Origin of the sequence: Streptomyces sp. NPDC001904, from assembly GCF_040297005.1 — a bacterium.
Lineage (GTDB): Bacteria > Actinomycetota > Actinomycetes > Streptomycetales > Streptomycetaceae > Streptomyces.
Genome location: NZ_JBEOYI010000005.1, coordinates 392,755 through 449,070 on the forward strand (window position 1 = coordinate 392,755; position 56,316 = coordinate 449,070).

The window sequence follows — 56,316 nt, forward strand, 5'->3', positions numbered from 1 at the left end:
GCGAGCGGCGGGGAGACCGAGCGGCGCGTGAAGCCGCTGGCGTCGTCGCGCCAGACGGGCTGGTCGGCGGCGCGCACCACCTGGGCCGGTGCGGACTCGACCTCGCTCAGGAGTTGCGACATGGTGCGGCCGTACACGGCGCAGAGCCGGTTCAGGAGGGCCGCGGTCGGGCTGATCTCGGCCCGCTCGGCGCGGGAGAGGGTGGAGCGGCTCACTCCGCTGCGGTCCGCCAGCTCACCGAGGGACCAGCCGCGCTCGGCCCGCAGCTCGGACAGGCGGGCGCCGAGTCTGGTGTCGACGGGGTCGGCGTCCCCCTCGGTGCCGCTTCCGGGTGACTCACTCTCGCGTCTCATATTCGGCACGGTATCCCAGATATGAAACATCCAGGTTACGGGGATCGCCCCGGCGGGACGCCGGGGCTTGTCAGAAGCCGCCCATCGAGCCGGGGCATTGTCAGTGGCCGCCACTACGGTGGGCGCCGTTCACGGTCCACGACGGGGGAGGGTGTTCATGGGGCAGGGACCGGCGCTGGTCGCGTTATGCACGGCGGGGCTCCCCTACGGCGGGCGGTGGAGTGCGTCCCGGACAGGTTCGATCCGCGGGGGCTCGATCCGTACATCGCGGGACTGGAAGTGGTCGGGCAGTTCCTACCCCTGGAGCAGGAGGTGGTCAGGGACCCCGGCTCGGACCGGGTGTACCTCCTCGACCTGTACGACCCCCGCTACGCCCAGGTGCATCCGCTGGCCCCCTCCATGGAGTCGCTGCGCCGCCTGGTGGACGCGGTCGCGGACTTCGACGGGCGGTGCGGCCGGTTCGCCGACCTGACCGGGCACTCGGGGCCCGAAGCCGTGCGGGAGGCGAGCGAGCGGCTGGTCGCGGTGCTGGGCGGGGAGAGCTGGGCCGCGCAGGACTGGGGCGTCGACCGCGGACCGGAACAGTGGCCGCTCGCGCTGCCGAACCTCTGGCGGATCGTCGCGGTCGTCAAGCCGCTCGCGCTGATCGCGGCGCCGGGACGCGGGCTGCTGCTCGATCTGCCCGCGCGGGCCCTGGTCGATGTGTTCGGGGAGGACGGGGTGCGCCGTTTCGCGCCGGACGAGTTGCCGAGCGCGCTGGTGCACGAGCCGACGCGGCGGTTCCTCGGCGAGGTCGGGCTGCCGAAGGAGGCCCCGTCGTTCTGCGCCGCCGGACCGCCGGACGCCCCGCTGCGCACGCTGGCCGAGGATCACGCGGAGTCCGCGCGGAACCCGGAGCTGCGGCACCTGTACGAGGACGCCGACGGCCACCCGCCCGTGGCCGACGCCGACCAGCGGCTGCACCTCGGCAGCACCCCGCAGGACGTGGACGTGGTGCTCGACGGCCGCACCGGCGCGGTCCACCACGCGCCGTGCACCTATGACCGGCTGACTCCGATGAACGCCGACATCTCCTCACTGGCGTTCGCGCTGTGGATGCACGGGACGGCGCGGGACCTCGTGGAGCGCCACGACCTCAAGGGCGGCACCGACGACTTCTACGTCCATCTCGCGGAGATCCTGCTGGCGACCCTGGCGGCATGGGATCCGGGGGCCTGCCGAGAGTCGAACAGCCAGGGCGATCCGGATGATCCGGACGCTCGGGACGAATACGTGTACTGGCCCGAGGTGTTCCACGACGCGGCGGGCGGGGCGCTCTGAAAGCGCCGGCCCGGCGCCGGGCGTCCCGCCCTCAGGCGGCCGCGGCCTCCCCCAGCGCGTCGAGCACCGGGCGGATCAGCGGGTGGGTCTCGGCACCGTGCCGGACCGCGGCGAAGACCTTGCGGGTCGGCACCACGCCGTCGATGGGCCGCACGACGACCTCGGTGAGATCCATGCCGCGCAGCGCCGAGCGCGGCACCAGCGCGACGCCGCCGCCCGCGGAGGCGAGCGAGACGACCGCGCGGAAGTCGTCGGAGAGGTGCTCGAACTGCGGGGAGAATCCGGCGTGCTCGCAGGCGAGGACCACCACGTCGTGGCAGGGGTTGCCGGGGTACGGGCCGATCCAGGTGTCCTTGGCCAGATCCGCCACGGGCACCCACTCGGCGTCCGCGAGCCGGTGCGTGACGGGCAGCACCGCGTCGAAGGGCTCGGCGTACAGCGGCACCCTCGTGATCCGGTCGTCGTCGGCGCCGGGCGCGCCCCGGTACTCGACGGCGACGGCGACATCGATCCGGCGGTCGAGCAGCATGGGCAGGCTGGCGTCGCCCTCGGCGTCCTGGACGCGGACGCGGATGCCGGGTGCGGTCCTGGCCAGACGGGCCAGGGCAGGGCCCACGACGAGGCCGATACCGGTGGCGAAGGAGGCGACGGTGACCGTGCCCGCCTCGCCGGTGCTGTACGCGGCCAGCTCCGCCTCGGCCGTCTCCAGCTGGGCCAGGACGGCGTTGGTGTGCTTCAGCAGGATCTCGCCGGCCGGGGTGAGCCGTACGCCGCGGGCGCCGCGCTCGACCAGCTTGTGGCCGGTCTCCTGCTCCAGGGCCGTGAGCTGTTGCGACACCGCGGAGGGCGTCAGATAGAGCGCGGCGGCAGCCGCCGTCACGGTGCGGTGGTCGGCCACCGCACGGAGGATGTGCAGCCGCCGCGCTTCGATCATGCCTTTATTGTCCCAAACCGGTCAGGCGAGCTGCGCACGGGCGTCGACGAAGGCGTCCACGGCGCGGTTCACGTCCTCGGTGGAGTGCGCGGCGGACAGCTGCACCCGGATCCGGGCCCGGTCCTGCGGGACCACCGGGTACGAGAAGCCGATCACGTACACGCCGCGCTCGAGGAGCAGCTCGGCCATGCGGCCCGCGACCGCCGCGTCCCCGATCATCACCGGGGCGATGGCGTGGTCGCCGGGGAGGATGTCGAAGCCCTCCTCCGTCATCCGCGTACGGAACAGCTTGGTGTTGGCGGCCAGCCGCTCGCGCAGGTCGTCGGCGGACTCCAGGAGGTCGAGGACCTTCAGCGAGGCCGCGGCGATGACCGGGGCGAGGCTGTTGGAGAACAGGTAGGGGCGCGAGCGCTGGCGCAGCAGGGCGACGATCTCGGCGCGGGCGGCGACATAGCCGCCGGAGGCGCCGCCGAGGGCCTTGCCGAGGGTGCCGGTGATGATGTCGACCCGGTCCATGACGCCGTGCAGCTCGGGCGTGCCGCGGCCGCCGGGGCCGACGAAGCCGACGGCGTGCGAGTCGTCGACCATGACCATGGCGTCGTAGCGCTCGGCGAGGTCGCAGATGTCTACGAGCGGCGCGACGTAGCCGTCCATGGAGAAGACGCCGTCGGTGACGATGAGCTTGCGGCGGGCGCCGGCCTCACCGGCCGCCTTGAGCTGGGCCTCCAGGTCGGCCATGTCGCGGTTCGCGTAGCGGAAGCGCTTGGCCTTGGACAGCCGGATGCCGTCGATGATCGAGGCGTGGTTGAGGGCGTCGGAGATCACCGCGTCCTCGGGGCCGAGGATCGTCTCGAAGACGCCGCCGTTGGCGTCGAAGCAGGAGGAGTAGAGGATCGTGTCCTCCTGGCCGAGGAAGGAGGACAGACGCGCCTCCAGCTCCTTGTGGACCTCCTGGGTGCCGCAGATGAAGCGGACGGAGGCCATGCCGTAGCCCCAGCGGTCGAGGGCCGCGTGGCCTGCGGCGATGACCTCGGGGTGGTCGGCGAGGCCGAGGTAGTTGTTGGCGCAGAAGTTCAGCACCTCGCCGGGACGGCCGCCCGAGGTCACGCCGACGGTGGCGGACTGGGGGGTGCCGATGACCCGCTCGGGCTTGTGCAGGCCGGCCGCGACGATCTCGTCGAGGGTGGTCTGGAAGTCTGCGCGTACGTTGTCGAACATGCCGTGAGTCCTTGTCAGCGGGGGGATTTCAGGGACGGGTACAGCGAGAATCAGCCAGCCCAGTCCAGGATGACCTTGCCGCCGCGGCCGCTCGCCGCGTCGTCGAAAGCGGCGTCGAAGTCGGTGTACGCGTACCGGCCGGTGATCACCGGGGCGAGGTCGAGGCCGCCTTCCAGGAGGACCGACATCGCGTACCAGGTCTCGAACATCTCGCGGCCGTAGATGCCCTTGACCGTGATCATCGAGGTGACGATCCGGGCCCAGTCGACGGCGAACTCCTCGGACGGCAGGCCGAGCATGGCGATCTTGCCGCCGTGGGTCATGTTGGCGAGCATGTCGCGCATCGCGGCCGGGTTGCCGGACATCTCCAGACCGATGTCGAAGCCCTCGCGCAGGCCGAGCTCGCGCTGGCCGTCGGCGATGGTGGACGTGGCGACGTTCAGGGCGAGGCTGACCCCGACCTTGCGCGCCAGGTCCAGGCGCTCGTCGCTGACGTCGGTGATGACGACGTTGCGGGCACCGGCGTGCCGGGCGACGGCCGCGGCCATGAGCCCGATGGGGCCGGCGCCGGTGATCAGGACGTCCTCGCCGACCAGCGGGAAGGACAGGGCGGTGTGCACGGCGTTGCCGAACGGGTCGAAGATCGCCGCCACGTCCAGGTCGACGGGGACACGGTGCACCCAGACGTTGGAGGCGGGCAGTGCCACGTACTCGGCGAACGCGCCGTCGCGGCCCACGCCCAGGCCGACCGTGGCACGGCACAGGTGACGGCGGCCCGCGAGGCAGTTGCGGCACTTGCCGCACACGAGGTGGCCCTCGCCGCTGACGGTGTCCCCGATCGCGATGTCGGCGACGTCACGGCCGGTCTCGACGACCTCGCCGACGAACTCGTGGCCGACGACGAGGGGGGCGCTGATGGACGACTGCGCCCAGCCGTCCCAGGCGCGGATGTGCAGATCGGTGCCGCAGATCCCGGTGCGCAGCACCTTGATCAGTACCTCGCCGGGGCCGATGGACGGTTCGGGCACGTCCGTCAGCCACAGTCCCGGTTCGGCTTTCTCCTTGACCAGCGCCTTCAACGGCTCGGCTCCTGTCGTCGCGCACGCGGGCAGCACGCAGCCACCCGCGTAGCAAGCAGAGGGGGGTGACGGCCGTCGTCCGCCGTCGCCCCCGACTCTTCCTCACCAGGGCTCCCCGGGTCCATCGAGGTTTTCTTAAGCGCCGTCGCAGCTTTCCTACAGGCCCCCTCGGACCCTCGCCGCGGGCGGCCAACTCGCCTGTGTGCGGGAGGCGTTCTCCGTCCCTCACCCGCTCAGGCCGTGGCTCGCGTCTCCGCGTTCGCGGACCAGGTCCATCAGTTCGCCGGCCATCTCCTTGATGGTCGCGAGCCCCGAGCGGCCCCAGAGGCGCGGTTCGGTGTCCACCACGCACACGGTGCCGAGCGCGAGCCCCGTACGGTCGTCGAGCAGCGGAGCGCCCAGGTAGGAGCGGATCCCGACCTCGTCGACCACCCGGTTGGCCGCGAACCGCGGGTAGTCGCGCACGTCGTCGAGGACGAGCGCTCTGCGCCGCGCCACGACGTGCGGGCAGTAGCCGTGGTCGCGCGCCATGGAACGCCTCGCCGCGCTCGGCCGGCCGCCGCCGCGGACGCCGTCCGGAGTGTGCAGCCCGGCGAAGAACTGCCGTCTCTCGTCGATGAAGTTGACCATTGCGCAGGGCGCCCTCGTCACCTCGGCGAGTCGGTCCGCGAACCGGTCGAAGGCGGGCTCGGGCCGCCGCCCCAGGTCGAGCCGGAGCAGCCGCCGGGCCCGCTCGGGGCCTTCCTTGTCGGCCGGGGTCAGCAGCAGACGTCCGGTCGCGTCGTACGTCACGTGTGGGCTCCGTAGCCGGTGGCCGCGGGCGCCGCGTGGGCCAGCAGATGCCGGACGAGGGTGAGCAGGGTCTGGATGCCGGAGCTGGAGATGCGCGCGTCGCAGCGCACCACGGGCACCCGGGGGTCCAGGTCGATGGCGGCGCGCACCTCCTCGGGTTCGTAGCGGTAGGCACCGTCGAACTCGTTGACCGCCACGATGAATCCCATGCCGCGCTCCTCGAAGAAGTCGACGGCGGCGAAGCAGTCCTCCAGGCGCCGGGTGTCGGCGAGGATCACCGCTCCGAGCGCGCCTTCGGACAGCTCGTCCCACATGAACCAGAAGCGCTCCTGGCCGGGCGTGCCGAAGAGGTAGAGGACGTGTTCGGGGTCCAGGGTGATGCGGCCGAAGTCCATCGCGACGGTCGTCTCGACCTTGTTCTCGATGCCGTCGAGATGGTCGGTGTCGGCGCTGACCGTCGTGAGCAGCTCTTCCGTGCTGAGCGGAGCGATCTCGCTGACCGCTCCGACAAAGGTCGTCTTGCCGACCCCGAACCCGCCCGCGACCAGGATCTTCAGTGCGGTGGGGAACAGGTCAGAGCTGTCGTCGTAGTCCATCGAGCACTGCCTCCAGTAGGGACCGGTCAGTGGGGTTTTCGTGGAACGTGGGGGGCTTGGCGGTGACCGCCCCGCAGTCGACGAGGTCGGACAGGATGACCTTGGCGACGACTGCGGGGAGCTTCAGATGCCCGGCGATCTCCGCGACCGATGTGGGCCGGGCGCACAGGTCGAGCGCCTGGCCGTGCTCGGGCCCCAGATAGCCGAGGGGGGTCGTCCCGGTGGCCATGACGAGGGTGAGCAGATCGAGCGACGTGCTCGGCCGGGTGCGCCCGTTGCTGACCGTGTAGGGGCGTACGAGGCGGCCTGCCGCACCGTCGAGCCACGGCCCGTCCTGCGGGGCCGCCACCCTCAATTCCTCATCGCCGAGGGTTCGGCCGCGGTCTGCCGGGGCGCTGTCACCAGGTAGGGCCGCACGCTCTTGACGAGCATGGCCATCTCGTAGCCGAGCACGGCGGCGTCGGCCTCCCGGCCGGCGAGGACCGCGAGACAGGTGCCGGATCCGGCGGTCGACACGAACAGCAGCGCGGAGTCCAGCTCCACGACGACCTGTCGTACGTCGCCGCCGTCGCCGAACCTGACGCCGGCGCTGCGCCCCAGCGAGTAGAGGCCGGAGGCGAGGGCCGCCATGTGGTCGGCGCTGTCGGTGTCCAGGCCGTGCACGGACTTGACGAGACCGTCGGAGGAGAGGAGCACGGCGCTGTTGGTGTGGGGTACGCGCTGGACGAGGCCGCTCATCAGCCAGTCGAGATCGGACACATGACCCGTCGGCACATCGCTCGCCATGGGGGATCGACTCCTTGGTGGACTGCTCGGTGTGGTGCTGGTGATGGGGGACACGGGAGAGGTGGCAGGGGTGGGGTGGGGGGATTCGGTGGTGGGGGCCGCCGGCCCGTCGGGTATCTCCTGGCGCCGCACGCGCGCGTGACGGGGCGTCATGTGCCGCTCCCGCCCGTGTCCCGCGGGGCCCGGTAGGGGATCTCGCGCGGATCGGCCGCCTCGGCGAGGGTGATGCCGCGCTGGAACGCCGCCATGAGCCCCGGGTCGTGCCCGGCGGGCGATTCGTCGTCCTGGCGCGGTGCGGGGCCGCCGCGCAGTTGTGGTGCGAGGTGTTCCTGGGCTCGGCGCCGGGGCAGTAGAGGCCGCTCCGCGGTGCCGCGCACCGGTCCGGCCAGGGGCGCGGGCAGGGCTTCCGAGCTCTGCTCCACGGCTTCGCGGTCCTCGGGGCTGATGCCGGGCACGGCGTCGGCCGGGGTGGGGCGGGAGCTGCCGGCGACGCGCTGGGGCAGCGGCCGGGGGGCGCCGGGCGGGACGGGGGGTGCCTCCGGCCGACGCGGCACCGCGAGGGGCGGCTGCGGCACGGCGGGCGGGGCCTGCCGTGCGGGCGGCGCGGACGCGACGGCGGCGGCCTGCGGGCCCAGCACACTGTCGGCGGTCGCCGCGGCGGTGGCCTTGCGCACCCGGGGCGCGTGCTCGCCCTCGTCGGAGCCGAGCAGGTCCTGCGGCAGGACGAGGACGGCCTGGACTCCCCCGTAGATGTTGGTCTGCAGCCGGACGGTGATGCCGTGCCGCCGCGCGAGCTGGGACACGACGAACAGGCCGATCCGGCCGTCCTGGAGCAGGCTGGCGACGTTGACCTGGTCGGGGTCGGCGAGCAGGGCGTTCATCTTGTTCTGCTCGGTGACCGGCATGCCGAGCCCGCGGTCCTCGACCTCGATGGCGAGCCCGGAGGTCACCAGGTTGGCGCGGAGCAGGACCTGGGTGTGCGGGGCGGAGAACACCGTGGCGTTCTCGACGAGTTCGGCGAGCAGGTGGATGCAGTCGGCGACGGCGTGCCCGCTCAGCGTCCCGTCGATCGGCGGGACCAGTTTGACCCGGGCGTACTGCTCGACCTCGGCGATGGCGGAGCGCATCACCTCGGTCATGGAGACCGGGTGGCTCCACTGGCGGCGGGAGACGGCGCCGCCGAGGACGGCGAGGTTCTCGGCGTGCCTGCGGATGCGGGTCGCGAGATGGTCCACATGGAACAGGCCCTTGAGCAGGTCCGGGTCCTCGACGTCGTTCTCCAGGTCGTCGAGGATCGAGATCTCGCGGTGCACCAGGGACTGGAGTCGCCGCGCCAGGTTGACGAAGACCTCGACCTTCTGCTGACTGCCCGCCTGGCTGGAGAGCTGGGTGGCCTGCACGACGGCGGTGACGGCCACGTCCTGGGCGCGGGCCAGGTCGGCGGAGAGTTTGTCGAAGTCGTCGGCGCCCGGCGGCGGGGGCTTGGGGGTGCGGCGCGGTGGCGGCTCCTCGCCCCTGCGCAACTGTTCGACCAGGCCGCGCAGTTCGGCCTGGCCACGGGCGCTGGCGCGGCGCAGCCCGACGACCCGGTCGTGGACGGCGCCGGCCGCGCGGTCGGCGGCCACCGCGGCGATCAGAATGGCCGCCGTCGTGACGACGCAGGTTCCGGTGAGCACCGCCCAGAGTTCGGTGCTGGGGCGTACGCCGGTGGACCGTACGAGGAAGATGACGGCGGCGCAGGCGCCGAGCGCCACCGCGAGCGGGGGCAGTACGGCGATACGCAGCAGTTGCGGCCGTATGTGGGTCTCCGCCGGTCGCGGCGCGGCGGCCCGCCCGGCCGGCTTGCCGTGCCGGCCGCCTTCACGGCGGTCTGCGCGTGGGGCCGGCTGGCGAAGCTGAGACATGCGGCGTCCTCGGGCTCTCAGGTGTGGGGGTCTCTGGTCCGGGCTGATGAGGGCACGTCGCGACGACCGGGCGTCGCTCGGCGGCCACTCACGGTAGTCGTCGAGGTCGTGAGTGCGGTGGGCAGTTGCCAAACTCGGGCGGCCGAGGTCCCGCTCTGGTATGAGTTCTCGCACTCCAGAGCGATATCCGGCGGGGTTGCGGTGAGGCGGACCGGATTGTCAGTGGTCACGCGTACGGTCGGCTCTCATGGCCACGAGATTCGACCTCACGCTCGACTGCACCGACGCGACCGTGCTCGCCGACTTCTGGAAGACGGCGCTCGGTTACGTGGACGAGCCACCGCCCGCGCCGTTCGCGACACGCGAGGAGTGGGTCGCGTCCTTCGGGCCGCCCGAGGACGAGGAGGAGGACGACGGCGCGTGGCTGTGCGACCCGGACGGGGTCGGGCCGCGGCTGTCGATCCTGAAGGTGCGCGAGCCGAAGACGGCGAAGAACCGGCTGCACATCGACGTCCGGGTGCCGGGCCACGGCTCACCGGAGGAGCGCTGGTCCCGCATCGTGGCCGAGGCGGAGCGGTTGGCACGGGCGGGCGGCTCGATCGTGGCGACGTTCGACGGTCACCACGTCGTGATGGCGGATCCGGAGGGCAACGAGTTCTGTGTGGCGGCGGGTTCGCGGTCCGCGGGGTGAGGCCCCGTCGGCCGTGCGCCCACCGGGGCTAGCCTGGGATGTCGATAGGAGAGGAAGACTTTGCCCACCAAGACCCTGTTGATCCCCACCCCCGACGGCCCGGCCGACGCCTTCGCCGCCTTTCCCGAGCACGGCGTGCGGTATCCCGCGGTGCTGCTGTACATGGACGCCTTCGGCCTGCGTCCCGAGTTGGAGCGCAAGGCCCGCGAGCTGGCGTCCCACGGCTACTACGTGCTCGTGCCGAACGTCTTCCACCGGAACTCACCGTCTCCGGTGGTCGACCTCCCCGAGCACATCGACGAAGCCTCCCGGCCCGTGCTGTTCGAGACGTTGTGGCCGATGATCCAGGCGCACACCGCGGAGCGCGCGCTGCGGGACGCCGATGCCTTTCTCGCGTTCCTCGCCGAGCAGGCCGAGGTGGACGGCGGCCCGGTCGCGGCGGTCGGGTACTGCATGGGCGCCGCTCTGGCCCTGCGCACCGCCGCGGCCCGGCCCGACCGGGTCGCGGCCGTCGCCGGGTTCCACCCCGGGGCCCTGGTCACGGACGCGGCGGACAGTCCGCATCTCCGGTTCTCCGCGATCACCGGGGAGATCCATCTCGGCCTGGCCGAGGGCGACATGACCCCCGGGTCGCTGGACGCACTCGACCGGGCTCTGACGGCGGCGGGCCACACCGCGTCGACGGAGATCTATCCCGGCACCGTCCACGGTTTCACGATGTCGGACACCTCCGCGTACGACGCGAAGGGTCTGCGGCGGCACTGGGACCGGCTGCTGCCGCTTCTCGAAAGGGCGTTGGGCAGGGGTTGAGCCGCCCTCCGGGGCGGGCGACGCGGCCGGGGGACGGCCCCCCGGACCGGAACCTACCCGGCCACCACCACCTCCGCCTCCCCCGCGTCCGCCACCGGCCAGCCCCCCGCCGGCACCGTGGCGGCAGGGCGCCACCAGCGGTCGGTGGGCAGTGACTCGGCCGACGGCTCGAACGGCTCACCCGGGCGCGGGAGGGCGACCCGGGCGGCGCTGCGCCGGGCCGCGTCGGCGGAGTGCTCGCCCGGCTCGGTCCACGGGTGCGGCGCCAGATTGAACGTCCCCCAGTGGATCGGCAGCATCGGCCCGGACACCGGGCCGCCCTGGAGGTCCAGGTGGGCGCGCATGCCCTCCTCGGGCGTCATGTGGATGTCGGGCCAGTACTCGGAGTACGCCCCGATCTGGATCATGGTCACGTCGAACGGGCCGTGCTCCGCGCCGATCTCCTTGAAGCCCTGGAAGTAGCCGGTGTCGCCGCTGTGGTAGACGCGGTGGTCAGGACCGGCGACCACCCAGGACGCCCACAGCGTGTGCTGGGCGTTGCGCAGGCCGCGGCCGCAGAAGTGGCGGGCGGGGGTCGCCGTGAGCGTCACCCCGGCGACCTCGGTCTTCTCGTTCCAGTCGAGCTCGCGCAGCCGGTCCGCGGGCACGCCCCAGTGCTCCAGGTGGGCACCCACACCGAGCGGGACCGCGAAGACGGTGTCGGTGTCGGCCAGCGCCTTGATCGTGGGCATGTCCAGGTGGTCGTAGTGGTCGTGGGAGATGACCACCACGTCGACCGGGCCGAGCGCGGCGAGCGGCAGCGGCGCGGGGTGCAGCCGCTTGGGACCCGCGAAGGGGAAGGGGGAGCAGCGGTCGCCCCAGACGGGGTCGAAGAGCACCCGCGCCCCGTCGATCTCGGCCAGCACGCTGGAGTGGCCCATCCATGTGATGCGCAGGCCGCTCGCCGACGGCTTCGACAGGTCGGCGAGGGTCGTGGGGTGGACGGGCACGGTCCCCGCGGGCGCGCGCAGGACGCGCTCCTCCTTGCGGAAGTAGACCTTCGCGAACTCGATCATGGAGCCGTCGGGGCGGGTGCGGGCGCCCTCCGGGTTCTGGAAGGAGCCGTCCGCGAAGTTCGGCGACCTTCGGATGCGCTCCAGGCGCGCACCGGTGGGCTCGGCACCGAAAGCGGCCGGTTGCAGCGAGCGCAGCCCGGAACTCAGTGAACGTGACACGGCGCCTCCCATTGATCGATCAGGGTTTCCATTATGGGCAACCCCACCGACAACGCACGGCGCCCCCGGTTCGTCCCCGCTCCGGGGGCACACGCGTTGACAGGGCTCACGACCACTCGTGATACTGACCGGCCATTCAGTATGTCTCCTGGAGGAAACCGTGCCGGACCTGCCCGCAAGCCCGCTGATCGAGCTGACCTGGACCGACCACGTCAGCGGCCGCAAGGGCTACCTGGTGGTCGACCGGCTGGTCCGCGGCGTGGCCAGCGGTGGCCTGCGGATGCGTCCGGGCTGCACCCTCGACGAGGTCGCCGGGCTCGCGCGCGGCATGACGATGAAGGAGGCGCTGCACTACGACCCGCGGGCCCGCTACGTCCCGCTCGGCGGCGCGAAGGGCGGCATCGACTGCGATCCGCGGGACCCGGGCGCGTACGGCGTCCTGGTGCGCTACCTGAAGGCGATGCGCCCGTACATCGAGTCCTTCTGGACGACGGGCGAGGACCTGGGGCTCACCCAGGACCTGGTCGACAGGGCGGCGGCCGAGGCGGGCCTCGTCTCGTCGATCCAGGCGGTGTACCCGCTGCTCGACGACGAGGCGGCCGCGCGGGCGCGGCTCGCCGCCGCGTTCGCCGTCGACGTGGACGGCATCGGCCTCGACGGGCTCGTGGGCGGCTGCGGTGTCGCCGAGTCGGTGCTGGCGGCGCTCGACCGCGCGCGTGTCCCGTACGAGGGCACCCGCGTCGCACTGCAGGGGCTGGGCACCATGGGCGGCGCCACGGCCCGGTTCCTCGCGCGCGCGGGCTTGCGGGTGGTCGCGGTCGCCGACCTCAGGGGGACGGTCGCGAACCCGGACGGCCTCGACGTGGAGGCGCTGCTCGCGGCCCGCGACGCGTACGGCAGCGTGGACCGCTCGACCCTGCGGCCCGGGGACCGTGAGCTGCCGGGCGACGCCTGGCTGGCGGCCGACGCGGACGTCCTGGTCCCGGCCGCCGTCTCGTACGCGATCGACACCGCGAACCAGCGGCGGATCACCGCCCGCTGGATCGTCGAGGCCGCCAACATGCCGGTCCTCCCCGAGGCGGAGGGGCTGCTCGCGGCACGCGGCGTCACGGTCCTGCCCGACGTGGTCGTCAACTCCGGGACGAACGCCTGGTGGTGGTGGACCCTCTTCGGCGACATCGGCGCCGACGCGGACGAGGCGTTCGGCCACACGCGGCGTGCCATGCGCGCGCTCATCGACGTGGTGCTGGCCCGCGCCGAGGCCGACGGGACGACGCCGCGGGCCGCCGCGCACGCGATCGTCGCCGACCGGCTGCCCGTGCTCGATGAGCGGTTCGGCCGGTACCGGTGACGGTGCTCGCGCGGCCGCACGAGCGGTGCCGGCAGCGGTCAGCCTGCGCACGCGCGCGTGCCCCTCAGTGTCCGATCGGCTCAAGTGCGGCGACCTCGTCCGCGGCGCCGCTGACGGCCGCCGACTTCAAGGCCCGCCACTCGCGTGGGGAATGCCCGTACACCCCGCGGAACGACCGGCTGAAGTGCGCGGAGCTGACGAACCCCCACCGGTGCGCCACCGCCGCCACGCCGGGCCCGGCGGCGCCGCCGCGCAGCAGCTCCCGCGCGCAGCGGGCCAGTCGGCGCCGCTGGATGAGCCGGCCGACGGTGATGTTCTCCTTCTCGAAGAGGCGGTGCAGGTAGCGCACGGAGATGTGATGGGCGGCTGCGACCGTCTCCGGGGAGAGTTCCGGGTCGGCCAGATGGCGGTCGATGTGGTCCCGGATGCGCCGCACCAGGTCGTCCCGCGCGCCGTCCACCGGCCGTGCCCGTTCGGCGACCAGGGTGCCGAACAGGTCCAGGGCGCCCGCGGCGAGCCGGTCGGCGATCGCGGGCGGGCAGGACGGCGCCGACGCCACCAGCGTCGCGAGGAACGGCATGAGGATCGCGCCGACGCCCGCATCGGTGCCGACAGCGGTGCCGGTGACGCGGCGCAGGTCGTCGTCGGGCAGGTCGAGGGCGTGCCGCGGCAGCAGGACGATCCGGCACGCGAACGGTTCCGGGAAGTCCAGGGTGTACGGCCGCGCCGTGTCGTGGACCAGGAGCCCGCCCGCCTCCACGGTGGCGGTGCGGCCGTCCTGCCGGAGTTCGGCCCGGCCGGACGTCTGGACGTGCGCCGCGACGAACGGCCGCGGCGAGCGCGCGACGTCCGACCGGGTGCGGATCAGTCGGTGGGCGTCGGCCTCGATCGTGGACAGCCGCAGCGGTCCGAGCCGGTCGGCGACGATCCGGCCCGAGAGCGGCCCGTCGCCTCCTGCCCCTCCCCCGTCCGGCGCGTGCGGCGTCACCCGCATCGGCACCACGGCCCGGCCGACGATCTCGCGCCATCGAGCGAGCCGCTCCCCGGCGGGCGTCGCTTCAGTGGTCAGAAACAGGCTCAACCAGGCTCTCCTCTTCACCCGTGGTCACCCCGTCCCACCAGTCAAGCGGCGCCCGGTGCCGGACTCCAGGCACAAAGGAGGCAGAAACAAGCGGCACGAACGCCTACGCGGACGCGGCGGAGGAGCGGGCCGTCCGGTCCTCCCACTCCGCGAGCCGCTCACGCGCGCGGGCGACGATCTCCGGATGGGCGTCGGCGCCGAGCCCGGCACAGTGCGCGAGGGCCTCCCGGGCCTGCTCCGGCCGCCCGGCGGCCAGCAGGGCGTCGACCAGATGCAGCAGATTGCGCCCCTCGAGGCCGATGTTCCCCGACGACCGGCACAGGGCGACGGCCGCCTCCAGATGCCCGACCGCCTCGTCCCAGCGGCCCAGCCGCCCCGAGCACTGGCCGATGCCGGAGAGCAGACCGAGCCGGGTGATGGTGGCGCTGTGGGGCTCCACCGCGTCGCCGGCCTCGTCCAGGAAGGCGACGACCTCCTGGAACGCCGTCAGCGCCTCCTCGTCCCGCTGCTCGGCCTCCAGGATCAGCGCCCGGTGGTGCAGCACCTGGAGCAGCCCGAGGTCGTCGCCGGCCTCGCGGAACATCTCCGCGGCCCGGTCCGCCGCCTCGAACGCTTCCTGCGGCTCGCGCAGGAGGCGGTGCGCCCAGGACGTGTACTGGTGCGCCCACGCCTGCTGTACGGGATCGCCCGCCCGCCGGGCCGCCGCCAGCGCCGCGGCGGACAGCGGCAGGCTGTCGCGCGGCCTGCCCTCGCACAGGGTGACCGCCCACGCGTGGTAGTTGAGCTGGGTCGCCTCGACGAGCGGGTCACCGAGGGCCTGCGCGCTGCGCGCCGCCGTGCCGAAGAGCTCCGGCCAGTGCCCCCAGAACACCCATTGGTCGGAGAACCAGTGCAGCGCCTCCGCCACCCGGACCACCGTGGCGTGGTCGCCGTCGCGCGCGGCGGCCCGCAGCGCGGCGAGCCAGTTGGCGCCCTCGGCCTGCAGCCAGTGCCGGGCCCGCTCCGCGCTGGACAGGTCGACGGTGCCCCGCCAGGAGGCGGGCGGCGCCCCGTGGTCGGGCTCGTACCAGCGGCCCGCGACCACCGCGGTCTCCAGGAGCCAGTGGTGCAGCGCCTGCCGGGAGGCGTCGGCGGCGGGCCCGAACTCCTCGGCGGCCAGGCGCGCCTGCGCGTACAGGCGCAGCAGGTCGTGCAGCCGGTAGCGGTCCGCGCGCGAGCCGAGCAGTCCGGCCTCGACCAGTTCCTCCAGGGTGTCCTCGGCGTCGAACAGCTCCTGCCCGGTGAGCTGCGCGGCGAGCGCGGCGCTCGCGTCCGGGCCGGGGACCAGGGCCAGGCGCCGGAACATCCGGGCGGCCGTCGCCGTGAGCTGGCGGTAGGAGAGGTCGAAGGCGCCGCTCACCCGGACGTCCCCCGCGGTCAGCGCGTCGAGCCTGCGCTCCGCGTGCCCGAGCCGGTCGGCGAGCCGGCGCACGGTCCAGCCGGTGCGGGTGGCCAGCCAGTTGCCCGCGATGCGCAGGGCGAGGGCGAGATGGCCGCAGCGGCGGGCGACGTCGGCGAGGGCGTCCGGTTCCGCCGCCGCGCGCTCCTTGCCGATCAGCAGGGTGAGGAACTCGGCGGCCTCGCCCGGGCTCAGCTCGCCGAGCGGGATGCGGTGCACGGCGTCCAGTCCGGTCAGCATGCGCCGGCTGGTGACGATCACCACGGCCGGGCCCGAGCCCGGCAGCAGCGGCCGGACCTGCGCCTCGTCGCGGGCGTTGTCGAGCACCAGCAGGCAGCGCCGCTCGGCGAGGACGCGCCGGTACAGCTCGGGACGGCCTGTGGAGCCCGCCTTGGCGAGGTCGCGGTCCGGGGTGCCGAGCGCCTTGAGCACGGAGACCATCAGCTCGGCGGCGGGCGGCGGCTCCTCGTCCGTGCCGGACAGGTCGATCATCAGCTGGCCGTGCGGGAAGTCCCCGGCGAGCTGCCGCGAGGCGTGCAGCGCGAACGTCGTCTTGCCCGCGCCGGGGGCGCCGGACACGGCGACGACGACGGCCTGCGCGCCGGGCGCGCGGTCCTCGGCGGCCAGACCTGCGAGCCGGCGCAGCTCGGGCTCGCGGCCCACGAAGTCGTCGACGCCGCGCGGGAACGCGCGCACACCGGCCGGGCTGTAGCCGGTGGCCCGGCCGGTCCTGGCCGCCGCGAGCAGCTTCTCCCGCTCGGCCTCGGCCAGGCCCAGACCGTCCGCGAGCGCGGCCACGGTGCGCCGCTGCGGGGCCGCGCGCCGTCCGCGCTCCAGGTCGCCGATGCCGCGCACGCTCATGCCCGAGGCCTCGGCGAGCCCTTCGATGGTGAGCGACCTGGCCACGCGCAGATCCCGCAACAACGCCCCGAACGGCGTTCGATCCTCTGACACCACTACTCCCACACGCACATGATCAACTCTTGATTCTAGGAGGGGCGGGGCGGTTGCGGGCATCGGGCGTGTTAACAGTCGCCATCAGGCCAATCCGGTCACTCCCCACCGGACGTGCACGGTCGGGACAGGGCCGGTGCGCTCGCGGTCAACTGCCGCCCGCCGGGCGCGCCTAGCGTCCAGGGACACGGTCCGTCCGGACCGGCGTCAGCCACCCCCTGACCTTCAGGAGCACACCCATGTCCGTCGATCCGGTACTCGAACCCGCGGCGACCGCCTTCGCCGAGGCCACCGCCAACCCGCCCTACCTCTTCCAGCTGCACCCCGAGGAGGGCCGCAAGGCCGTCGACGACGTGCAGTCGGGCCCGGTCGAGCTGCCCGGGGTCGACGAGGAGTGGATCACCGTCGAGGGCGGCCCCACGGGCCGCGTCCGCGCCCGTATCGTCCGGCCCGCGGGCGCCGAGGGCGTCCTTCCGGTCGTCCTGTACATCCACGGCGCCGGCTGGGTCTTCGGCAACGCCCACACCCACGACCGGCTGGTGCGCGAACTCGCCGTCGGCGCGGGCGCGGCCGTCGTCTTCCCCGAGTACGACCTCTCGCCCGAGGCCCGCTACCCGGTCGCCATCGAGCAGAACTTCGCCGTCGCCCGCTGGATCGTGGACCAGGGCGCGTCCAAGGACCTCGACGGGGACCGGCTGGCCGTCGCCGGTGACTCGGTGGGCGGCAACATGACCGCCGCCCTCACGCTCATGGCCAAGCAGCGCGGCGGCGTCCCGCTGCTCCAGCAGGTCCTCTTCTACCCGGTGACCGACGCGGCCTTCGACACCGGCTCCTACGAGCAGTTCGCCACCGGCTACTTCCTGCGCCGCGACGGCATGCAGTGGTTCTGGGACCAGTACACGACCGACGAGGCCGAGCGCGCCCAGATCACCGCGTCGCCGCTGCGCGCCACCACCGAGCAGCTGACCGGTCTCCCGAAGGCCCTGGTCATCACCGGCGAGGCCGACGTGCTGCGCGACGAGGGCGAGGCGTACGCGAACAAGCTGCGCGAGGCGGGCGTCCCGGTCACCGCCGTCCGCTTCCAGGGCATCATCCACGACTTCGTGATGCTCAACGCGCTGCGCGGGACGCACGCCGCCGAGGCCGCGATCGCGCTGGCGATCAGCACCCTGCGCTCCGCCCTGCACACCGCCTGACACCCACGGCCTCCCCGAAGGACCCCTCATGCCCCACCCCACCCCGACCGTCGTCCTGGTCCACGGCGCCTTCGCCGACGCCGCGAGCTGGTCCGGTGTCATCGCCGAGCTGCAGAGTGACGGCATCCCGGTGATCGCCCCGCCCAACCCGCTGCGCGGTCTCGCCGCCGACGCCGCGTACATCGCCTCGCTCGTGGCCCGGATCGACGGCCCCGTCGTGCTCGTCGGCCACTCCTACGGCGGCGCCCTGATCACGGTCGCCGGTGCCGCGGAGAACGTCGTCGGCCTGGTCTACGTCGCCGCGTACGTGCTCGAAGAGGGCGAGAGCCTGGGCGAGCTCCAGGGACGCTTCCCCGCGTCGCCGCTGGTCAGCAATCTGAAGCAGTGGACGTATCCGGCCCCGGACGGCGAGCCCGCCGTCGAGGTCACCATCGCCGAGGACGCCTTCCCCGCGATCTTCGCCGCCGACGTGCCCGTGGAGACGACCGCGGTTCTCGCGGTGGCCCAGCGCCCGCTCGCCGCGGCCGCGTTCGAGGAGAAGGCGTCCGCGGCGGCCTGGCGGACCACGCCGTCGTGGGCCGTGATCGCCGGCGCCGACGAGGCGATCAACCCCGAGGTCGAGCGGTTCGGCGCCACCCGCGCCGGCGCCACCGTCGTCGAGGTGGACGGCGCTTCGCACGCGATCGCCGTCTCCCGGCCGAAGGAGGTCGCCGAGGTGATCCGCACGGCGGTGCGGTCCGCCGGCTGACCCCCGCCCCCGGGCCGCCGTGCTCACGCGGGTACGGCGGCCCCGCCGGGCCTCTCGAACAACTAGGGTTGCCCGGTGACCAGAGTCCGGTTGAGCGTGGCGGAGCGGCGGGCGGAACTGCTGCGGGCCGCCATCGAGCAGATCGAGGTGCGCGGAGTGGCCGCCGTGCGCATCGCCGACGTGGCCTCGTCGCTCGGGGTGAGCAACGCGCTGGTGCTGTACCACTTCTCGACGAAGGAGCAGCTCGTCTCGGCCGCCTTCACCCACGCCGCCGAGGACGACCTGGCCCGTCTCCGCAAGCTGCTCGGCCGGCGGACCACCGCGCTGAAGCGGCTGCGGGCCGCCGTGCGCTGGTACGCGCCCACCGGCCAGGCCAAGGGCTGGCGGCTGTGGATCGAGGGCTGGGCCGCCGCCCTGCGCGAACCCGCGCTGCGCGAGGTCACGCGCGATCTCGACCGGCAGTGGAAGGCGGCCCTCGCCGAGGTCGTCGCCGAAGGCGTGGCTGCGGGCGAGTTCCGCTGCCCCGACCCGATGGGCACGGCCCTGCGCCTGACGGCCCTTCTCGACGGCCTCGCCGTGCAGATGACGACGTACGGGGGCGCGGTGTCCCGGGCCCGCGCCCAGGAGTGGGTGGACGAGGCACTCGCCCGCGAACTGGGCCTTGAGCGAGCCGAGTTGACGTCCAGGAGCTGACCGCGCTCCAGCACACGAGCCCGAGGGGACCCAGGACCCTCAGGACACCTGAAGCACCTTGGCCGCTTGGGACGCCCGGGACGTCTAAGAAGCGGACTCCAGCTGCAGCTTGATCTCGTGCGGGTCGAGGAACCCCTTCGCCTGCGCCCGGTCGCCGGAGGACTCGCCGCGCAGCCGGCGCCCGATCCACGGCACCAGGAACTCCCGTGCCCAGTGGATGTCGTCGCGCCGGACGGCGAACGTGCCGCGCGGCGGCAGCAGCGGCCAGGACTGCTCGGGGTCGGCGGGCACCTCGATGCCGAGGGCCTGGCCGGCGCGCAGCGCGACCCGGGTGTGTCCTTCGGCGGCGAGGTGCAGCCGGTCCTCGTCCCAGGCCCTGCGGTCCTGGATGGACTTGAGCGACCACAGGTCGAGCATCGCGCAGCCGTGGCGGTCGGCGATGGCCCGCACGTGCATGTTGTACGTGGCGATCTTGCCGCGCAGATGCTTGAGGACGGCGACGTCACGGGTGTCGAAGCCGGTGGCGACCAGGACGGTGCCCGCGGCCTCGGTCAGCCGGACCACGGCCTTCTCGAAGCGCTCGGCCACGTCGTCCGGGTCGGTGCCGGGCCGGATGATGTCGTTGCCGCCCGCGACGAAGCTCACCAGGTCCGGGGCGAGCTCGACGGCGCGCGGGATCTGGTCCTCGATGATCTGGTCGATGAGCTTGCCGCGTACGGCTAGGTTCGCGTACTGGAAGGTGTCCTCGGGGGCCCGGTCGTCCAGGAGGACGGCGAGCCGGTCGGCCCAGCCGACGAAGGTCCCGTCGGGCCCGGGATCCCCGACGCCCTCGGTGAAGCTGTCTCCCACCGCGGCGTACGAGCGGATCAGGCCGCTGTCGTGCGTGTCCGTCGCGTCGGCCTGGTTCGCTGCGTCCGTGAGTGCTCTCGATTCGTTTGCCACGACCACACATCTTTCACCCCCGGGTGTGACCTACGCGACCGTAACCAGGGGTTGACGAGTGGTGACAAAACACACCCGACCCCCAGGGAATATCTGGGAGCCGGGTGTGATCCGTGTGCCGCGTGGTGCGGACGGGGGGGCGGACGGGTCAGATGCCGACGCCGTGACCGCGCAGGTACGCGACCGGGTCGACGTCCGAGCCGTAGCTGGCCGTCGTGCGGATCTCGAAGTGCAGGTGCGGTCCGGTGACGTTGCCGGTCGCGCCGGACAGCCCGATCTGCTGGCCCGCCGTGACCGTCTGACCGGCGGAGACGCCGAGCGAGGACAGGTGCGCGTACTGGGCGCAGTAGCCGTCGGCGTTCTTGATGACGATCTGGTTGCCGTACGCGCCGCCGTCGCCCGCCGAGACGACGGTGCCGTTGGACACGGCCTTGACCGGGGTGCCGGTGCCGACGATGAAGTCGGTACCCGTGTGGTAGCCGCTGGACCACATGGCGCCGGACGAGTGGTACTGGGTGCCGACGGAGCCCTCGACGGGCTTCACGTAACCGGAGCCGGTCGAGGTGGCACTGGCCGTGGTCGCCGTGGCCGTACCGCCCGCGCCGCCGACGGTGAGCTTGACACCGGGCGTGATCAGGGACGCGTTGGCGCCGATGACGTTCTTGTTGTCCTTGTAGAGCTGCTGCCAGCCGCCGTCGACGTGCTGGCTCTCGGCGATCTTCGCCAGGGTGTCGCCGGACTTCACCGTGTACGTGGTGGTGCCGGAGTCGGCGGCCTGCGCTCCGGTGGCACCGATGAGGGGCAGCGCGAGTGCGGCCCCTCCGACAGTGGCGAGGGCGGCGGCGCGGGTGGCGCGGCGGGTCTTCGGACGGCGGTGCTTCGCCTGTGCGGACATGACGCTTTTCCTCTCCGTCGCCTGCGAGGTGAGCTGTCGGGTTCGGACTGGAGATGTCCGGCCGGATTCCGGGAAGAGGACCGGCTGCACCCCGAGCCACGTCGGGAAATCCCTCGGCGGCGTACTGCCTGTGGGTCCCCCGCTCCTGCCGTCACGGGTCGTGGTGGGAATTCCGGGCGGCGGCAGGACTAGGCGTTCCGTCCGGTGTGATGGGTGACCGTAAGGCAGCGGAACCTGCCGCGACAAACAGCGAATTCGCTTTCCGGGGTTTCTCAGTGATCATTTGAGGGATTCCTGTGTGACCCTGTGTCGCCGTCACGCCTTTACCAGCGCCATACCTGCGGGAATTCCGCCGCTCGCCATTCCCGGAAACCGCCACGCACCGTCACCGCTATGAGCCCGCTCACGCACAGGTCCACAATCTCCGTTCACTTACGGATAGTTGGCGCGAAACTGGACAAAACAGACGGATGGTTGCCCGGGGAATCGATGTCGTATCGTCAGACGCAGGCCCACCGGCGAGCGGCGCCGGCGCGCCCGATGCGGAGGAGCCCCACGTGACGCAGCACGCCCCGTCCACCGAGCCCGAACTGACCGCAGTGCGCAATTTCCGCGACGTGGGCGGCCTTCCGACCGTGGACGGCGGACACGTACGGCCCGGCGTGCTCTTCCGCAGCGGTCACCTCGCGCACGCCACCGCCGAGGACGCCGCGTTCCTGACCACGCTCGGGCTGCACACCGTCTTCGACTTCCGCAACGCGGCGGACCAGAAGCTGGAGGGCGCCGACGTCGAGCTGCCCGGCGTGCGCAACGTGAACCTGCCGCTGTCCGACCCCGCCGACGGCGCCGAGTTCTGGAAGATGGTCCGCGACGGCGACACCGACCAGCTGCGTGCGCTGCTCTCCGACGGGCGCGGGGCGCAGCGCATGATCACCTCGTACCGGAGCATCATCGGCGACCGCACCGCCGAGCACAGCCGGGTGCTGCACGCGATGGCCGACGACAGCACGCCCGCCCTCATGCACTGCGCGGCCGGCAAGGACCGGGCGGGACTGTCGATCGCCGTGACGCTGCTCGCTGTCGGCGTCGAGCGGGACGCCATCGAGGCGGACTACCTGAAGTCGAACGAGAAGCACCGCCGCTACAAGGTCCGCCGCAACGGCACCACCCCGGACGACGCCTACTCCCCCGAGGTCATGGAGCTGCTCGCGCCGCTCTTCGACGCCCGCGCCGAGTACCTGCACGCGGCCTTCGAGACCATCGAGCAGACGTGGGGCACCACCGACCGCTACTTCGCGGAGGGCCTGAAGCTGGACGCGGCCGCCCGCGACCGGCTGCGCGAGCGCCTCGTCGTCTGATCCGTCCGGAGGGTCCGCCTCAGCGGTTCCCGCCCAGCGTGAAGAGCAGGTAGACGAACGCGGCGAAGGCGTGTCCCACGAAGACGTAGATCAGGACCCGCACCCAGATGCCGCGCGGCAGCTTGTCCTCGATGTCGCGGCCGCCCGGCCGTTCTGCGTCGCTCATGACATGCCTCCCAGGCACAGTGCGGTCGTCGGGCTCTGCAGCAGGGTGTGGACGAAGAGGAGGTCGGACCCGCCGGTGTCCGCGGCCGCGATGCGGTGCGGGGTGAGCGAGTCGAAGTGGGCGCTGTCTCCCGGTCCGAGCCGGTACGAGGTGTCCCCCAGGCGCAGCCTCAGCCGCCCTTCGAGGACGTAGAGCCATTCCTCGCCGGGGTGGACGCGCACGATGTCGCCCTGGGCGCCGTACGGGACGTGCACGCGCAGCGCCTGCATGCCGCGGCCCGGGGCGCCGGCCTGGACGTAGGTCCAGCCGCCCGCCTCGGTCGGCTCCATGGTCCCGGCGCGCACGACGGAGTCACGGTCGGCGGGGGCCTCGCCGAGCAGTTCGGAGACCGTCGTACCGTAGGTACGGGCGAGTGCGAGCAGCATCGGCAGCGAAGGCTGACGCTGTCCGGTCTCCAGCCGGGAGAGGTGGGCCGGTGACAGGCCGGCCGTGCGGGCCGCGGCCTCCAGGGTGAGGGAGGCACGGCGGCGCAGGGCGCGCAGCTGGGGCGCGACAGCAGGCAGCTCCGGGGGTTCCGGAGCCTCCTCGGGGAGGGCGGGGCTCATACCGTCGATTCAGCCAGAGCCCTGCCCGAGAGGCAACTTTATTGCCTCAGAGGCAAGCCCCTGAGGCAATCGGACCTCGCCCCGGTCAGCGGATGGCGACCGCCTGCTTCACCAGGGTCTTCCCGAAGTCCCACATCAGCCCGCCACCGCCGTGCGCGTCGTCCATGACGGCGGTGAACGCCTCGACGAACCGGTCGACGTCCGCCTCGTCGAGGACGAGCGGCGGGATCAGCTTGATGACTTCGAGATGGTCGCCGGAGACCTGGGTGAGGATCCGGTGCTTCTGCAGCAGCGGCACCACGACCATCTGCGCGAACAGGCCCTTGCGCGCGGCCTGCAGCATGGTCCAGCGGCTGCGCAGCTTCAGCGACTTGGGCCGGCCGAACTCGATCCCGATCATCAGGCCGCGGCCGCGCACGTCGCTCAGCAGCTCGTAGCGGTCGATGAGCGCGGCGAGCCGGGTCCTCAGCAGGTCGCCCATGGCCCGGGCGTTCGCGACGGTCTCCTCGTCCTCCATCACGGAGAGCACGGCGAGGCCCGCGGCCATGGCCTGCGCGTTGGAGCCGAAGCTGGCCGAGTGGACGAGGACCCGGTCCATGGACGAGTAGACCTTCTTGAAGATCCAGTCCTTGCCGAGCGTGGCACCCACGGGCACGTACCCGCCGGACAGCGCCTTGGCCACGCACACCAGGTCCGGCTCGACGCCGTCCTCGTGCTGGTACGCGTAGAAGTCGCCGGTGCGGCCGAGGCCCGTCTGCACCTCGTCGGCGATGAGCAGCGCCTTGTGCTGGTGCAGGAGTTGCTGCGCGGCGCGCAGATAGCCGGGGGGTGCCTCGTACACGCCCTTGCCCTGGATGGGCTCGACGATGAGCGCGGCGACGTCGCCCTTCTTCAGCTCCCGCGCCAGGGCGTCGAGGTCGCCGAGCGGGACGGCGGTGTCGGGCAGCAGCGGGGCGAACCCGTCGCGGAACCCGTCCTCGCCGTTGACCGACAGCGAGCCGGTGGTCAGACCGTGGAAGGCGTGGGCGCAGTAGAGCACCCGCGGCTTCCCGGTGGCGAAGCGGGCGAACTTCAGCGCCGTCTCGACCGCTTCCGTACCGCTGTTACCGAAGAACACCCGGTCCAGGTGGGGGCTGTGGGTGAGCAGCTTCTCGGCGAGCAGTCCCGGCAGCGGCTGGCAGTCGAACCGGGTCAGGTCGGCGAGGGAGGCGTCGAGGACGTCGTGCAGCGCCTTGCGGACGACGGGGTGGTGACGACCCAGGCCCATGACACCGAATCCGGCGAGCATGTCCAGGTAGTCGTTGCCGTCCGCGTCCCAGAAGTGGGCGCCCTCGGCCCGTTCGTAGACCTTGTCGAAGCCGATGGTGTGCAGCATCTTCGGCAGCTGGTGGTTGAGGTACTTGGCGTGCAGCTCGTACCGTTCGGCGCCGCGCTCGGCGAGCAGCGTCTGGAGGTCGAACTCCTTGCTCATGCGTCGTTCTCCTTGCCGGACTTCACACTGAGGGAGGTACTGATCCGCCCGGCGATCTCCACCGGTGTCAGACCGATGTCGGCCAGCACTTCACCGCGCTTGGCGTGCGCGAGGAACTGCTCGGGGATTCCGAACCGCCGTACGGGCACATCGACTTCGGCGTCGCCGAGCGCGAGGGCGACCGCGGAGCCGACTCCCGCGGCCCTGCTGTTGTCCTCGACGACGGCGACGAGTTCGTACCCGGTCGCCAGCGGGGCGAGATCCGGGTCGACGGGTTTGACCCAACGGGGGTCGACGACCGTGCAGTTGATGCCGCGGGCCGCCAGCAGTTCGGCGGTCTGCAGGCAGACCGGCGCCATCACGCCGACCGACACGAGCAGCACGCGCGGGTTGTCGGACCGGTGCAGCACGTCGATGCCGCCCACCCGGTCGACGGCCGGGACCGGCGCGCCCACGGACTCCTTGGGGAAGCGCAGCACGGTCGGGGCGTCGTCCACGGCGACGGCCTCGCGCAGCTGGGCGCGGAGCTGGGCGGCGTCGCGCGGCGCGGCGATCCGCAGCCCCGGCACCACCTGGAGCACGGACATGTCCCACATGCCGTTGTGCGAGGCGCCGTCGACGCCGGTGATCCCGGCCCGGTCGAGGACGAAGGTGACGCCGCTCTTGTGCAGGGCGACGTCCATGAGGAGCTGGTCGAAGGCGCGGTTGAGGAAGGTCGCGTACACGGCGACGACCGGGTGCAGTCCGCCGGTGGCGAGCCCGGCGGCGGAGACGGCGGCGTGCTGTTCGGCGATGCCGACGTCCCACACCCGGTCGGGGAACTCGGCGGCGAACTTCGTCAGGCCCACCGGGTGCAGCATGGCCGCGGTGATGGCGACGACGTCCGCGCGCTCCCGGCCGATCGCCGCGATCTCGTCGCCGAACACCGAGGTCCAGGACGGGCCGCCTGCCGGGGCGAGCGGCTCGCACGTGAGGGGGTCCATCACGCCGACGGTGTGGAAACGGTCGGCCTCGTCCGCGAGCGCCGGCTCGTAGCCGCGGCCCTTCTCGGTCAGACAGTGCACGAGGACCGGCCCGTGGAAGCGTTTCGCGCGGCGCAGCGCGGACTCCATGGCCCCGATGTCGTGCCCGTCGATGGGTCCCACGTACTTCAGGCCCAGGTCCTCGAACATGCCCTGCGGGGCGAACGCGTCCTTGAAGCCCTTCTTGGCGCCGTGCAGGGACTCGTAGACGGTGTGTCCGACGACGGGGGTGCGCAGCAGGACGTCCTTGCCCCAGGCCAGCACCTTCTCGTAGCCGTCGGTCGTGCGCAGGGTCGCCAGGTGGTTGGCGAGGCCGCCGATGGTGGGCGCGTAGGAGCGCTCATTGTCGTTGACCACGATGATCAGCGGGCGGTCCTTGGCCGCCGCGATGTTGTTCAGCGCCTCCCAGGCCATGCCGCCGGTCAGCGCGCCGTCACCGATGACCGCGACGACGTGCCCGCGCTCCCCCTGCACCTGCCGCGCCTTGGCGAGTCCGTCGGCCCAGCCGAGGGAGGTGGAGGCGTGGCTGTTCTCGACGATGTCGTGCTCGGACTCCTCGCGCGAGGGGTAGCCGGACAGCCCGCCCTTGCCGCGCAGCTTGCTGAAGTCCTGACGGCCCGTCAGGAGCTTGTGCACATAGCTCTGATGGCCGGTGTCCCAGACGAGCCGGTCGACGGGCGACTCGAAGACCCGGTGGAGCGCGACGGTGAGTTCCACCACGCCCAGATTGGGTCCCAGGTGACCGCCGGTTCTGGCGACCGCGTGGATCAGGAACTCCCTGATCTCAACGGCCAGTTCGTCGAGCTCCTCCTCGCTCAGCGCCTTAAGATCGCGCGGCCCCCGGATGGTTTCCAGAATCGTCACGCTCGAGCCCCCTTCGTGGTCGAACCTCACAACCCAGCACTCAGCTCACGGTGACGTCGGGCGCACCCGACGCGACGCCGTCCTTCTCCATCCGTTCGGCGATCTTCAGCGCCTCCTCGATGAGCGTCTCCACGATCTTCGACTCGGGCACGGTCTTGATGACCTCGCCGCGGACGAAGATCTGGCCCTTGCCGTTGCCGGACGCGACACCGAGATCGGCCTCGCGGGCCTCCCCCGGCCCGTTCACGACACACCCCATGACGGCCACCCGCAGCGGCACCTCCATGCCGTCGAGCCCGGCGGTCACCTCGTCGGCCAGCTTGTACACGTCCACCTGGGCCCGCCCGCAGGACGGACAGGAGACGATCTCCAGGCGCCGCTGCCGCAGCCCCAGCGACTCCAGGATCTGGATGCCGACCTTGCACTCCTCGGCCGGCGGCGCGGACAGCGAGACGCGGATGGTGTCGCCGATGCCCTCGGAGAGCAGCGCGCCGAAGGCGACGGCCGACTTGATGGTGCCCTGGAAGGCGGGGCCCGCCTCCGTCACCCCGAGGTGCAGCGGGTAGTCGCACGCGGCGGCGAGCTGCCGGTACGCGTTGACCATCACCACGGGGTCGTTGTGCTTGACGGAGATCTTGAGGTCGCGGAACCCGTGCTCCTCGAAGAGCGACGCCTCCCACAGCGCCGACTCGACGAGCGCCTCCGGGGTGGCCTTCCCGTACTTCTCCAGGAGCCGGCGGTCGAGCGACCCCGCGTTGACCCCGATCCTGATCGGCGTACCGGCGTCGGCCGCCGCCTTCGCGATCTGCTTGACCTGGTCGTCGAACTTCTTGATGTTGCCCGGGTTCACCCGCACCGCCGCGCACCCGGCGTCGATGGCGGCGAACACGTACTTGGGCTGGAAGTGGATGTCCGCGATGACAGGGATCTGCGACTTGCGCGCGATGGTCGCGAGCGCGTCCGCGTCGTCCTGCGTGGGGCACGCCACCCGCACGATCTGACAGCCGGACGCGGTCAGTTCGGCGATCTGCTGCAGCGTGGCCCCGATGTCCGAGGTCCGTGTCGTCGTCATCGACTGCACGGACACCGGTGCGCCGCCTCCCACCGCCACCGGTCCGACCATGATCCGGCGGCTGGCGCGCCGCTCGGCGATCGGTCGGACCGGTACCTCGGGGAGGCCCAGTGAGACGGGCTCTCCGTTCATGCCACGCTCACCCACGATTCCCGGCGACGGTCTCGGACATGGCGCGGATGGACTCCTTCAGCGACCCCATCGTGGCGAGCACGGCGGTCGGCTCGTAGCCGCAGTGCGCCATGCAGTTGGCGCAGCGCGGGTCCTTGCCGCGCCCGTACGCCTCCCAGTCGGTGTCCTCGATCAGCTGCCGGTACGACGGCACGTACCCGTCGCTCATCAGGTAGCAGGGCTTCTGCCAGCCGAAGAGCGAGTAGTTCGGGATCGCCCACGCCGTGCACGGGAAGTCGACCTTGCCCTCCAGGAAGTCCAGGAAGAGCGGCGAGTGGTTGAGCCGCCAGCGCCTGCGGTTGCCGCCGGAGAACGCCTTCTTGAACAGCTCCCGGGTCTGGGTGACGCCGAGGAAGTGCTCCTGGTCGGGCGCCTTCTCGTAGGCGTAGGCGGGCGAGATCATCATCTCGTCGACCTTGAGGTCGTCGTTGAGGTAGTTCAGCACCTCGATGATGTTCTGCGGGGTGTCCGTGTTGAAGAAGGTCGAGTTCGTGGTGACCCGGAAGCCGCGCCGCTTGGCCTCCTTGATCGCCTCGACCGCCTCGTCGAAGACGCCTTCCTTGGCGACGGACTCGTCGTGACGCTCGCGCATCCCGTCGATGTGCACCGTGAAGGCGAAGAACGGCGACGGCTTGAACTTGTCCATCTTCTTGCGCAGCAGCAGCGCGTTGGTGCACAGGAAGACGTACTTCTTCCGGGCCACCAACTGCCGCACGATCTCATCGATCTGAGGGTGCATCAGCGGCTCGCCGCCGGCGATGGACACCATCGGCGCACCGGATTCCAGCACGGCGCCGACCGCCTGCGCGACGGGCATGCGCTGCTTGAGCACGCCCGCCGGGTGCTGGATCTTGCCGCAGCCCTCGCACTTCAGGTTGCAGGCGTACAGCGGTTCCAGTTCGACAATGAGCGGGAACTTGTCCCGCTTGCGGATCTTCTGTTCAGCGAGATACGTCGCAACCTTGATGGACTGTCGCAGTGGCATGGCCATCTGGGCTCACCTCCGAGGGAGCAGCAAAGAACGGTGCCATTCGAAAAAAGCGGGAAGGACGGCACGAAGGACGCGGAAAGCAGATAGTCCACCGCGGACCGTGCCGATCCTGACGAGTTCGTGTTCCGGGGCGTCGACGACCACCCGGACGGCCGCAACCGGACGCTCCCCGGTCCCGACCGCCGTACGCAGGGTGGCCGCCGACTCCATGTCGACGGCGATCGCGCCGGTGGCCAGCAGGTCGCCGCGCTCGTGGCCGCGGACGACGTGGTCGGAACCGGTGAGCGGACCGGTGTGCACGCTCCGGCCGGGCACGGCCTTCACCAGTTCCTTCACCAGCAGCTCCGTGTTCACGCACGGGGTGCTGCCGTGCGGGTCGCGGGTCTCCTGGGCCACGACGAGGTCGCCGGGGTGCATGCCGGGCGCGAGTCCGGCACAGAACCCGGTGGCGATCACCGCGGCCCCGCGCAGCGCCGCGTCGCCGAGGGCGCGCGCCGTCGCACGCTCGGCGGCGCTCGGGCCCATGCCCGTGCGCAGCACGGTCACGGGCGCGCTCGCGCCGGCCCGGCTGCCGGTGCGCAGGGCGACGTGCTCGATGCCCAGCGCGCAGGCGACGAGCATGGCCGCGGTCTCCGGTGGGCGCACGGCCACCGGGTCGTCGCCCATCAGGCGTCCTTGAACGGCTCGCCGTGGACGTACCGGCCGAGCGCGGTCAGCGGGAAGACCTGCCGGTACAGGTGGTAGTTGATCGAGAAGTCCCAGGGGAAGCCGGTCCCGGTGAAGTACGGCTCGTCCCAGGTGCCGTCCTCGGTCTGGGTCTCGGCGAGGAAGGTGATCCCCCGCTCGACGGCCTTGGAGTCCCGCTCGTCGGCCGACAGCAGCGCCATCAGTGCCCAGGCGGTCTGCGACGCGGTGGAGACACCGTGTCCCTTCCAGTCCTCGTAGCGGTACGAGCGAAGGTCCTCGCCCCAGCCGCCGTCCTCGTTCTGCACCGACTCCAGCCAGTCGACCGCGCGGCGGATCGCGGGGTGCGCGGCGGGCATCCCGGCGGCGGTCAGCGCGGGCAGCACCGACCCGGTGCCGTAGACGTAGTTGACGCCCCAGCGGCCGAACCAGGCGCCGTTGTCCTCCTGTTCGGCGAGCAGCCACTCGATGCCGCGGCGGGTGCGCGGATCGCGCGAGCGTCCCTCGACGGCCAGCATCTCGACGACGTGCCCGGTGACGTCGGCCGACGGCGGGTCGATGACCTCGCCGAAGTCGCAGAACGGCAGCCGGTTGGGGAACGGGCTGGTGTTGTCGACGTCGAAGGCGCCCCACGCCCCGTTCTTCGACTGCATCCCGAGGTTCCAGCGCACACCGCGCTCGATGGCCTGCTCGATGCGTGCGGTGTCGGGGTGCCGCACGCGGCGCAGCGCGAGCACGACCTCCGCGGTGTCGTCGATGTCGGGGTAGTTGTCGTTGTGGAACTCGAAGGCCCAGCCGCCGGGTTCGAGCGCCGGCTTGCGCACCGACCAGTCGCCGGGCCGGTCGATCTGCTCGTCGAGCATCCAGGTGGCGGCCTTGACGAGCGCCGGGTGGTCGCCGGGCAGTCCGGCGTCGGCGAGCGCGATGGTGGCCAGACAGGTGTCCCAGACGGGCGACTGGCAGGCCTCGATCTTGCGGGCGCCGTCCTCGCGCCACACCGCGAACCGGTCGAGGGAGGCGAGACCGGCCTTCAGGACGGGGTGGTCGAGGTCGTAGCCGAGCAGGTGCAGGGCGATGACGGAGTAGACCGCGGGCGGCTGGATGCCGCCCCAGCAGCCGTCGTTCTCCTGGCGTTCGATGATCCAGCGGGCCGCCGAGTTCATGGCGGACCTGCGCAGCTTCTTGACGGCCACCTTGTGGTAGCCGTGCATGATCTTGTCGAGCCGCTGGAAGGCGCCGTCCCAACTCGCCATCGGGGCCATCGGCCTGGCCGGGTTCGGGTCGCGGGCGTCGGTGTGCAACTCGTCCAGGGCGAACGGCGCGGGGCGCACCGGGCGCTTCGCGGACACGACGGTGAGGGGCACGATGGTCTGCCGCGCCCAGCACCCGAAGTCGTAGATGTTGAGCGGCATCCACTTCGGGAAGTAGAGGAGTTCCGGCGGGAGTTCGGGGAGGTCGTCCCACTTCCACCAGCCGAACAGGGCCAGCCAGATCCGGGTGAAGACGCGGCTCGCGGCGATGCCGCCGCGCTCGCGGACCCAGGCGGAGGCCTGCGCCATGTGCGGGGCGTCCGGGGAGTCGCCCGCGAGGCGCAGGGCGACGTACGCCTCGATGGTGGTGGAGAGTTCGCCGGGTCCGCCGTAGAAGGTGGCCCAGGTGCCGTCGTCCCGCTGTTCGCCGCGGATGAAGAGCGCGGCGGCGGCGGTGGTGGCCTGGTCCCGGATGCCCAGGAACTGCCTGAGCAGCAGGTCCTCGGCGTCCATCGTCACGTTGGTGTCGAGGTCACCCTTCCACCACCCCTGGGCGTCCTGCCGGGCGAGCAGGAAGTCCGTGGCGCGCTGTATGGCTCGGGTGGCGGCTTGGTGTGTCCCGGCCGCCTCGGGGGTCGTGTCGGACGGTGGGGCAGTGGTGGCCGAGGACGCTTCGGGAGCTGCCGCTCCGGTGCTTCCGTCGGTCGTCGCTGTCATGGCTATCCCTTCGTGCAGTGCTTCATCTCTGCTGGGTAACCGTCGGCCGATGCCCTGGCGGGACACCGGCCGGCGACTGCGAGTCATATGCGGCCGATAGTGATCATCTCTTTCGTACGACGACGAAGTCGGCGAGCGCCGCGAACTGGGCGCGCACCGTGGCGGGCATCTGGACGGTGTCCAGGGCTTCGAGGGCGGTCTTGTGCTGGCGCCGGGCCTCGTCGGCGGTCCACTGCCGGCCGCCGGCCTCTTCGATGAGGGCGGCGCGGGCGGCGAACTCCGCCTCGGAGAAGTTGTCGAAGTCGTTGTTCTTGGCGTCGGCGGCGAGGAGTTCGCCCAGCCGCTCGGAGGCCGCGCCGCCCGCGGCGAGCGCGGCGACGACCGGCAGCGACTTCTTGCGCTGGCGCAGGTCGCTCCAGGTCTGCTTGCCCGTCGACTCGGGGTCGCCCCAGATGCCGAGCAGGTCGTCGACGGCCTGGAAGGCCAGGCCCAGGTGGTAGCCGTACTTCTCCAGGGCGTCGGCGGTGACGTCGTCGGCGCCGCCGAGTACCGCGCCGATGGAGGAGGCGCAGGCGAGCAGGGCGCCCGTCTTGTTGCCCTCCATCTCCAGGCACTCCTCGACGCTGACCCGCTCGCGGTGCTCGTAGGAGATGTCCTGCGCCTGTCCGTCGATCAGGGCGCGGGTGGCGGTGGTCAGGCGGCGCGTGGCGCGCCCGGCGTCCACCGAGGCGATCTCCAGGAGGAGTTCGTTGGCGAGGGCGAACAGCGCGTCGCCGACGAGGATCGCCTGGGCGGGGCCGTGCACCTTCCAGACGGTGTCGCGGTGGCGCCGCTGCTCGTCGCCGTCCATCAGGTCGTCGTGCAGGAGCGAGAAGTTGTGGACCAGCTCGACCGCGACGGCTCCGGGCACGCCCACCTCGGGGGCGGCACCGGCGGCCTGGGCGGAGAGCACGGCGAGCGCGGGGCGCACGGCCTTGCCGCCGTCGCCGTCGGCGGGGTTGCCCGCGGCGTCGATCCAGCCGAAGTGGTAGGCGGCGACGGTGTCCATGGGCGGCGCGAGCCGGTCCACGGCCTTCTTCAGCACTGGCGTGGCCAGGGTTCGGCCGCGCTCGAGAAGCGCGGTCACGTCCACCGCGTCGGCAGCCTCTTCGGCCGAGGGCACAGGTGGCACAGTCTCTCCTTGATGTGGCGTTCCAGCCGTTGGTGACGGTCGGGTCGTCATGGGCGTTTCTACCGAGGGAAGTTCGAGGCTCACGCCGCCTCCCGGAACAGATGGCCGCGGGGGCGGCCCTGTGCGGTGAGGGCCGCGTCCGCGGCGCCGACCCCGCTGCGAACTGCACCTTCCATCGTCGCGGGCCAGCCGGTGGCGGTCCATGCACCGGCCAAGTAGAGACCGGGGGCGCGGGTGCGCGCGGCGGGCCGGAGGGCGCCCGTGCCCGGGGTGGGCGCGAAGGTGGCGGTGCGCTCCCGGGTCACGAAGAAGTCGACGACGCGTGCGCCGCGCGCGGCCGGGAGCAACCGCTCCAGTTCGGGCAGGTAGCGCTCGCGCAGCGCGGCGACGGGTTCGTCGATGTCGTCCTGGGCGGCGGACTGGGAGACGGCCAGGTACTGGCCGCCCGCCAGTCCGGGGACCTCGGTGAGGCCGGACGCCTCGGTGCGGTCGAAGACCCACTGCACCGGGGAGCCCAGGGCGGTGAAGAAGGGACGTTTGAGCACCTTGCGGTCGTACACCACGTGCAGGTTCAGGATCGGCGCGGTGCCGATGCCGAGCAGCCGGTCCGGGGCGTCGAGCGCGCCGTCCGGCAGCAGGTCGTAGGTCTCGCGCTGCGGCACGGCGAGCACCACGGTGTCGGCGGTGAGGATCTGGCCGGAACTGTCGGGTCCCTCGGGAACCTCCACCGCCCAACGCCCGTTTTCGGTACGGGAGACGGAGGTGACGCGTGTCCGGAGTCCGATGGTCACGCCCGCGGAGTCGAGCGCCTTGCGGGCCAGCGTGTCGTGGAGTTCACCGAGGGGCACCCGGGCCCAGCCGATGTCGGCGGCGCCGGGGTCGGACAGCAGCCCGGTCTTGAACACCATGGCGGCCAGCGCGAGCGAGCACTCGCCCGCCACCGCGTTCAGGGTCGCGACCCCGACGAGGTCCCACAGCGCCTCGACGGCCCGCTCCGACTGACCGTGCTCGGCCAGCCAGGAGCCGAAGTCCCGCTCGTCGAGCGCCGGATCGGTGAGATCGAGCCCCTTGAGGGCGAGAGCGGCCCGGCCGACGTTGGCGCGTTCGGCCAGGGACAGGTGCGGGTACGTGGCCAGGCTTCGGGCCAGATGCAGCGGCACGGGCAGCCCCGTCCGCCGCAGCCGCCCGAGCCGATTGCGCTCCGCGTCGAGAACGGGCACGTCGAGACGATCCTGCAGCGGTGCGAGGTCCGTGGCGTCGATGCGGTCCAGGAACCAGCGGTAGGCGGAACAGCAGCGCAGGTACACGTGCTGGCCGTTGTCGACGGTCAGGTCGCCGCGCTTGAAGGAGAAGGCGAGCCCGCCGAGCCGGGGGCGGCCCTCCAGGAGCGTGACGTCCATGCCGCCGTCGGCGAGGGCGAGGGCGGCCGTGATCCCCGCGAGCCCGCCGCCGACGACCACCGCGACGGGCTGTCGCGACGCGTCGGACGGCGCCTCTGCGTGGCTGCTCATGCGCCCTCCCCCTCGGTGCTTGTCATGGTGCGTACGGCCAGCGTGTGGCGGGTTTCGACGGATGTGACGACGACGCGGCCGGCCGTTGCATGCAGGGACGCCGCGTCGCAGCGGAGGGTTGCCCGCCGCTTCGCGTTCACCGCGCGGTTCTGACCACCGCGTCCCACCGGCCCCATCAGATACGTCTCCGGAGAGCGGCGCGGGACGACGCGCGGGAGACGGTCCGCGCGTCCAGCCCGGACAGGCCGCGCACGGCGACGTACGCCTTCTCGTGCCCGGGCAGCGAGACACGGCCGCGCAGCACGGCCTCCGGCTCGCGCTCGATGCGGTCGAGCAGGCGCCGGTAGATACCGGCCATGGCGGCGACACAGGCGCCGGAGCGCCGGTCGAGCAGGGGCAGCAGCTGGTACCCCTCGGCGAACAGGGCACGGGCGCGCCGCACCTCGAAATGCACGAGCCCGGCGAAGTCCGAACCGGCGGGCGGGACCGCGGAGTCGAATCCGGCCGAGCAGCCGAACTTGGCCAGGTCGTCGGCGGGCAGGTAGGTGCGCCCGTCGGCGGCGTCCTCGCGGACGTCCCGCAGGATGTTGGTCAGCTGGAGCGCGAGCCCGAGCGTGTCGGCGTACTCGGCGGCGCGCTCGGCGCCCCGCGCGCCCGGCTCGGTCCCGAACACGCCGAGGGAGACCCGTCCGATGGCCCCGGCGACACACCGGCAGTACACCTTCAGGTCGTCCCAGGTCTCGTACGTCTCGCCGCGCAGGTCCATCAGGACGCCGTCGATGAGTTCGTCGAGCCCGCCGAGCGGGATCGGGAAGCGGTCGGCGGCGTGCGCGAGGGCGACGGCCACCGGGTCGGTGTCGTCCTCCTCGACCTTGCCCGCCTGCACCCGGGCGAGCAGCGCCCGGGTCTCGTCGAGCCGCTCGGCCTTGACGTCGGGCGGCAGCGTGCCGTCGCCGATGTCGTCGACGCGGCGCGAGAACGCGTACACCGCCGACATGGCCCGCCGCTTCGCGGTCGGCAGCAGCCGGATGCCGTAGGCGAAGTTGCGCGCCTGTTGTCCGGTCACGGTCTCGCAATAGCTGTATGCGGCGAGCACCGGTGCCGACACGTGCTGGTCAGACTCCACGGCCTTGCTCACCCCTCTCCTCGCAGAGTCGCTCCCACCTCGCGCAGCAGCCGGAGCTTGGTGGGCTTCGGTGGTCCAGGTAGGACGTCGTACTTCGCGGCGGTGATCGCGTGGACCGCCGCCTTCCCCCCTGCCACGAAACCGGCCAGCAGCAGCTTCAGCCTGCCGTGGACGCTACCCACCAGGGGGGTGCCTTCATTCAAGAGCCGCAGGGCGCGATCCGCTTCGTGAGCGACCAGCGCGCGCACGGATGCGCCCGCGGTCGGTACGGCGAGATCCGCTTCCTGGACGTGGAACTGTTTCATGTCCTCGGCAGGCAGGTAGATGCGGTCGCGGCCGAGGTCCTCGGCCACGTCCTGGAGGTGTTCGACGATCTGCAGTCCGGTGCAGACCGCGTCCGAGCGGCGGATGCGCTCGGGGGTCGAGGTGCCGGTGATGGCGAGGACGAGGCGGCCCACGGGGTTGGCGGACAGCTTGCAGTAGGCGAGCAGGTCGTCGTAGGTCTCGTAGCGGGTGACGAGCTGGTCCTGGCGGTTGGCCTGGAGGAGGCCCAGGAACGGCTCGGGGGTGAGGGAACGGCGGCGGACCGTGGGCTGCAGAGCGGCCAGCAGCGGGTGCCGCGGCGTCCCGTCGAAGACGCGGTGCAGGTCGGCCTCCAGGGCGTCCAGCATCGCGAGCCGGTCGTCCGCCTGTTCGGGTGACACGCCGAGCCGACGGGCGTCGGCGCCACCGGGGGCGAGGTCGCCGTCGCCGATGTCGTCGACCAGGCGCGCGTACCCGTACACGGCCATCAGGTCGTCGCGCCAGGCGCGCGGCAGGAAGGCCGGGGCCACCGGGAAGTTCTCTTCGGCGGCCTTGTCGAGGGTGGCGTCCGTCGTGGAGTCCGGGCGCACACGGGAGGACGGGCTCACCGGGTGCGGTCCGCTTCCGGAACGACGGCGAAAGCCTCGTGGACCTGGAGAGTTTCCGTAGCCATTGCCGTCACATCTCCCGTTCTACACTGCGGACCCAATACATCCCATTTCGGACACGCCGCCCGGCCGTCCGCGCGGTTGACCGACCCCGAAGTGTCGGGAGGTCGTGCATTATCGCCCCACTTGCCGCGATTCGGCACCGGTACAGCTTACGTTGTACAACGAGGGCCGCCACGCCGGGGTGTTCTGCACATCACAACAACACACCGATTGGCGCCAAGATTCCCTGGCGGCAAGGAAGTTGACCTCTCCTTGACCAAGATCGGGAATTCGATGCCGAGTGCAAACATCTGGCGTGAACACATCGAAGGCCCCACCGTCATGAGCCGGTGGGGCCTAAAGACGCGAAAGGAGGGTTCGCGGGTTACTTGCCCGTGAACTTCTCGTACTCCTTGAGTACCTCGGCCGTCGGACCGTCCATACGCAGTTCCCCGCGCTCCAGCCACAGGACGCGGTCGCAGGTGTCGCGGATGGACTTGTTGTTGTGGCTGACGAGGAAGACCGTGCCGGCCTCCTTGCGCAGCTCACGGATGCGGGCCTCGGAACGCTTCTGGAACTTGCGGTCGCCCGTGGCCAGGGCCTCGTCGATCATGAGGACGTCGTGGTCCTTGGCCGCCGCGATGGAGAAGCGCAGACGCGCCGCCATGCCGGACGAGTACGTCCGCATCGGCAGGGTGATGAAGTCGCCCTTCTCGTTGATGCCGGAGAAGTCGACGATGTCCTGGTAGCGCGCCCTGATCTCCTCGCGCGACATGCCCATCGCGAGACCGCCGAGGATGACGTTGCGCTCGCCCGTCAGGTCGTTCATCAGGGCCGCGTTCACACCGAGCAGCGAGGGCTGGCCGTCGGTGAAGACCTTGCCCTTCTCGGCGGGGAGCAGGCCCGCGATGGCGCGCAGCAGCGTCGACTTGCCCGATCCGTTCGAGCCGATGAGGCCGATCGCCTCGCCGCGGTAGGAGGTGAAGGAGACGCCGCGCACCGCGTGCACCTTGCGCACCCCGCGCTCCTCGCCGCGCTTGAGTATCCGGCTCAGCGCGGAGGTGGCGCTGCCCTTGCCGGTCCTGGCGCCGTTGACGCGGTAGACGATGTGCAGTTCGTCGGCGATGACCGTGGGGATCCGGGCATCGGACGTCTTGTCGAGATCAGCCACGGCCGTACCGCTCCTCTGCCTTCCAGAAGTAGATGAAGCCCACGCCCGCGAAGAGGACGGCCCAGCCCGCGGCGAATGCCCACACGTGCGGCGGCAGGTACGCGGAGCCGTAGCCGTCGCTGCGCAGGAACGCGTAACGGATCAGGTCCATGTAGATGGAGGCCGGGTTCCACTGGAGGACGTCGGAGAGCCAGCTCGGCGCGTTCTTGTCCTCGAGCATCGCGGGGATGCTGAACATGACGCCCGAGGCGTACATCCAGGTGCGCATCACGAAGGGCATCAGCTGCGCCAGGTCGGGCGTCTTGCTGCCGGCCCTGGCGAAGATCAGCGCGAGGCCCATGTTGAAGCCGAACTGGAGGACCAGGGCGGGGATCACCAGGAGCCAGGCGAGCGCCGGCATGACGCCGAAGCCGAGCGTGACGATGATCAGCACGATCATCGAGAACAGCAGTTGCTGGAGCTGCTGGAGCGCGAACGAGATCGGCAGCGAGGCTCGCGGGAAGTGGAGCGCCCTGACGAGGCCCAGGTTGCCGGAGATGGCCCGGACGCCCGCCATGACCGAGCTCTGGGTGAACGTGAAGACGAAGACGCCCGTCACCAGGAAGGGCACGTAGATGTCGTGCGGGATGCCCTTCCTGCCGCCCAGCAGCAGGCCGAAGATGAAGAAGTAGACCGCCGCGTTCAGCAGCGGGGTCGCCACCTGCCAGACCTGGCCCAGCTTGGCCTGGCTGTACTGGGCGGTCAGCTTCGCCTGGGAGAAGGCGATGATGAAGTGCCGTCGGCCCCACAGCTGGCGTACGTACTCGCTCAGACCGGGGCGGGCACCGCTGACGGACAAGCCGTACTTGGCGGCGAGCTCGGCAGGGGAGAGCCCGTCGTCGGGTGACGGGGACGCGCTCACCGCGACACCGCCGTCATGCGTTGTCTCACTCACAGAAGGGAACTTTCGTCTACAAAAGCGCAGCCTGGTCGGGCATCGGCACAAGCAGAGGACAGGTTTCGCCCCGCATGCTCTCAGAACAGAGCTTGTCAGATCACGGGAGGTCGGCCCAGTCGGGTCAGCCGCCACACCGTGCGCCACTTCATGGGGCGCCGCGGGCCGCAGGGGCTGGTCCAGCCCTCCTTGAACCCGCCGAACCAGGCCTTGAGGGCGGGGCCCGAGGGACGGCGGGCCAGGGTGAGGAGCAGCCAGACGCCCAGGTAGACCGGGATCAGGGGCGCGGGCAGATTGCGGCGGGCGAGCCAGACCCGGTTGCGGGCCACCATGCGGTGGTAGACCGCGTGCCGGGACGGGGCCGTCGTCGGGTGGTGCAGCACCATGTCGGCGCGGTAGTCGATCAGCCAGCCGGCGTCGAGGGCCCGCCAGGCGAGGTCGGTCTCCTCATGGGCGTAGAAGAACTCGCCGGGCAGCCCGCCGACCTCGGCGATGACCTGTGTGCGGCAGGCGTTGGCGCCGCCCAGGAAGGTCGTCACGCGCGAGGAGCGCATCGGGTCGGCCGCGCGCAGCCGCGGGACGTGGCGGCGCTGGGTCTCCCCGGTGTCCGGGTCGGCGATCCGGAAGCTGACGATGCCGAGCTTCGGGTCGGCGGCGAAGGCCTCGCGGCACTTCTGCGCGGTGTCGGTGAGCGGCAGCAGGCCGTCGTCGTCCAGGAACATCAGGACGTCGACGTCGCCGCCGGCGGGGCCGAACGCCTCGATGCCCACGTTGCGGCCGCCGGGGATGCCCAGGTTCTCGGGCAGCTCCACGGTCCGTACGCCCTCGGGGACCTCCGGGACCGGGGAGCCGTTGCCGACCACGACCACCTCGACCGGGTCGCCGTCCTGCTTGGCGACCGAGTCGAGGAGTGCGCGCAGCTCGGCCGGGCGGTTGCCCATGGTGATGATCACCGCGCCGACCTTCAGCGGGTGCGCCGACGTGCTCACTTCAGCCTGCTCGAAGCGAGGATCGACACGAGGTGGAGCAGGGTCTGGAGGAGCGCGATGCCCGCCAGGACGGCCACGCCCAGGCGCGAGAAGAACAGGTCGCCGCGGATCTGGTCGACGATCGCGAGGACCAGGATGAGCAGCGTCGCCTCGATGCCGAGGATGAGCCGGTGGAACTTGAACGCGGCGGCGGCCCTGCGGGCCAGCGCCATGCCGGAGGAGCGCATCTCGGAGGCGGACTCCTTGACCTGCTCCTTGCCGGTGGCCGCGCGGGCCAGGCCGACGAGGTCCGTCTCGGCCTTGATCATGATGGCGCCGAGCGCGGCGAGCGTGCCGAGGAAGGCCCACAGCCAGTCGATCCGGCCCGTGCCCCACAGGTCGGCGGCGCGCAGGCCGAAGCCGACGAGGACGGCGGCGTCGGTGAGGTACGCGCCGACGCGGTCCATCCAGACGCCGGCCAGCGAGTACTGCTTGCGCCAGCGGGCGATCTCGCCGTCGACGCAGTCCAGCAGCAGGTACAGCTGGACCGCGATCACGCCGAGGACCGCGCCCCAGATGCCCGGGACGAGCAGCGCGGGGGCGGCCAGCACACCGCAGACGGTCATCAGGTAGGTCAGCTGGTTGGGCGAGACCTTGGTGTTCACCAGGTGGCGGTCGACACGCAGCGAGACCTCGCGCATGTAGAGCCGGCCCATCCAGTGCTCACCGCTCCGGCGGTCCTTCACCCCGGCGGGGTGGACGACCGGGCGGAGCTCAGCTACCGATGGCTTTTGCATAGTCGGCGTAAGCGTCCCTGATCTGGTCGGTGGACAGGTCGAGGTGTTCGAGGATCGTGTAGCGGCCCGGACGGGTCTGCGGAGCGAACTCCACGACCTTGACGAACTCCTCCACGGTGAAGCCGATCTCCTCGGGCAGCACGGGCAGCCCGTGGCGGCGCAGCACCTCGGTCATGTAGACGGACTCCGCGTGGGCACCGCGCAGGTGCATGGCGAAGGCCGCGCCCAGACCGCACTGCTCGCCGTGGCTGGCGGCGCGCTTGGGATAGAGGAGGTCGAAGGCGTGGTTGATCTCGTGACAGGCGCCGGACGCCGGCCGCGAGTCGCCCGACACCGACATGGCGATACCGGTCATGACCAGGCCCTCGGCGAGCACCTGGAGGAAACCGTCGTCGCCGATGCCACCGGGGTGGCGCAGCACGGCCTCGCCGGCCTGGCGGGCCATGGCGGCGGCCAGGCCGTCGATGTCCTCGCCGCGCTCGCGGGCGGCGAGCTCCCAGTCCGCGACCGCGGAGATGTTCGACAGGGCGTCGCCGATGCCGGAGCGCACGAAGCGGACCGGGGCCTCACGGATGATGTCGAGGTCGATGACGACGGCGATCGGGTTCGGCACGCCGTAGCTGCCGCGGCCCGCGTCGTTGTCGAGGGTGGCGACCGGCGAGCAGAGGCCGTCGTGCGACAGGTTCGTCGCGACGGCGACCAGCGGCAGGCCGACCCGGGCCGCGGCGAACTTGCCGCAGTCGATGATCTTGCCGCCGCCGAGGCCGACGATGGCGTCGTAGCGCCCCGCCTTCTTGATCTCGTCGGCGAGCTTGATGGCGTCGTCGAGCGTGCCGCCGCCGACCTCGAACCAGTCGGCCCGGGGCAGCGAGGGCTCCAGACGGGCGCGCAGGGCCGCGCCCGAGCCACCGCTGATCGCGATGGCCAGGCGCCCGGTGGACGACGAGATCCTCTGGTCGGCGAGGACCGTGGCCAGGTCGTTGAGCGCCCCCGGCCGGATGTCGACGACGACCGGCGAGGGAATCAGCCTCGTCAGTACTGGCACGCGATCTCCCGTGCCTTGGCGAGGTCGTCGTGGTTGTCGATCTCGACCCAGCTCACGTCGCCGATGGGCGCGACGTCGACCTTGAAACCGCGGTTGACGAGCTCCTGGTAGCCGTCCTCGTAGTACAGCTGCGGGTCGCGCTCGTACGTGGCCTTCAGGGCGTCGGCCAGCTCGTCGGCGGCCTCGCCCTCGATGAGGGTGACGCCGATGTACTCACCGGTGGCCTCGGCCGGGTCCATGAGCTTCGTGATCTTCTGGACGCCCGCCTCGGGGTCGGCGACGACCTTCATCTCCTCGTCGCCGAGGTCCTTCACGGTGTCCAGGGCGAGGATGATCTTCTTGCCGTCGCCGCGGGCGGCGAGCAGCGTCTTCTCGACGGAGACCGGGTGCACGGTGTCGCCGTTGGCGAGGATCACCGTGTGCTTGATGGCGTCACGGCCGCACCACAGGGAGTAGGCGTTGTTCCACTTCTCGGCCACGTCGTTCTCGATCAGCGTCAGCTTCAGGCCGTACTTCGCCTCGAGCGCCGCCTTGCGCTCGTAGACGACCTCCTTGCGGTAGCCGACGATGATGCCGACCTCGGTGAGGCCGATCTCCGCGAAGTTCTTCAGGGTGAGGTCGAGGACGGAGAGCTCGTTCTCGGTTCCCTCGCCCACGACGGGCACGAGCGCCTTGGGAAGCGTCTCGGTGTAGGGGCGGAGCCGGCTGCCTGCGCCGGCGGCCAGGACGAGGCCGATCATGCGGGTTCTCCTTCATCGTGTACGGCGGGTGCTCCAGCAGAGACCCAGAAGCGGATGCTCTCGGCGAGCACCACGAGTGCCACGAGCACGGCGAGGGCCGTGAGCGCGACGGTGAAATGTGCGGGCGTGAGCAGTGCGGCCACCGCTGTGACGACCAGCGTGCGGCCCTCGTGCCCGCCGATCGCCCGCACGAGCCAGTGCGGGGGCGCTCCGGCGTCGCCACGGATGCGGTACACCGTGTCGTAGTGATGGTAGGCGACCGCGGCCACCAGCCCGAAAGCCGCGGGCAAGGCTCCGTTCACGTCCGCGCGGGCCGCGAGCACCAGGATGGTCAGGTACTCGGAGGCCCGGAAAATCGGGGGAACGAGCCAGTCGAGGGAGCCCTTGAGCGGGCGGGCGACGGCGAGTCCGGACGTGACGCAGTACACGGCCGCGGCCAGTACCGGCCAGCCGGTGCCGAAGCCGGTGAAGGCGCTCACCGCGACGACGGCCGCACCGCCGAGCGCGGCGACGACGGGGGCCGCGGCGCCCTTGCCGACCCGGGCGACGGCCTGCGCGAGCGGGCCGGAGTCGGCCAGCTCGGCCAGGGCCTCGGCGGCGCGGTCGGTACGGCGGGCCTTGCGGGTCAGCGAGCGCAGGACGCGGCCCGCGGTGGTGTAGCAGGCGGCGAGCGCGCAGCCCACGAGCAGGACGTAGAAGGTGATGCGCGGGGTGGTGAGCGCGGTGAAGATCGCGATGAGCGCCCAGCGCTCGCCGATGGGCAGCACTATCATCCGGCGCACCCAGACCGTCCAGCCGACGCTGTCGAGCTTGTCGGAGAGGGCGGCGGTGGGACTGGTGTTGGCGCTGGCGTCGTGGTTCGCCTCGTTGAAGGAGAAGTCGACGACGTGGCGGCAGGTCTGGAGGACCATCGCGCCGAGCGCGAGGGCCCACACGTCGTCACCGCCGCCGCTCGCGTTCGCCGCGCCGAGCGCGAGGCCCGCGTAGTAGGCGTACTCCTTGGCGCGGTCGAAGGTCGCGTCCAGCCAGGCGCCGAGGGTCGAGTACTGCAGCGAGTAGCGGGCGAGCTGCCCGTCGGTGCAGTCCAGGACGAAGGAGAAGAGGAGCAGCAGGCCCGCGGCGACGAAGCCGGGGCGGGTGCCGGTGGCCGCGCAGCCGGCCGCGATCAGCGCGGTGAGCAGGGACGCGGTGGTGACCTGGTTCGGGGTCAGGCCGCGGCGTGCGCACCAGCGCGCGATGTAGCGGGAGTACGGGCTGACGCAGTACGTGGTGAAGAAGCCGTCCCGCGCCTTGACGGCGGTGCGCAGCCGGATCGCCTCGTCGTCGACGGCGGCGACGCGCTGGCGGGCCTCGTTGCGGGCCTGCGGGTCGTGCGGCACGGCGGCGACGAGTTCGCCGAGTACGGGGCGGTGCACCGCGGTGCCGGCCGCCTCCAGGCTCTTGGCGACGGCGTCGGGGGCGATGCCGTTCTCCGTGACGGCCCGGTTCAGCGCCTGCCGGGCCGTGGGCTGCGCGGTGACGGCGCCGGGGACGGCCGAGGCGGCGAAACGGGGGTCGGTGAGGCCGAGACGCAGGGCGTGGACATGGCCCACGAAACCCGCGTCGACGACCGCGACCCGCTGGTCGCCGGGGACGGCCGCGAGCGCCGCTCGGGCGTCCGCCGCGTCCGGGGCGAGCCGCACGTCGAAGCCGAGCTCCCGCAGATCGCCCTCCAGGGACGACCCGGGAACCGGCTGACCGGTGACGATGGCGGTCGACAGACGAACTCACTCCTTGGGTGCCGACGCGAGCGCGCCGGGCTCATGCACGAAGGGGGCGCCCCGCACCCTTGCACCCTTGTTCGACGGGGCTGGGCCGGGCGGCATGTCGGCAGAGGCTATCGGATGATCTGAAGCGGACGTTCACCGCCCGTTTACGGCCCGATCAGCCGCTGTCCCACGCGGTCCGTGGTGCCGGGACCGCCCGGTCATCATTGTCGATCAAGGCCCCGGGCCACAAACCCGGGCCGGGGTGTGACCGGCTTAGGGTGGTGCGTCATGACATGGCTGATCACCGGCGGAGCCGGATACATCGGGGCACACGTCGCACGGGCGATGGGCGGGGCGGGCGAGCGCGTCGTCGTGCTCGACAACGTGACGTCGGGGGTGCCGGACCGGTTGCCGCCGGAAATCCCGCTGGTGCGCGGCTCGGCGACGGACGCGGAGCTGGTGGCCCGGGTGTGCGCCGAGCACGAGGTGGCCGGTGTCGTGCACCTGGCCGCGCAGAAGCAGGTCGGCGAGTCGGTCGAGCGGCCGGAGCTGTACTACCGGGAGAACGTCGGCGGGCTCGCCACTCTCCTGGAGGCGGTCGCCGCGGCGGGCGTGCGCCGGTTCGTGTTCTCCTCGTCGGCCGCCGTCTACGGCAACCCGGACATCCCCGTCTCGGATCTGATCACCGAGTCGACGCCGTGCGCGCCGGTGAACCCGTACGGGGAGACGAAGCTCGCGGGTGAGTGGCTGGTGCGGGCGGCCGGGCACGCGCACGGCATGGCGACGGCCTGCCTGCGGTACTTCAACGTCGCGGGCGCCGCCGCGCCGGCGCTCGCCGACACCGGTGTCTTCAACGTGATCCCGATGGTCTTCGACCGGCTCACCCGGGGCGAGGCCCCGCGGATCTTCGGCGACGACTACCCGACGCCGGACGGCACCTGCGTCCGCGACTACATCCATGTCGCCGACCTCGCCGATGCGCATCTGTCGGCGGTGCGCCGGCTCTCCAGGGCGGACGCGAGCGGTGATCTGACCTTGAACATCGGCACCGGCCAGGGCGTTTCCGTACGCGAACTGGTCGACGTGATCGCCGAGGTGACGGGTGACCGCAGGCCGGCGCTCGTCGAGCCGCGCCGGGCCGGTGACGCGCCGCGCGCGGTGGGGTCGTCGGCGCTGGCCGAGAAGGAGCTGGGCTGGTCCGCGTCGCACAGCGTGCGCGAGATGGTCGAGTCGGCCTGGGCCGGCTGGTGCCTGCGGCATCCCGAGGCGCGTACCGACTGATCACCCCCTCACTCGACGACGCCCGCCGAAAACCGTATCCGCGCAGGTCACGGCAGATGACAACGGTGTTCAGTGCAGTGTTTGCGGATACCCCCCACCCGTAGTTCACTGTGATCGCCGCCCCGGTGCGGGGCGGCTCGGCGGGCCGATGCGGAGGGCGGTGCGGTTCCATGGGTGCCGGGCACGATCACGGACACGGCCACGGGGCCTCGACGGGGACCGCCGCGGCCGCCCACCGGGGTCGGCTGCGTATCGCGCTCGCCATCACGGTGACCGTGATGGTGGTGGAGATCGTCGGTGGCCTCGTGGCCGACTCGCTCGCCCTGATCGCGGACGCGGCCCACATGGCGACGGACGCGCTGGGGCTTGCGATGGCCCTGCTGGCGATCCACTTCGCGAACCGCCCGGCCGGCGAGCAGCGCACCTTCGGGTACGCGCGTGCCGAGATCCTGGCCGCGCTGGCCAACTGTCTGCTGCTTCTGGGGGTGGGTGGCTACGTCCTGGTCGAGGCGGTCCAGCGCTTCATGGAGCCGGCCGAGACCGCGGGCGGTACGACGATCGTCTACGCCCTGATCGGCCTGGTCGCGAACATGATCTCGCTCTCCCTGCTGGTGAAGGGGCAGCGGGACAGCCTGAACGTGCGGGGCGCCTTCCTGGAGGTCGCCGCGGACGCCCTCGGGTCCGTGGCGGTGCTCGTCGCCGCGACGATCATCCTGACCACGGGCTGGCAGGCCGCCGACCCGATCGCGTCGCTCGTCATCGGCCTCATGATCGTCCCGCGTACGGTCAAGCTGCTGCGGGAGACCCTGGACGTCCTGCTGGAGTCCGCGCCCAAGGGCGTCGACATGGCCCGGGTCAGGGAGCACATCCTGGCCCTGCCCGGGGTGGAGGACGTCCACGATCTGCACGCCTGGACCATCACCTCGGGCATGCCGGTGCTCTCCGCGCACGTGGTCGTCTCCTCGGACGCGCTCGGCACCCTCGGGAACGAGAAGATGCTGCACGCCCTCCAGGACTGCCTGGGCGACCACTTCGACGTCGAGCACTGCACGTTCCAGCTGGAGCCCGACGGTCACGCGCGGCACGAGGCGAAGCTGTGTCATTGATCACGCCGGGCGATACGGGCGTCTGATGTGCGAGACATGCGGGACGCGGCGCGGAGCGTGACGGTCTGTCCCGTACGGCAGACTTGGGGTCAGAGGACCGAAGCGAAGGATGGGTATGCCGACCACACCTGCCACCGCGGCGAACAACGCGTCGAACGGCACCGGAGAAGCGATCTTGCTGGAACTCGTCGACGAGGACGGCAGGACGACCGGCACCGCGGAGAAGCTCGCCGCGCACCAGGCGCCGGGACAGCTGCACAGAGCCTTCTCGGTCTTCCTCTTCGACGAGCAGGGGCGGTTGCTGCTCCAGCAGCGGGCGCTCGGCAAGTACCACTCCCCCGGCGTGTGGTCGAACACCTGCTGCGGTCACCCGTACCCGGGCGAGGCCCCGTTCGCGGCGGCCGCCCGGCGCACCTTCGAGGAGCTGGGGGTCTCGCCGTCGCTGATGGCGGAGGCCGGCACCGTGCGCTACAACCACCCCGACCCCGATTCGGGTCTGGTGGAGCAGGAGTTCAACCACCTTTTCGTGGGAATGGTGCAGGCTCCGCTGGACCCGGATCCGGAGGAGGTCGGGCAGACCGCGTTCGTGACCGCGGGCGAGCTGGCCGAGCGGCACGCCAAGGACCCGTTCTCATCGTGGTTCATGACGGTGCTCGACGCGGCGCGCCCGGCGGTCAGGGAGCTGACGGGGCCCTCCGCGGGCTGGTGACGCTCAGGCGTTCGCGGGCTTGAGGGGCAGGGCGGCCCAGATCACCTTGCCCCCGCTCGCCGTGTGCTCCACGTCGCAGACGCCGCCCGCCTCCGCGGTGATCTCCCGCACGAGGAGCAGCCCGCGGCCACCGGTCTGACCACTGGTGGCCTCAAGGGCTGTGGGGCGGTAGGGGTGGTCGTCCTCCACGGAGACCCGCACCCACTCCGCGCCGACGGCGACCTCGACGGCCAGCGTCGGGGAGAGCAGGGCGGCGTGCTTGACCGCGTTGGTCACCAGCTCGGAGACGATCACGAGCAGGCCGTGCACCAGATCGTCCGGCGCGGGTACGCCCTGCCGGACGAGGAGTTCGCGCACGGCCCGCCTGGCCTGCGGGACCGACGCGTCGACCGCCTGCGCCGTGAACCGCCACACCCCCTCGTACGGCAGCGGCCCGCCCGCGGCATGCTCGGGGGGCGCGCTCCCGTGGTCGTTCATCGTCCGGTCCCCGCCCTTGCGCTCGATTGTCACCACGCTTTGAGTGTTGAGAATCCGCTGGTCCGGACCGCTGGACTGACCAGAAGTCAGCGACTATCGGCGGTTTTTGATCATCGCCGCACGACAGCGGCACGCATGCGACTGAACCTGTCCCGATTGTTCCTCTTTCGGGGGCTCTTCAGTTTGACGTACGAGAGGTGCCGGCCGGCCGGGGCTCCCCGGGGCCCCCTTCTTGATCGTCCGGCCGGGCGGGCTGGATAGCATCCGCCGCATGTCCCCTGCACCGTCCCTCACGCACACGGTGACCGACGCGGTCGCCACCGTCGTCATCGACCATCCGGCGCGGCGCAACGCCATGACCGACACCATGTGGGCCGCGCTGCCGCCGCTGCTCGACTCCCTGGCCGCGGATCCGGCCGTCCGCGTCCTCGTCCTGACCGGAGCCGAAGACACCTTCTGCGCCGGGGCCGACATCTCCACCCTCGGCGGGGACGCGGGCGCCGCCCAGGAACTGGCCGTCGCCGCCGAGGAGGCCCTGGCGGCCTTTCCGAAGCCGACCGTGGCGGCGGTCCGCGGGTTCTGCGTGGGCGGCGGCTGCCAGCTCGCGGCCGCCTGCGATCTGCGGTTCGCGGCTCGGGGCGCGCGGTTCGGGGTGACCCCGGCGAAGCTCGGGATCGTCTATCCGGCGTCCTCCACCCGGCGACTCGCGTCGCTGGTGGGCCCGGCGACCGCCAAGTACCTTCTGTTCTCCGGGGAGTTGATCGGCACCGAGCGGGCGCTGCGCACGGGCCTGGTCGACGAGGTGCTGCCGGAGGACGGACTCGACCAGCGGGTGGCCGAGTTCACGCGCGTACTGGTGGACCGGTCGCAGCTGACGCAGGCGGCCGCCAAGGAGTTCACGGCGGGCCGCGGCGACCGGGACGCGTACTGGGCGGAGCAGGCGCGCGACAGCGGCGACACCGCGGAGGGCGTCGCCGCGTTCCTGGAGCGCAGGGCACCGCGCTTCACCTGGAGCGTGCCGACTACGTGAGGACGAAGCGGCTCTTGGAGCGGAACTCCTCGACGAGGTGCGCGGGCGCCTTCTCCGGCGAGCCCGCGTCGTAGGGCGGCTGCGGGTCGTACTCGGTCAGCAGCTGCACGGCCCGGGCGTGTTCGTCGCCCGCGATCCTGCCGAGCAGGGTCAGGCCCATGTCGATGCCGGCGGAGACCCCGGCCGCGGTGGCGTACTTGCCCTCGACGACGACGCGCTCGCCGGTCGGCTCCGCGCCGAACCGGCGGAGCACGTCGAGCGCCAGCCAGTGCGAGGCGGCACGCCGGCCCTTCAGCAGGCCCGCTGCGGCGAGCAGCAGGGAGCCGGTGCACACGGAGGTCGTCCAGGTGCTGGTCCCGTCGGCCGTGCGCAGCCAGTCCAGCAGGGTCTCGTTGGTCATCTGCGGAGTCTGGCCTGGGCCGCCGGGGACGATCACGATGTCCGGGTGCGGGACCTCGGCGAGGGTCTTGTCGGCGACGAGCGCGAGCCTGCCGGTGTCGCTGCGCACCGGGCCCCGCTCCTCGGCGACGAAGACGAGGTCGGCGTCGGGGAGCCGGCCGAGGGTCTCGTAGGGGCCCACGGCGTCGAGGGCGGTGAAGCGATCGAAGAGGAGGATGGCGATCTGCATGGGCGGCCCTTCTGTCGTGTTTTCTGTCGTGCTTTCTGTCATGTTTTTCGCCGGATGTACCGGGGCGTCCGGCTCGTCTCACGCGCCCGGTGCGGCGTGGAAGCGGCGGCGGTACTCCGCCGGCGGGGTGCCGAGGGTCTTGAGGAAGGCGCGGCGCATCGCCTCCGGGGTGCCGTAGCCGCTGGCGCGGGAGATCTCCTCCACTCCGTCCGCCGTGTCCTCCAGGAGGCGCCGGGCGTGCTCGACGCGGACGCGCTCCACGTAGGTGCCGGGCGTCAGGCCGGTCTCCGTGCGGAAGGCGCGGGCGAAGTGGCGGGGCGAGAGCCGGGCGCGGGCCGCGAGCGACTCCACGGACAGGTCGTCGTCGGGGTGCTCGGTGATCCACTGCTGGACCTCGCGCAGCGGCTCGCGGCGGGCGGTCTGGGCGGCGAGCTGGGCGCTGAACTGGGCCTGGTTCCCCGGGCGCCGCAGGAAGACGACGAGGTGCCGGGCGATCGTCAGCGCCGCCTGCCTGCCGTGGTCCTCCTCGACCAGGGCGAGCGCCAGGTCGATCCCGGCCGTGACGCCAGCGGACGTGGCCACGTTTCCGTCGCGCACGAAGATCGGGTCGGGGTCGACCTCGATCGCCGGGTGGTCGCGGGCGAGGCGGTCGCAGTACGCCCAGTGCGTGGTGGCCCGGCGGCCGTCGAGCAGGCCCGCGCGGGCGAGCAGGATCGCGCCCGTGCACACGGAGACGATCCGCTCGGCGCGCGGGGCGTGCTCGCGCAGCCAGTCGACGAGCCGCGGATCGGGGCCGCGGGTGCCCTGGCCGCCGGGGACGAGCAGGGTGTGCGGAGCCGGGGCGTCCGCGAGGGCGCTGTCGGGCACCAGCGTCAGACCGCTGGACGTCCGCACGGGCGCGCCGTCGAGCGACGCCGTCCGCACCCGGTACCCCGCGGCCGCGGACCCGACGGCGAGTGCGGCGCCCGAGAAGACCTCGACGGGGCCCGTGACATCGAGGCTCTGGACCTTGTCGAAGAGCGGGACCAGGACGGTACGTGGCGGCATGCGTCCCATTCTTCGAGCCCGCCCGGGTGGCTGCAATGACGAATCCCCCTCCTTTCCTGCCACGGTTCGCTCCCCCGCATCGGCACCCGTACCAACCGGTCGGTAACGTGCGGGCATGACTCCTGACCCGCGCCTGCGTACCGCCCGTCGTTGCCACAACGTGCTCAATCCGTTCCACTCGACGCACTACTTCTCGCCCGATCTGGGCCGGGAAATGGCCGCCATCGGTGTCACGGACCGCAACGCCGCCTACTTCGCGGCGCGTTCGGCGCCCATGGGGGCCGTCGGCGCCGGTGCCGTGACGGCCGCCTTCTACAACTTCAAGCACGACCTGGTGGCGCGGCACGTGCCCGCGGTGTGGCAGGCCGCCTCGCCCGAGGACGTCCTCGCGGCACGCGCGCGTGCCGTCGACTCGACGCTGCGCCGGCTGATCGGCGAGGAGGCTCTCGCCTCGAAGGAGATGGCCGAGGCCGCCGAACTCGCCCTGCGCGCGACCGAGGCCTGCACGCGCCACGCCCGGCCGCTGTACGCCGCGCACGCCGACCTCCCGGTCCCCGACCAGCCGCACATGGCCTACTGGCACGCGGCCACGCTGCTGCGCGAGCACCGCGGCGACGGCCATCTCGCCGCCCTGCTCGGCGCCGGTCTCGACCCGGTGGAGGCGCTGGTCAGCCATGTCGCCACCGGCAAGGGCATGGCCCCCAAGTTCCTCCTCGCCACGCGCGGCTGGACCCGCGAGGAGTACGACGCGGCGGCCGGGCGGCTGCGGGCGCGGGGCCTGCTCACCGGGGACGAGGACCTGACGCTCACCGAGGAGGGCGCGCAGCTGCGGTCCGGGATCGAGACGCTCACCGACGAGCTGGACCGGGCCCCGTACGAGCACCTCGGCGATGCCGGAGTGGCCCGTCTGACGGAGCTGGCGACCGGTTTCGTCGGCACCGCGCTCGGCAACGGCGCCTTCCCGCCGGACCTCATCGGCAAGGCCGCCTGAGTCGGGGCCGGTCGGCGCCCTGATCCCCCGTTGTCGGTGTCACCTGCCACAATTGCCGCGCAACCTCATTCGACTTAGGCGGTACGGGATCGTGGCGACACCCACTCTTGGGTCCATCGAAGGCAGGATTGCCGAGGAAATCGGCGTACGGGAGCGGCAGGTGAAGGCTGCCGTCGACCTCCTTGACGGCGGTTCGACGGTGCCCTTCATCGCTCGTTACCGCAAGGAGGCGACGGAGTCGCTGGACGATGCCCAGCTGCGCACCCTGGAGGAGCGGCTGCGGTATCTGCGCGAGCTGGAGGAGCGGCGCACCGCCGTTCTCGACTCGGTGCGCGAGCAGGGCAAGCTGACCGGGGAGCTGGAGGCGCAGATCCTCGCCGCCGACACCAAGGCGCGCCTGGAGGACATCTATCTGCCCTTCAAGCCGAAGCGGCGTACGAAGGCGCAGATCGCGCGCGAGGCGGGCCTGGAGCCGCTGGCCGACGGCCTGCTCGGCGACCCGTCGGTGGACCCGCACGCCGCGGCGGCGGCGTTCGTGGACGCCGACAAGGGCGTCGCCGAGCCGCAGGCCGCGCTCGACGGCGCACGCGCGATCCTCGCGGAGCGCTTCTCGGAGGACGCCGACCTGATCGGTGAGCTGCGTGAGCGCATGTGGGGGCGCGGCCGGCTCGCGGCGAAGGTGAAGTCCGGCAAGGAGGAGGCGGGCGCCAAGTTCGCCGACTACTTCGACTTCGCGGAGGGCTTCAAGGAGCTGCCCTCGCACCGCGTCCTGGCGATGCTGCGCGGTGAGAAGGAGGACGTGCTGGAGCTCGTCCTGGAGCCCGAGGAGCCGGTCGAGGACGGTGGCCCGAGCTCGTACGAGCCGATCGTCGCCGACCGGTTCGGGATCAGGAACCAGGGGCGTCCGGCCGACAAGTGGCTTCAGGACACGGTCCGTTGGGCCTGGCGCACCCGCATCCTCGTCCACCTCGGCATCGACCTGCGGATGCGGCTGCGCACGGCCGCCGAGGACGAGGCGGTCAAGGTGTTCGCGGCGAACCTGCGGGACCTGCTGCTCGCGGCCCCCGCGGGCACCCGCGCGACGCTGGGCCTCGACCCCGGCTTCCGTACGGGCGTGAAGGTCGCCGTCGTCGACGCGACGGGCAAGGTCGTGGCGACCGACGTCATCCACCCGCACGTCCCGGCCAACCGCTGGGACGAGGCGATCGCCAAGCTGGCCAAGCTCTCGAAGGAGCACGCGGTCGACCTGATCGCGATCGGCAACGGCACGGCGTCGCGCGAGACGGACAAGCTCGCCGGTGACCTCATCACCAGGCACCCGGAGCTGAACCTCACCAAGGTGATGGTGAGCGAGGCGGGCGCCTCGGTGTACTCGGCGTCCGCGTTCGCCTCCCAGGAGCTGCCCGACATGGACGTGTCGCTGCGCGGCGCCGTGTCGATCGCCCGCCGTCTTCAGGACCCGCTCGCCGAACTGGTGAAGATCGACCCGAAGTCGATCGGCGTCGGCCAGTACCAGCACGACCTGAGCGAGGTGAAGCTGTCGCGTTCGCTGGACGCGGTGGTCGAGGACTGTGTGAACGGGGTGGGGGTGGACGTGAACACCGCCTCCGCACCGCTCCTCGCGCGCGTGTCCGGCATCGGCGCCGGACTCGCGGAGAACATCGTGGCGCACCGCGATGCCAACGGCCCGTTCGGCAACCGCAAGGGCCTCAAGGGCGTCGCCCGGCTCGGCCCGAAGGCGTACGAGCAGTGCGCGGGCTTCCTGCGCATCCGGGGCGGCGACGACCCGCTGGACGCGTCGTCCGTGCACCCGGAGGCGTACCCCGTGGTGCGGCGGATGGCGAAGTCGACGGGCGGCGAGGTCGGTTCGCTGATCGGTGACACCGGGACGCTGCGCTCGCTCAGGCCGGCCGACTACGTGGACGACACGTTCGGGCTGCCGACCGTGACGGACATCCTGAAGGAGCTGGAGAAGCCCGGGCGCGACCCGCGGCCCGCCTTCAAGACGGCCACCTTCAAGGAGGGCGTGGAGAAGATCTCCGACCTGGAGCCGGGGATGATCCTGGAGGGCGTCGTCACGAACGTCGCCGCGTTCGGGGCGTTCATCGACATCGGGGTGCACCAGGACGGTCTCGCGCACGTGTCCGCCCTGTCGCGGACGTTCGTGAAGGACCCGCGCGACGTCGTGAAGCCCGGTGACATCGTGAAGGTGAAGGTCCAGGACGTCGATGTGCCGCGCAAGCGGATCTCGTTGACGCTGCGGCTCGACGACGAGAAGCCTGCCGGCCCGGAGCGCGGGGGGCGCGGCGGTGACCGCAAGCCGCCGCAGCAGAAGTCCCGTCAGGGTGGGCGGGGTGGTTCCGGTGGCGGCGGCAAGGGGCGGCCTGCGCCCGCGCCGTCCAATTCCGCCATGGCCGATGCGCTGAAGAAGGCCGGGCTGGCGTAGCGCCGTCCTGGCCGGTGAGGGTGGGGAACTGCGGGCTCGTCGTGGCTGAGCGCGCAGTTCCCCGCGCCCCTAAAGGGCGCTCACCCTCCCTGCGTCGACCACGAAACTCCTCGTCGTGGTGATGGCGTTGAGCATCCGCCTGTCGTGGGTGACCAGGAGCAGGGTGCCCTGGTAGGACTCCAGGGCCGATTCGAGCTGCTCGATCGCCGGCAGGTCGAGGTGGTTCGTCGGCTCGTCCAGGACCAGGAGGTTGACGCCCCTGCCCTGGAGCAGGGCGAGCGCCGCCCGGGTGCGTTCGCCCGGGGAGAGGGTCTCCGCCGGGCGCAGCACATGGTCCGCCTTGAGGCCGAACTTGGCGAGCAGTGTGCGCACCTCGGCCGGTTCGGTGTCGGGGACGGCCGCGCCGAACGCGTCGAGCAGGGTCTCCGGGCCGTGGAACAGCGCGCGGGCCTGGTCGACCTCGCCGACCACGACGCCCTGGCCGAGCGCCGCGTGACCCCCGTCGAGCGGGATCCGGCCGAGGAGGGCGGCGAGCAGCGTGGACTTGCCGGAGCCGTTGGCGCCGGTGATCGCGACGCGGTCCGCCCAGTCGATCTGGAGCGTGACCGGGCCGAACTCGAAGTCCCCGCGCCGCAGTCGGGCGTCCCTCAGAGAGGCGACCACCGCGCCGGAGCGCGGCGCGGCCGCGATCTCCATGCGCAGCTCCCACTCCTTGCGGGGTTCGTCGACGACGTCGAGGCGCTCGATCATGCGCTGCGTCTGGCGGGCCTTGGCGGCCTGCTTCTCGCTCGACTCGCTGCGGAACTTGCGGCCGATCTTGTCGTTGTCGGTCGCCTTGCGCCGGGCGTTCTTGACTCCCTTGTCCATCCAGGAGCGCTGCATCTGGGCGCGGCCTTCGAGCGCCGCCCTCTTGTCGGCGTACTCGTCGTACTCCTCGCGCGCGTGCCGGCGGGCGACGTCGCGCTCCTCCAGGTAGGCGTCGTAGCCGCCGCCGTAGAGGTTGATCTGCTGCTGGGCGAGGTCCAGCTCGAGGACCTTGGTGACCGTGCGGGTGAGGAACTCCCGGTCGTGGCTGACGACGACGGTGCCCGCGCGCAATCCCCGTACGAACCCTTCCAGGCGCTCCAGGCCGTCCAGGTCGAGGTCGTTGGTCGGCTCGTCCAGGAGGAAGACGTCGTAGCGGGACAGCAGGAGCGAGGCGAGGCCCGCCCGGGCGGCCTGGCCGCCGGAGAGCGAGGTCATCGTCTGGTCGAGGCCGACGTGCAGGCCGAGCTGGGCGGCGACCTCCTCGGCGCGCTCGTCGAGGTCGGCACCGCCCAGGCCCAGCCAGCGCTCCAGGCTCACCGCGTAGGCGTCGTCGGCGCCGGGAGCGCCGTCGACCAGCCCCTGGGTGGCGTCGTCCATGATCCGCTGGGCCTCGGCGACGCCGGTGCGGCGGGCGAGGAACTCGCGGATCGTCTCGCCGGGGCGGCGCTCCGGCTCCTGCGGCAGATGGCCGACCGTCGCGGTAGGCGGGGAGAGCAGCAGCTCGCCCTCCTCCGGGGTGGCGAGCCCGGCGAGCAGGCGGAGCAGGGTGGACTTCCCCGCTCCGTTGGCGCCGACGAGGCCGATCACGTCGCCGGGCGCGACGACGAGGTCGAGACCGGCGAAGAGGGAGCGGTCGCCGTGGCCCGCGGCGAGGTTCTTGGCTACGAGGGTGGCAGTCATCAGGGCGTTGATCCTAATCGGCCCCGCCCGTCGGTTGTCGTACGGGGATCAGCCGCTCGGCGGGGCCGGTCAGTGCGCCATCGGCGCCACCAGGACGCTCCCGGTGGTGCGGGCCACGAGGAAGGACTCCCCCTTGGTGGCCTTCCGGTCGAGGGGGATCCGGTGCCGGCCGGGGTCGAGGACCGCGTCGAAGACGTCATGGACGTGGGTGCGGTACAGGCGGTCGAGGCGGTAGGCGGTGAGCTGGACGCGGCAGGTGGAGGTGACGTCGAGGCCCGCCTCGCCGTCGGCGGCGGCGAGGCGGGTGAGCCGGCGCCGGTCGGCGGGGCTGCGGTCGAGGGCGCTCTCGATCTGCGCGACGAGCAGCGGGACGATCGGGGCGAGCCCGTCGACGTAGGCGATGTCGGCCCCGGCCCGGTCGAACTCGGCGCGGACCGCGGCCCGTTGGGTCTCGTCGACGGCGCGGCCGAAGGCGACGGCTCCGTAGCCGCGCAGTTCCTCCGGGGGCACGCTGGTCGCGTCCTGGGTGATGTCCGCGCCGATGCCGATGGTGCGCAGGGCGGCGGCCAGCCTGGCGAGGACGGCGACGCGGGCGCCGATGAGCAGGACCCGCCGCCGGGTGGTGGCGGGGTCCGCGGGGCCGTCGAGCAGCCGGCCGAGCGCGGTGCGGTACTCCTCGCCCCGGAAGCGGAACGGGCCTATGCCGTGGTAGCCGTTGAGCTCCAGGTCGACCTGTTCGGCGGTCTGCCAGGCGAAGTCGCGCCACACATAGTCGTCCTGATCGTCGTCGGCCCGCTCGATGACGGCGGTGACGGCGCCGCACTCCAGTCCCTCGCACTCGGGGCAGCCGTAGATGACGTAGCGCCCGTCGGCGAGCGGTGCGCCGGCCTCCAGGAGGAGGCTTCTGACGTGGTCGGTGAAGATGGCGGGCGGGATGTCGGCGGCCAGCGGAGAGACCGCGTCGAGGTCGGAGAGCTGGAACAGCAGCGGGCGGCCGTCCACGATGAAGTCCAGGAAGTCCCGGTGGACCTGGTAGTCACCGTTGGCCAGGACTCCCCCGGCGCGCATCGCCGGGGCCAGGCCGAAGGTCGCGTACTCGGCAGACATGGTGTGAGTATCCCCACCCCGCAGGGGTGTTGAGCACGGCATGACACATTCCGCTACCGTCCCGGCGTGAACAGTGATGTGAACGGTGGCGTGATCGTGGTGGGCGGCGGGGTCATAGGGATGTCCACCGCACTGGTGCTGGCGCGTGCCGGGCGGCGGGTGCGGGTGTGGTCGCGGGACCCCGCCGAACGCACCACCTCGGCTGTTGCGGGCGCGCTGTGGTGGCCGTACCGGATCGACCCGGTCGAGCGGGTCGG

Annotated in this window: 53 protein-coding genes and 1 riboswitch (2 of these 54 cut by a window edge); of the genes, 15 read left to right on the plus strand and 38 right to left on the minus strand. The window is 71.9% G+C overall.

The genetic code is table 11. The features are described from left to right. Window positions 1-353, minus strand: the 5' portion of a protein-coding gene (locus ABT127_RS11145; protein WP_351447070.1) for a helix-turn-helix domain-containing protein. 250 nt of this gene lie to the left of the window's left edge; 353 of the gene's 603 nt are visible here — the first part of the coding sequence; it begins with the start codon at window positions 351-353; its stop codon lies beyond the left edge, outside the window. Window positions 354-665: 312 nt separating this feature from the next. Between ABT127_RS11145 and ABT127_RS11150 the strand changes: the two genes are divergently transcribed. Next, complete coding sequence (locus ABT127_RS11150) at window positions 666-1,673, plus strand: SUKH-4 family immunity protein (RefSeq protein ID WP_351447073.1); 1,008 nt, start codon at window positions 666-668, stop codon at window positions 1,671-1,673. 31 nt (window positions 1,674-1,704) lie between these two features. Here ABT127_RS11150 and ABT127_RS11155 read toward each other — a convergent pair whose 3' ends face one another. The 8 genes from ABT127_RS11155 to ABT127_RS11190 all read right to left on the minus strand — a co-directional run bounded on the left by ABT127_RS11155 (window position 1,705) and on the right by ABT127_RS11190 (window position 8,982). Beyond that, window positions 1,705-2,607 carry a LysR family transcriptional regulator gene (locus ABT127_RS11155; RefSeq protein ID WP_351447075.1) on the minus strand — a complete coding sequence of 301 codons (903 nt, stop codon included), beginning with the start codon at window positions 2,605-2,607 and terminating at the stop codon, window positions 1,705-1,707. 21 nt (window positions 2,608-2,628) lie between these two features. After that, a complete protein-coding gene (locus ABT127_RS11160; protein ID WP_351447078.1) occupies window positions 2,629-3,825 on the minus strand; it encodes a glycine C-acetyltransferase in 1,197 nt (398 codons plus the stop codon). 50 nt (window positions 3,826-3,875) lie between these two features. Then, window positions 3,876-4,904, minus strand: a complete 1,029-nt coding sequence (gene tdh, locus ABT127_RS11165) for an L-threonine 3-dehydrogenase (protein WP_351447081.1) — start codon at window positions 4,902-4,904, stop codon at window positions 3,876-3,878. A gap of 225 nt (window positions 4,905-5,129) precedes the next feature. Then, window positions 5,130-5,696 carry a GAF domain-containing protein gene (locus tag ABT127_RS11170; protein WP_351447083.1) on the minus strand — a complete coding sequence of 189 codons (567 nt, stop codon included), beginning with the start codon at window positions 5,694-5,696 and terminating at the stop codon, window positions 5,130-5,132. Further along, window positions 5,693-6,292, minus strand: coding sequence for a GTP-binding protein (locus ABT127_RS11175; RefSeq protein ID WP_351447086.1), 600 nt, complete (start codon window positions 6,290-6,292; stop codon window positions 5,693-5,695). The genes ABT127_RS11170 and ABT127_RS11175 overlap by 4 nt, the downstream gene beginning before the upstream one ends. After that, window positions 6,270-6,641, minus strand: coding sequence for a DUF742 domain-containing protein (locus ABT127_RS11180; RefSeq protein WP_351447089.1), 372 nt, complete (start codon window positions 6,639-6,641; stop codon window positions 6,270-6,272). Before ABT127_RS11180 ends, ABT127_RS11175 begins: the two co-directional genes overlap by 23 nt. Window positions 6,642-6,643: 2 nt before the next feature. Continuing rightward, on the minus strand, window positions 6,644-7,078 hold the full coding sequence (locus tag ABT127_RS11185) for a roadblock/LC7 domain-containing protein (protein WP_351447092.1): 435 nt from the start codon (window positions 7,076-7,078) through the stop codon (window positions 6,644-6,646). A 149-nt stretch (window positions 7,079-7,227) separates the two neighbouring features. Further along, window positions 7,228-8,982, minus strand: coding sequence for a sensor histidine kinase (locus tag ABT127_RS11190; protein WP_351447094.1), 1,755 nt, complete (start codon window positions 8,980-8,982; stop codon window positions 7,228-7,230). 247 nt (window positions 8,983-9,229) lie between these two features. Here ABT127_RS11190 and ABT127_RS11195 point away from each other — a divergent pair, with 247 nt between their 5' ends. Both ABT127_RS11195 and ABT127_RS11200 read left to right on the plus strand, forming a co-directional pair. Beyond that, the gene (locus tag ABT127_RS11195) at window positions 9,230-9,673 is read left to right on the plus strand and encodes a VOC family protein (RefSeq protein WP_351447097.1); all 444 of its coding nucleotides are present in this window, start codon (window positions 9,230-9,232) and stop codon (window positions 9,671-9,673) included. Window positions 9,674-9,733: 60 nt separating this feature from the next. Next, the gene (locus ABT127_RS11200) at window positions 9,734-10,483 is read left to right on the plus strand and encodes a dienelactone hydrolase family protein (RefSeq protein WP_351447100.1); all 750 of its coding nucleotides are present in this window, start codon (window positions 9,734-9,736) and stop codon (window positions 10,481-10,483) included. Between the two features lie 53 nt (window positions 10,484-10,536). On the opposite strand, the gene ABT127_RS11205 is transcribed toward ABT127_RS11200, so the two are convergent. Continuing rightward, a complete protein-coding gene (locus tag ABT127_RS11205; protein WP_351447102.1) occupies window positions 10,537-11,709 on the minus strand; it encodes an MBL fold metallo-hydrolase in 1,173 nt (390 codons plus the stop codon). A gap of 148 nt (window positions 11,710-11,857) precedes the next feature. Between ABT127_RS11205 and ABT127_RS11210 the strand changes: the two genes are divergently transcribed. Beyond that, the gene (locus tag ABT127_RS11210; protein ID WP_502971680.1) at window positions 11,858-13,048 is read left to right on the plus strand and encodes a glutamate dehydrogenase; all 1,191 of its coding nucleotides are present in this window, start codon (window positions 11,858-11,860) and stop codon (window positions 13,046-13,048) included. 64 nt (window positions 13,049-13,112) lie between these two features. Here the strand turns inward: ABT127_RS11210 and ABT127_RS11215 are convergent, their stop codons facing one another. Both ABT127_RS11215 and ABT127_RS11220 read right to left on the minus strand, forming a co-directional pair. Beyond that, on the minus strand, window positions 13,113-14,129 hold the full coding sequence (locus ABT127_RS11215; protein WP_351447105.1) for an AraC-like ligand-binding domain-containing protein: 1,017 nt from the start codon (window positions 14,127-14,129) through the stop codon (window positions 13,113-13,115). Window positions 14,130-14,232: 103 nt separating this feature from the next. Next, window positions 14,233-16,521, minus strand: coding sequence for an ATP-binding protein (locus ABT127_RS11220; RefSeq protein WP_351447108.1), 2,289 nt, complete (start codon window positions 16,519-16,521; stop codon window positions 14,233-14,235). Window positions 16,522-16,760: 239 nt separating this feature from the next. Between ABT127_RS11220 and ABT127_RS11225 the strand changes: the two genes are divergently transcribed. From ABT127_RS11225 to ABT127_RS11235, 3 genes are all read left to right on the plus strand, one after another. Next, window positions 16,761-17,717 carry an alpha/beta hydrolase gene (locus tag ABT127_RS11225; RefSeq protein WP_351447111.1) on the plus strand — a complete coding sequence of 319 codons (957 nt, stop codon included), beginning with the start codon at window positions 16,761-16,763 and terminating at the stop codon, window positions 17,715-17,717. 28 nt (window positions 17,718-17,745) lie between these two features. Then, window positions 17,746-18,465: an alpha/beta fold hydrolase gene (locus ABT127_RS11230; protein ID WP_351447114.1), complete on the plus strand. Its 720-nt coding sequence runs from the start codon at window positions 17,746-17,748 to the stop codon at window positions 18,463-18,465. Between the two features lie 75 nt (window positions 18,466-18,540). Beyond that, window positions 18,541-19,158, plus strand: coding sequence for a TetR/AcrR family transcriptional regulator (locus ABT127_RS11235; RefSeq protein ID WP_351447117.1), 618 nt, complete (start codon window positions 18,541-18,543; stop codon window positions 19,156-19,158). 84 nt (window positions 19,159-19,242) lie between these two features. On the opposite strand, the gene ABT127_RS11240 is transcribed toward ABT127_RS11235, so the two are convergent. Together ABT127_RS11240 and ABT127_RS11245 are read right to left on the minus strand one after the other, a co-directional pair. Then, a complete protein-coding gene (locus ABT127_RS11240; protein ID WP_351447250.1) occupies window positions 19,243-20,028 on the minus strand; it encodes an SGNH/GDSL hydrolase family protein in 786 nt (261 codons plus the stop codon). A gap of 220 nt (window positions 20,029-20,248) precedes the next feature. Beyond that, complete coding sequence (locus ABT127_RS11245; protein ID WP_351447119.1) at window positions 20,249-20,995, minus strand: peptidoglycan DD-metalloendopeptidase family protein; 747 nt, start codon at window positions 20,993-20,995, stop codon at window positions 20,249-20,251. A 3-nt stretch (window positions 20,996-20,998) separates the two neighbouring features. Beyond that, a riboswitch (cyclic di-AMP (ydaO/yuaA leader) is annotated at window positions 20,999-21,171 on the minus strand. Window positions 21,172-21,552: 381 nt separating this feature from the next. Here ABT127_RS11245 and ABT127_RS11250 point away from each other — a divergent pair. After that, a complete protein-coding gene (locus tag ABT127_RS11250; RefSeq protein WP_351447122.1) occupies window positions 21,553-22,353 on the plus strand; it encodes a tyrosine-protein phosphatase in 801 nt (266 codons plus the stop codon). Between the two features lie 19 nt (window positions 22,354-22,372). Here ABT127_RS11250 and ABT127_RS11255 read toward each other — a convergent pair whose 3' ends face one another. From ABT127_RS11255 to ABT127_RS11345, 19 genes are all read right to left on the minus strand, one after another. Next, complete coding sequence (locus ABT127_RS11255; RefSeq protein WP_181512453.1) at window positions 22,373-22,519, minus strand: DUF6126 family protein; 147 nt, start codon at window positions 22,517-22,519, stop codon at window positions 22,373-22,375. Then, the gene (locus ABT127_RS11260) at window positions 22,516-23,124 is read right to left on the minus strand and encodes a helix-turn-helix domain-containing protein (RefSeq protein ID WP_351447125.1); all 609 of its coding nucleotides are present in this window, start codon (window positions 23,122-23,124) and stop codon (window positions 22,516-22,518) included. Before ABT127_RS11260 ends, ABT127_RS11255 begins: the two co-directional genes overlap by 4 nt. An 85-nt stretch (window positions 23,125-23,209) precedes the next feature. Further along, window positions 23,210-24,595, minus strand: coding sequence for an aspartate aminotransferase family protein (locus ABT127_RS11265; protein WP_351447128.1), 1,386 nt, complete (start codon window positions 24,593-24,595; stop codon window positions 23,210-23,212). Beyond that, window positions 24,592-26,481, minus strand: coding sequence for a 1-deoxy-D-xylulose-5-phosphate synthase (dxs, locus tag ABT127_RS11270; RefSeq protein ID WP_351447131.1), 1,890 nt, complete (start codon window positions 26,479-26,481; stop codon window positions 24,592-24,594). The genes ABT127_RS11265 and dxs overlap by 4 nt, the downstream gene beginning before the upstream one ends. A 40-nt stretch (window positions 26,482-26,521) precedes the next feature. Further along, a complete protein-coding gene (ispG, locus tag ABT127_RS11275) occupies window positions 26,522-27,685 on the minus strand; it encodes a flavodoxin-dependent (E)-4-hydroxy-3-methylbut-2-enyl-diphosphate synthase (RefSeq protein WP_351447134.1) in 1,164 nt (387 codons plus the stop codon). 7 nt (window positions 27,686-27,692) lie between these two features. Next, entirely contained in the window at window positions 27,693-28,715 is a 1,023-nt protein-coding gene (hpnH, locus tag ABT127_RS11280) for an adenosyl-hopene transferase HpnH (RefSeq protein ID WP_351447137.1), read from the minus strand. 6 nt (window positions 28,716-28,721) lie between these two features. Further along, window positions 28,722-29,381: a phosphorylase family protein gene (locus ABT127_RS11285; protein WP_351447140.1), complete on the minus strand. Its 660-nt coding sequence runs from the start codon at window positions 29,379-29,381 to the stop codon at window positions 28,722-28,724. Beyond that, on the minus strand, window positions 29,381-31,366 hold the full coding sequence (gene shc / locus ABT127_RS11290; protein WP_351447143.1) for a squalene--hopene cyclase: 1,986 nt from the start codon (window positions 31,364-31,366) through the stop codon (window positions 29,381-29,383). The genes ABT127_RS11285 and shc overlap by 1 nt, the downstream gene beginning before the upstream one ends. Window positions 31,367-31,469: 103 nt before the next feature. Beyond that, a complete protein-coding gene (locus ABT127_RS11295) occupies window positions 31,470-32,588 on the minus strand; it encodes a polyprenyl synthetase family protein (protein WP_351447145.1) in 1,119 nt (372 codons plus the stop codon). A 29-nt stretch (window positions 32,589-32,617) separates the two neighbouring features. Continuing rightward, window positions 32,618-34,048 (minus strand): hydroxysqualene dehydroxylase HpnE, encoded by a 1,431-nt coding sequence (gene hpnE / locus ABT127_RS11300; protein WP_351447148.1) that lies wholly within the window; start codon window positions 34,046-34,048, stop codon window positions 32,618-32,620. Window positions 34,049-34,223: 175 nt separating this feature from the next. Then, the gene (hpnD, locus tag ABT127_RS11305) at window positions 34,224-35,186 is read right to left on the minus strand and encodes a presqualene diphosphate synthase HpnD (protein WP_351447150.1); all 963 of its coding nucleotides are present in this window, start codon (window positions 35,184-35,186) and stop codon (window positions 34,224-34,226) included. Continuing rightward, on the minus strand, window positions 35,183-36,085 hold the full coding sequence (gene hpnC, locus ABT127_RS11310; RefSeq protein WP_351447153.1) for a squalene synthase HpnC: 903 nt from the start codon (window positions 36,083-36,085) through the stop codon (window positions 35,183-35,185). Before hpnC ends, hpnD begins: the two co-directional genes overlap by 4 nt. A gap of 427 nt (window positions 36,086-36,512) precedes the next feature. Beyond that, window positions 36,513-37,298 carry an ABC transporter ATP-binding protein gene (locus tag ABT127_RS11315; RefSeq protein ID WP_351447156.1) on the minus strand — a complete coding sequence of 262 codons (786 nt, stop codon included), beginning with the start codon at window positions 37,296-37,298 and terminating at the stop codon, window positions 36,513-36,515. Beyond that, entirely contained in the window at window positions 37,291-38,232 is a 942-nt protein-coding gene (locus ABT127_RS11320; RefSeq protein ID WP_351447158.1) for an ABC transporter permease, read from the minus strand. Before ABT127_RS11320 ends, ABT127_RS11315 begins: the two co-directional genes overlap by 8 nt. Window positions 38,233-38,327: 95 nt before the next feature. Beyond that, entirely contained in the window at window positions 38,328-39,173 is an 846-nt protein-coding gene (locus ABT127_RS11325) for a glycosyltransferase family 2 protein (protein ID WP_351447253.1), read from the minus strand. A 44-nt stretch (window positions 39,174-39,217) separates the two neighbouring features. Beyond that, window positions 39,218-39,997 carry a CDP-alcohol phosphatidyltransferase family protein gene (locus ABT127_RS11330; protein WP_351447161.1) on the minus strand — a complete coding sequence of 260 codons (780 nt, stop codon included), beginning with the start codon at window positions 39,995-39,997 and terminating at the stop codon, window positions 39,218-39,220. After that, a complete protein-coding gene (locus ABT127_RS11335; RefSeq protein WP_351447163.1) occupies window positions 39,975-41,042 on the minus strand; it encodes an iron-containing alcohol dehydrogenase family protein in 1,068 nt (355 codons plus the stop codon). Before ABT127_RS11335 ends, ABT127_RS11330 begins: the two co-directional genes overlap by 23 nt. Continuing rightward, complete coding sequence (locus ABT127_RS11340) at window positions 41,030-41,782, minus strand: phosphocholine cytidylyltransferase family protein (protein WP_351447166.1); 753 nt, start codon at window positions 41,780-41,782, stop codon at window positions 41,030-41,032. The genes ABT127_RS11335 and ABT127_RS11340 overlap by 13 nt, the downstream gene beginning before the upstream one ends. Beyond that, on the minus strand, window positions 41,779-43,542 hold the full coding sequence (locus ABT127_RS11345; protein WP_351447256.1) for a DUF5941 domain-containing protein: 1,764 nt from the start codon (window positions 43,540-43,542) through the stop codon (window positions 41,779-41,781). Before ABT127_RS11345 ends, ABT127_RS11340 begins: the two co-directional genes overlap by 4 nt. 276 nt (window positions 43,543-43,818) lie before the next feature. Between ABT127_RS11345 and galE the strand changes: the two genes are divergently transcribed. From galE to idi, 3 genes are all read left to right on the plus strand, one after another. Continuing rightward, window positions 43,819-44,811, plus strand: coding sequence for a UDP-glucose 4-epimerase GalE (gene galE, locus ABT127_RS11350; protein ID WP_351447168.1), 993 nt, complete (start codon window positions 43,819-43,821; stop codon window positions 44,809-44,811). Between the two features lie 170 nt (window positions 44,812-44,981). After that, window positions 44,982-45,917 (plus strand): cation diffusion facilitator family transporter, encoded by a 936-nt coding sequence (locus tag ABT127_RS11355; protein ID WP_351447171.1) that lies wholly within the window; start codon window positions 44,982-44,984, stop codon window positions 45,915-45,917. Between the two features lie 115 nt (window positions 45,918-46,032). Next, window positions 46,033-46,626 (plus strand): isopentenyl-diphosphate Delta-isomerase, encoded by a 594-nt coding sequence (gene idi / locus ABT127_RS11360; RefSeq protein ID WP_351447174.1) that lies wholly within the window; start codon window positions 46,033-46,035, stop codon window positions 46,624-46,626. Window positions 46,627-46,629: 3 nt separating this feature from the next. Here the strand turns inward: idi and ABT127_RS11365 are convergent, their stop codons facing one another. Beyond that, window positions 46,630-47,103: an ATP-binding protein gene (locus ABT127_RS11365; protein WP_351447259.1), complete on the minus strand. Its 474-nt coding sequence runs from the start codon at window positions 47,101-47,103 to the stop codon at window positions 46,630-46,632. A 271-nt stretch (window positions 47,104-47,374) separates the two neighbouring features. Here ABT127_RS11365 and ABT127_RS11370 point away from each other — a divergent pair, with 271 nt between their 5' ends. Beyond that, window positions 47,375-48,133, plus strand: a complete 759-nt coding sequence (locus ABT127_RS11370) for an enoyl-CoA hydratase/isomerase family protein (RefSeq protein ID WP_351447177.1) — start codon at window positions 47,375-47,377, stop codon at window positions 48,131-48,133. On the opposite strand, the gene ABT127_RS11375 is transcribed toward ABT127_RS11370, so the two are convergent. Both ABT127_RS11375 and ABT127_RS11380 read right to left on the minus strand, forming a co-directional pair. Next, window positions 48,126-48,761, minus strand: a complete 636-nt coding sequence (locus ABT127_RS11375) for a DJ-1/PfpI family protein (protein WP_351447179.1) — start codon at window positions 48,759-48,761, stop codon at window positions 48,126-48,128. The two genes, ABT127_RS11370 and ABT127_RS11375, sit on opposite strands and share 8 nt — an antisense overlap. 78 nt (window positions 48,762-48,839) lie before the next feature. Then, window positions 48,840-49,808 carry a GlxA family transcriptional regulator gene (locus tag ABT127_RS11380; protein WP_351447181.1) on the minus strand — a complete coding sequence of 323 codons (969 nt, stop codon included), beginning with the start codon at window positions 49,806-49,808 and terminating at the stop codon, window positions 48,840-48,842. A gap of 115 nt (window positions 49,809-49,923) precedes the next feature. On the opposite strand from ABT127_RS11380, the gene ABT127_RS11385 reads away from it, so the two are divergent. Both ABT127_RS11385 and ABT127_RS11390 read left to right on the plus strand, forming a co-directional pair. Further along, complete coding sequence (locus ABT127_RS11385) at window positions 49,924-50,799, plus strand: SCO6745 family protein (RefSeq protein WP_351447183.1); 876 nt, start codon at window positions 49,924-49,926, stop codon at window positions 50,797-50,799. Window positions 50,800-50,890: 91 nt separating this feature from the next. Next, on the plus strand, window positions 50,891-53,245 hold the full coding sequence (locus ABT127_RS11390; protein WP_351447185.1) for a Tex family protein: 2,355 nt from the start codon (window positions 50,891-50,893) through the stop codon (window positions 53,243-53,245). A 69-nt stretch (window positions 53,246-53,314) separates the two neighbouring features. Here the strand turns inward: ABT127_RS11390 and ABT127_RS11395 are convergent, their stop codons facing one another. Further along, entirely contained in the window at window positions 53,315-54,952 is a 1,638-nt protein-coding gene (locus ABT127_RS11395) for an ABC-F family ATP-binding cassette domain-containing protein (protein ID WP_351447188.1), read from the minus strand. 69 nt (window positions 54,953-55,021) lie between these two features. Continuing rightward, window positions 55,022-56,059, minus strand: a complete 1,038-nt coding sequence (locus tag ABT127_RS11400; protein WP_351447190.1) for an oxidoreductase — start codon at window positions 56,057-56,059, stop codon at window positions 55,022-55,024. Between the two features lie 120 nt (window positions 56,060-56,179). On the opposite strand from ABT127_RS11400, the gene ABT127_RS11405 reads away from it, so the two are divergent. Further along, window positions 56,180-56,316 carry the start of an FAD-dependent oxidoreductase gene (locus ABT127_RS11405; protein WP_351447262.1) on the plus strand. 754 nt of this gene lie beyond the right edge of the window, so the window shows 137 of its 891 coding nt (coding positions 1-137); it begins with the start codon at window positions 56,180-56,182; its stop codon lies beyond the right edge, outside the window.

Excerpts from the sequence above, each read along its gene's own strand:
- ABT127_RS11355 (WP_351447171.1), top strand. The coding sequence starts at position 44,982 with ATGGGTGCCGGGCACGATCACGGACACGGCCACGGGGCCTCGACGGGG.
- ABT127_RS11265 (WP_351447128.1), bottom strand. The coding sequence starts at position 24,595 with ATGAGCAAGGAGTTCGACCTCCAGACGCTGCTCGCCGAGCGCGGCGCC.
- ABT127_RS11295 (WP_351447145.1), bottom strand. The coding sequence starts at position 32,588 with ATGACGACCCGACCGTCACCAACGGCTGGAACGCCACATCAAGGAGAG.
- ABT127_RS11325 (WP_351447253.1), bottom strand. The coding sequence starts at position 39,173 with ATGGGCAACCGCCCGGCCGAGCTGCGCGCACTCCTCGACTCGGTCGCC.
- ispG (WP_351447134.1), bottom strand. The coding sequence starts at position 27,685 with ATGAACGGAGAGCCCGTCTCACTGGGCCTCCCCGAGGTACCGGTCCGA.
- ABT127_RS11400 (WP_351447190.1), bottom strand. The coding sequence starts at position 56,059 with ATGTCTGCCGAGTACGCGACCTTCGGCCTGGCCCCGGCGATGCGCGCC.
- ABT127_RS11195 (WP_351447097.1), top strand. The coding sequence starts at position 9,230 with ATGGCCACGAGATTCGACCTCACGCTCGACTGCACCGACGCGACCGTG.
- idi (WP_351447174.1), top strand. The coding sequence starts at position 46,033 with ATGCCGACCACACCTGCCACCGCGGCGAACAACGCGTCGAACGGCACC.
- ABT127_RS11340 (WP_351447166.1), bottom strand. The coding sequence starts at position 41,782 with ATGATCGGCCTCGTCCTGGCCGCCGGCGCAGGCAGCCGGCTCCGCCCC.
- ABT127_RS11230 (WP_351447114.1), top strand. The coding sequence starts at position 17,746 with ATGCCCCACCCCACCCCGACCGTCGTCCTGGTCCACGGCGCCTTCGCC.
- shc (WP_351447143.1), bottom strand. The coding sequence starts at position 31,366 with ATGACAGCGACGACCGACGGAAGCACCGGAGCGGCAGCTCCCGAAGCG.
- ABT127_RS11255 (WP_181512453.1), bottom strand. The coding sequence starts at position 22,519 with ATGAGCGACGCAGAACGGCCGGGCGGCCGCGACATCGAGGACAAGCTG.
- ABT127_RS11330 (WP_351447161.1), bottom strand. The coding sequence starts at position 39,997 with ATGCAAAAGCCATCGGTAGCTGAGCTCCGCCCGGTCGTCCACCCCGCC.
- ABT127_RS11365 (WP_351447259.1), bottom strand. The coding sequence starts at position 47,103 with ATGAACGACCACGGGAGCGCGCCCCCCGAGCATGCCGCGGGCGGGCCG.
- hpnH (WP_351447137.1), bottom strand. The coding sequence starts at position 28,715 with ATGGCCATGCCACTGCGACAGTCCATCAAGGTTGCGACGTATCTCGCT.
- ABT127_RS11205 (WP_351447102.1), bottom strand. The coding sequence starts at position 11,709 with ATGGGAGGCGCCGTGTCACGTTCACTGAGTTCCGGGCTGCGCTCGCTG.
- ABT127_RS11185 (WP_351447092.1), bottom strand. The coding sequence starts at position 7,078 with ATGGCGAGCGATGTGCCGACGGGTCATGTGTCCGATCTCGACTGGCTG.
- ABT127_RS11385 (WP_351447183.1), top strand. The coding sequence starts at position 49,924 with ATGACTCCTGACCCGCGCCTGCGTACCGCCCGTCGTTGCCACAACGTG.
- ABT127_RS11395 (WP_351447188.1), bottom strand. The coding sequence starts at position 54,952 with ATGACTGCCACCCTCGTAGCCAAGAACCTCGCCGCGGGCCACGGCGAC.
- ABT127_RS11225 (WP_351447111.1), top strand. The coding sequence starts at position 16,761 with ATGTCCGTCGATCCGGTACTCGAACCCGCGGCGACCGCCTTCGCCGAG.
- ABT127_RS11245 (WP_351447119.1), bottom strand. The coding sequence starts at position 20,995 with ATGTCCGCACAGGCGAAGCACCGCCGTCCGAAGACCCGCCGCGCCACC.
- ABT127_RS11375 (WP_351447179.1), bottom strand. The coding sequence starts at position 48,761 with ATGCAGATCGCCATCCTCCTCTTCGATCGCTTCACCGCCCTCGACGCC.
- galE (WP_351447168.1), top strand. The coding sequence starts at position 43,819 with ATGACATGGCTGATCACCGGCGGAGCCGGATACATCGGGGCACACGTC.
- ABT127_RS11160 (WP_351447078.1), bottom strand. The coding sequence starts at position 3,825 with ATGTTCGACAACGTACGCGCAGACTTCCAGACCACCCTCGACGAGATC.
- ABT127_RS11175 (WP_351447086.1), bottom strand. The coding sequence starts at position 6,292 with ATGGACTACGACGACAGCTCTGACCTGTTCCCCACCGCACTGAAGATC.
- ABT127_RS11380 (WP_351447181.1), bottom strand. The coding sequence starts at position 49,808 with ATGCCGCCACGTACCGTCCTGGTCCCGCTCTTCGACAAGGTCCAGAGC.
- ABT127_RS11155 (WP_351447075.1), bottom strand. The coding sequence starts at position 2,607 with ATGATCGAAGCGCGGCGGCTGCACATCCTCCGTGCGGTGGCCGACCAC.
- ABT127_RS11285 (WP_351447140.1), bottom strand. The coding sequence starts at position 29,381 with ATGGGCGACGACCCGGTGGCCGTGCGCCCACCGGAGACCGCGGCCATG.
- ABT127_RS11370 (WP_351447177.1), top strand. The coding sequence starts at position 47,375 with ATGTCCCCTGCACCGTCCCTCACGCACACGGTGACCGACGCGGTCGCC.
- ABT127_RS11190 (WP_351447094.1), bottom strand. The coding sequence starts at position 8,982 with ATGTCTCAGCTTCGCCAGCCGGCCCCACGCGCAGACCGCCGTGAAGGC.
- hpnE (WP_351447148.1), bottom strand. The coding sequence starts at position 34,048 with ATGAGCAGCCACGCAGAGGCGCCGTCCGACGCGTCGCGACAGCCCGTC.
- ABT127_RS11260 (WP_351447125.1), bottom strand. The coding sequence starts at position 23,124 with ATGAGCCCCGCCCTCCCCGAGGAGGCTCCGGAACCCCCGGAGCTGCCT.